Origin of the sequence: Bradyrhizobium sp. UNPF46 (assembly GCF_006658625.1) — a bacterium.
In the GTDB taxonomy this organism is placed as follows: domain Bacteria; phylum Pseudomonadota; class Alphaproteobacteria; order Rhizobiales; family Xanthobacteraceae; genus Bradyrhizobium; species Bradyrhizobium nitroreducens.
Genome location: NZ_LFJB01000030.1, coordinates 1 through 51636 on the forward strand (window position 1 = coordinate 1; position 51636 = coordinate 51636).

Genomic DNA, 51636 nt, shown 5'->3' on the forward strand with positions numbered 1-51636 from the left:
GCAGAAGGTGGCCTGCCTTATACGCAGCGTCAGCATGCCCCGGATCAAGTTCGAACGCGCGACGAAAGCAAAGTAGAGCTTCGCTGCTTCTTCGAGCCTGGATCAGCGCATCTCCCATCTGCCGCCAAAGCTCGGCATCGCTGGACTTGACCTCTATTGCCTTGTCGCAGACCCTCAAGGCCTCTTCAAGGCGGCCAGCAGCCGCAAGCGCATTGCCCAGCGTGGCCAAGTAGACAGGTTGGGGATCTTTCCGGATCGCACGGGAGGCCCAATCTATTGCTCTGTCCGCGCGACCGGCGGCAGCGTCTACAACGGCCATGAGGTGAAGGCTTTCAGCGCTCTCCGCATCGAGCTTGAATGCTTCTTTGACGCAAGACTGTGCCTTCAGTAGTTGGCCACTGCGCAAATGTTCGATCGCAGCGGCACGAAATTTCTCGAGGCGCATCGCTGCAAGATGACCTTTATCGCCCGGCTCCGAGTTCTGTTGGATGATTTGACGCTCAGAATGTGCCATTGCAACTCCACGAGGGACATGCACAATCTCTAGGTGATTCTCTGTTAACGAGTAATGGATCGCTAGATCATCCTTACGTATGCATACAACGAAAGGCAGTCCTGGCAAAGTTGCATGCCTGCGGATTTGCCATTGATCTGTTGCGAGCGGACCTTGGTTTGAGAAGGTTGCTTGGCGAAGGGGCCTTGTTCGCAGGCTGCAATGCCCGCTTCGAAATAAAATCGGTCCGGCATAGTTCGAATTGGACGTAAGTACGTCTTCAATCATCTAAAAGCGAACGCTGAACTAGAAGGGCTCCCGGCGGAAAATGACCAGCCTCACTAGCTGAGGAGGTCGACATGACCGCTACCACAAGCACCATCCCCGCTGTCTCGAAGCACGTTCCTTGGAACAAGGGAAAGATTGTCGGAGCAAAGCCGCCGCTCCGTCCGAAGCACGTCTGGTCAATCCGAACCAAGCTCCAGGTCGAAGGCCGAATGCGCGATCTGGCGCTGTTCAACGTCGCAATCGATAGCAAGCTCCGCGGCTGCGACGTCGTAGCCTTGAAAGTCGATGACCTTGCGCCAGGCGGATATTCGGCCGACCGCGCGACCGTCCGACAGAAGAAGACCGGCCGGCCAGTCAAATTTGAATTGACGGAATCGCCCCGGCAGGCAATCGACGACTTCTTACGGATTACAGGCAAGAAGTCAGGAGAGTATTTGTTCACTGGCCGGCGGCGGAGTGGACATATGACGACCCGCCAGTATGCCCGGCTCCTATCTCACTGGATCGCCGATATCGGACCAGACCCGCACCTGTTCGGGACGCATTCCCTTCGCCGGACCAAGGCGACCTTGATCTATCGCCGAACTGGCAACCTGCGAGCCGTACAGCTCCTTCTGGGGCATACGAAGATCGAGAGCACCGTCCGATATCTTGGCATCGAGGTCGACGACGCGCTCGCGATAGCAGAACAAGTTGACGTCTGACTTCGGGGGCAGAGCAGACGCGCTCTGCGCTGCCCTTACAGACAGCTCCGGGCCAGAAGCAGAATTAGGCCTGCCTCGCGTTGCCGCCCCGTGCGTTCCCACTAAATCAGTAGGTTTGATCGAAATCGTATGAACTCAACTGGTTTGTGATCGTACGGCTTGTCCCGTACTTTGACCCATCAAGCCTGAAGTTCTTCGCTTGATATTCAGACAACCACGGCAACTTTGACTTGATACTCGTCGTGACCGGCTCATCCGTCATATCAAGCGTGATCTCGTTCCAAGTGACGTTCTGGCCCAGCGCCGCCTGAAGATCGTTCGGATTGACCTCGATCACGCTCATCGGATCATTGATGTCAGCGAATGTCACGAGATCAGGCAGGTCGGCAGGAGTAATCCTTACCGGACCCCGCACGTGGGAAAGGCGCGCGACCCAATCCAAAAAAGCATCGTCATTTCCAAATTCTGTCTGCAGACCGTGGAACTTAGACACTAAGCCAGCGCCAGACCAATCCCAAATAACGCCGCCCGGCTTTTCGTGAAGGTGACTGGTGAGCAAAGCGATTAGCGGCCTCGCATTGGGGCCGAGGTCCAGATACAGAGCTTGGCCGCGAAGCCTGTGCGGGGTTCCACGAGCAGGGATTGAGACTTGCCGAAAATCCCACTCAGTTACGCTTGAGCTCCGCTTAATGCCTTCCGGCGTGTTGACTGACAGTGTCAGTTTGTATCGGTAGCTCTCGGACCGCCCGCAGCCAGCTAGGCAAAGGCTGATCGCGACTAGAGCGCCAAGCCGAACGAAAAACAGTGGCATAATCGGCATCGTGCGAAACCCATTTGCGGCGAACTTCAAGGTGCCCAACAAGGTTGTGCGAGCTATTTTGGTCAACCAATATCGCGCCAAATTCTCAACTATGAATGAAGCAGCCGAGGTCCGCTTCAGGTCAATCGCGTCACTTTGGGCGCGTGCCGTTCGCTTCCGGTCTACGCCTGTGAACTACAGTGTTCGACCGCTCCGGCATGTCTCAAACGGGCCAATCGCAGACATTAGGCTGCTCGCCAATCAGCGGGATTTCAGATCGCGCCGCTCTTTGAACTTGCGTCCGACCAGGTATCCCACAGATGCGAAGGCCAAAATCGGCGGCAGAGCAAACACTGCGGAATAGGCAAGCAGCTCGATCAAACTCGGAGGGTGACGGAAGCCTTGCTGAACGCGCGTAAGAGCGAGGAGCGCTATGGCGGCGGCATAGCTAAGAAGGACGCACAGAAACCATCGTCCCACAAGCCGCCCAATTGCTGCGCCAACGATCAGGGCAGGAATAAAGGAGAGTAACGCTACGGTACCCCATAAGTAGGCTAGGTCTCTAAACCATCGAATATCCCACACCGGAAACCTCCGCGTCTCCTAGCGCGAACAATGAGCTACTGCGCAGCGTAGCCGTGCCCGTCCTGTCAAAAGCTGCCATCCGGACGCGGAAACCCTCGCCCCTTCGGAGGTGCTTGTTCGATGCAAGTCTTCGCCCGGGCGACAACTTCCTTCGGTGATAGCTCATTGAGAATTCGATCACGTTCCTTCCCAAAGATGAACGCAAGCTCCATCAGACGTTCATGCTCACCTTCAGGCTCACGTGTGTCCAACCTTCGGAAAGTCGCAGAGGCGTTCTGATGGTTGACCTCAGCGTCGTTGGCTTTTTGTCGTAGCGCAAGGTCATTGGGGACTTTGCCCGTTTCCATAAGCTTGTCCGCGACAAAAATAGTCGTCGCACAAGTGAGATGGGCGTCCTCCTGGGGAGAACACGCCCCGACACATAAGCTCGCAGCAACAAGTTGAGCCAAAACTGCGGTTTTGCAGATAGATTTCACGGCCAATCTCGGTTCGGAGCGGGCGACAAATGACCTGACACCCCCAAGGCCACTTGTCGGTTGCAGAGGAGCGCTCCGTCAACCGAGATCACAGTGAATGCTCAATTTTCCATAAACAGAGGATGTCCGCTTCGGGTCAAAACCAGTCGTACTCTGAAGAACGCAATCATTCCGCTTCGATCTTAGAACCGGACATCCGCGGCATTATGAGTTTACGTCCTAATCCGCCGCCGCGGCCACCCGTCCCGCAAGCTCCTCACTCCGCCAGCACCGCACCGCATGTCCGTCGGGCCGCGTCTCCAGCACTGGCCCCGGCTCGCGACGGCAGACATCTTCCGCATAGCGGCAGCGCGGGCTGAAGGCGCAGCCGTCAGGCGGATTCAGCGGGTTGGGAAGGTCGCCCCCTGTCGTCGCCAGCGGAGCATGGTGCAAGGGATCCGGGATGGCCGCGATCAGTGCACGCGTATAGGGGTGCGCGGGCCGTTCGAAGATCTCGCGCCAGTCGCCGTTCTCGACGATGCGGCCGAGATACATCACGGCGACGCGGTCACTCATGTGCTCGACGACGCCGAGGTCGTGGCTGATCATGATGTAGGACAGGCCGAGCGTATCCTTCAGCTCCAGCAGCAGATTGATGATCTGTGCGCGGATCGAGACGTCGAGCGCCGACACCGGCTCGTCGCAGATCACGATCTTGGGATTGAGGATCAACGCGCGCGCAATGCCGATACGCTGGCGCTGGCCGCCGGAGAATTCGTGCGGGTAGCGGTCGGCCTGCTCGGGCCGCAGGCCGACATGGCGCAGCATCGTCGCGACGCGGTCCTCGATTTCGCTCTTCGCGGTGACCCCGTGCACGCGCAGGGGATCCTCCAGCGTGCGGCGAACGGTCTGGCGCGGGTTGAGCGAGGCATAGGGATCCTGAAACACGATCTGCACGGTGCGGGCGAGCGCCTTGCGATCGCCGGATTGGCGGCTCGTCACCACCTGCCCGTCCACCGTGATGCGGCCGCGCGTCGGCGCCAGCAGGCCGAGGATCGACAAGGCGACCGTCGACTTGCCCGAGCCGGACTCGCCGACGAGGCCGAGGCACTCGCCGCGCTTCAAGCTGAGATCGACGCCGTCGACGGCCCGGAGCAGCCGCTTGCCGCCCCCCAGCAAGCCGCCGCCAAGCGGAAAATGAACCGCGAGATCCCTAACGCTGAGAATGAGATCGTCGTCCGGCCTTCCCTCACCCGGCATGTCGTGCGGCTCATGCATGGTGATGGCACCTCACCAACCCGCCCGCCTCCAGCAAATCCACATCCGGAGCCGCGGTACGGCAAATCTCGGTCGCCTGCGCGCAGCGCGGATTGAACCGGCAGCCATCGGGGAAATGGGTGATGGCGGGAACGACGCCCGCGATCTCCTGGAGCCTGGCGCGGCCGAGCGCAGCGCGGCTGCCGAGCCGCGGCAGCGAGGCGACGAGGCCCTGCGTATAGGGGTGCGAGGGCGCGCGGAAGATATCGGCCGAGCCGCGCTCCTCGACGATGCGGCCGGCATACATCACGGCGACGCGGCGACAGACATTGGCGACGAGGCCGAGATCGTGGCTGATCATCAGGATGGCGGTTCCCCGCTCCGCGCACAAATTCCGCATCAGCTCGATGATCTCGGCCTGCACGGTGACGTCGAGAGCCGTGGTCGGCTCGTCGGCGATCAGCAGATCCGGACCGCAGGCGAGCGCGATGGCGATCATCACGCGCTGGCGCATGCCGCCCGACAGCTGGTGCGGATAGTCTTTCACGCGCCGCTCGGGCGCAGGCACGCGGACATTCGCCAGCGCCTCGACCGCGAGCCGGTCGGCCTCCCGCCAGCTCTTGCCCTTGTGCAGCACGAACATCTCGGCGATCTGCCGGCCCACGGGCGAGACCGGGTTCAGCGCCGTCATCGGCTCCTGGAAGATCATCGCGATCCGGTTGCCGCGCAGATCGCGCTGTCTGGCGGCCGACAGGTGCTGGATCTCCCGGCCCTCGAAACGGATGACGCCGCCGCCGATCGACAAGGGGTGCCGCAGCAGGCCGATCAGGGCCAGCGCCGTGATGCTCTTGCCGCAGCCGGATTCGCCGACGAGGCCGAAGGTCTCGCCGCGGTCGATGCGGAACGAAACGCCCTCGGCCGCCGCAACGCGCCCCGATCCGGTATCGAGATCGAGCTTGAGGTCCTCGACCTCGAGCAGCGGCGTGCCGGTCATGTGCGCCGGCTCCGCGATTGGGGATCGAGGATGTCGCGCAGGCCGTCGCCGAGCAGATTGAGGCCGAGCACGGTCAGGAAGATGGCGAGGCCCGGAAAGATCGAGAGCCACGGCGCCGTCGTGATCTGCTCGCGGGCTTCCGACAGCATGCTGCCCCAGCTTGGGAAGGGCGGACGGACGCCAAGGCCGAGGAACGACAAGGCGGCCTCCGACAACACCGCGCTGCCCATGCCGAGCGTGCCGATCACGATCAGCGGCCCGAGCATGTTCGGCAGCAGCTGCGTGATCATGATGCGCAGATCGCCGTAGCCGAGCACGGTCGCCGCCTGCACATAACCCTGGCTCCGCAGCGACAGCGCCGAGGCCCGCGCGATCCGGCAGGTGAAGGACCAGTTGGTCAGCCCGAGCGCGATCAACAGGCTGGTCAGGCCGGGGCCGAGCACCGCCATGATCGCCAGCGCGAAGATCAGCGACGGGATCGCGAGCATGAGGTTGGTCAGGGCGTTGACGACATCGTCCCACCAGCCGCCGAAATAGCCGGCGCTCAGCCCCAAGGCCACGCCGATGACGCTGTTGATGAGCTGCGAGATGATCCCGACCGTCAGCGAGACGCGTGCGCCGTAGACGACGCGGGAATAGATGTCGCGGCCCTGGTCGTCGGTGCCGAACCACCAGGTCCAGCTCGGCGGCTCTTCCGCGTTCATGAGATTGGCATCCATGACGGGATCGGTGTGCGCGAGCCAGGGCGCGAGCAGGCCGACCAGGATCGCAAGCGCGAACAGCGAACCCCCGATGACGAGATTGGCGCGGAGCTTCATGCGTATCGGATCCTGGGATCGATCACGCCGTAGAGCACGTCGATCAAGAGATTGATCGCGAGGAAGGCCAGCACCACCACGAGAATGGAGCCCTGCACGGCCGGGATGTCCCGCTGCAGGACGCTGTCGACCAGCAGCGAGCCGATCCCCGGCCAGGAGAACAGTTTTTCGACCACGACCGCCTGCCCCATCAAGGCGCCGAATTGCAGGCCGACGGTGGTGAGGATGATGACGAGCGCGTTGCGCATCACATGCCATTTCACCACCCTCGTCTCGCTCATGCCCTTGGAGCGCGCGGTGCGGACGAAATCAGCGGTCATGATCTCCAGGACCGCGGCGCGGGTCGTCCGGGCAAACAGCGCCATCGGCGACACCCCGAGCGTCACGGCCGGCAGCAGCAGATATTTCAATCCGCCGTCGCCGTAGCCGAAACTCGGCAGCCAGCCGAGCTTCAGCGCGAACAGGTACATCAGGACCAGCCCGAGCCAGAATTTGGCGATGGACAGGCCCGACACGGCAACGACCATCGCAAGCGTATCGACGATGCCGCCCGGCTTCAGCGCCGCGATGAAACCCAGCGGCACACCGACGACGACGGCAAACGCCATGGCGGCGAAGACGAGCTGCAGCGTCGGCCATGCCCGCTTGGCGATCATGGTCGTAACAGGCTCGCGGGTCCGGAACGACGTCCCGAAATCACCGGTCGCGAGCTTGGCAATGTAGGCGCCGAACCGCACATAGACGGGATCGTCGAGGCCGAGCTGCTTCTTCATCCGCAGCTCGACCTGGGGATCGCTATCGTCGCTCATGGAGGAGACGATGCTGCCGGGAACGACGCTGAACAGCACGAAGACCAGCAGCACGACCGCGAGCACGGTCGGAATGGTCTGCAGCAGGCGACGGAACAGGAACGAGAGCATCGGCACTTTCCTCTCCCCCTCCACCGTTCGCTACGATGGAGGGAGCGCGAGAGCGTCTGTCACTTCGCGGGCGAGGTCTCGTCGACCCAGAGGTCTTCGACGTTCTGGTGAGTCAGCTCCGTCGCATTCAGCTGAACTCCCTTCAGCCACGGCTGCACCGCCATGACCGCCTTGTTGTAGTTGAAGAACCAGACCGGCGCCTCGTCATAGAGCAGCGCATTGGCCTTTTGCAGCAATTCGATGCGCCTTGCGCCGTCGTCGGCCTGCCCTGCCTGGTCGACGATCTTGTCGAAATCGGCGTTCTTGTAGGTCATGTAGTTGCAGGCCGGCTGCGGCGTCGCCGAGTGGAAGCATTTGAGGGCGGCCAGCGGGTCAGGACCGCTGGCCTGGGAATAGATGAAGGCCTGATAGTCGCCGCTGCGCACCACCTCCGCCAGCACCGCGGTCTCGACCTGCTTCACCTTCACCTTGATGCCGACCTTGTCCAGCATCGGGATCACGGCCGACACGATCGGCAGGCCCCAGCTTTCGTTCTGGCTGGTGGTCCATTCGAATTCGAAGCCTGAGGGGTAGCCGGCCTCGGCGAGCAGCTGCTTGGCCTTGGCGGGATCGTAGGCGTAAGGCTTCATCGCCTTGTCATAGGCGGGCGAGGTCAGCGGCAGCCAGCTGGTGGCGCGATAGGCCTTGCCCTTGACCAGCTTGTTGATGATCAGATCGGTATCGATCGCGTAGTTGATCGCCTGCCTCACGCGCTTGTCGGAAAACGGCTTGAACGAGGGATTCATGCCCATGTAGCGCGTGAAGACCTCGGCGACCTCGACGATGGTGCCCTTGAGGGCGGCGTCGGACTGATACGCCACGTATTGCGCAGGTCCCAGCACCGAGGTGTCGATCTCCTTGTTGCGGAAGGCGACGTCGCGGGCCGCGGCCTCGGCCATGATCGACACGATGACCTTGTCGGCATAAGGCTTGCCCGGCTTGTAGAACCGGTCCCATCGCTCCAGCACGATGCGCGATCCCGGCACGTGCTCGACGAATTTGAACGGCCCGAGACCGATCGGCTTCTGGATGAAGCTCTCCTTGGCGCCTTCGTCGGCGGGATAGATCGAGGTCAGCGCGGTGAAGAAGTAGAAGCCGGGATCGACCTTCTCTGTCAGCTTCATCTCGATGGTGAAATCGTCGATCTTCTTCAGGCCGGAGATCTCCTTGGCCTGGCCCTTCTCGACCGCCGCGGCCCCCTCGATGACGCGCACGAAGCGCGCACCGGGAAAGGCCTTGGTGCCGTCCATGATGCGGTTGTAGGACCAGATGACATCGTCCGCGGTCATCTTCCGGCCGTTGTGGAAATAGGCGTCGTCGCGCAGCTTGAAGGTATGAACCAGGCCTCCGCCCGAGACCACGTCCTCCTTGGCGAGCTCCAGAACCGGCTTTCCTTCCGCCGAATTCCAGATGTAGAGCGAGCGATGCAGCGCCTTGGCGTAGATCTCGTCCTGGGCGCGCTGCGTGGTGTGAATGTCGAGACTCGTGAAGCTCGAGCCATACGGCGCGGTCATGCGGATGGTTCCGCCCCTGCGCGGCGTCTGGGCCTCCGCCGTGGCGGCCAGCGCCAGCCCAATCCCCGCAACGATCGCAATCATCCTGAACATCATGAGTCCCCCAACAACGCAGGTGCGTGCCGATCAGGGATTTGATCATTCGTCACCCGTCGAACGCAAGCTTCGTTTTGGTGGTGACCTATCCCGGTTCCAGATGGCAGCCCTTCGACGGAGACCTCGAGGACACAGGTTGCATCCCGCGGCCAGTGCAAGCCGCCGATTGACGCGGTGCGTCATCGAACGAACATGACGATGGGTCACCGTTGGCAACCGTCCGCGGCCTCCCCCGCCATTGCGAGCGAAGGCTTCGCCACGTCATTGCGACGAACTCTTGCGACGAAGCAATCTAGATTCTTTCCGCGGAGGGATTCTGGATTGCTTCGCTACGCTCGCAATGACGGAGTGTGGAGCCCCCTCCTCGCAGAAAGTCTTCGTCAGCCCGACAATTCCGGCATCCAGTCCCGCAGCTTCCGCGCGGCGCCCGTCACATCGCCGATCGTCCGAAAAGTCCCGGTCTCCACCATCATCGCCCGCGCCAGCCGCACCGCGCGTGCTTCGCTGATCGCCCGCGTCTTCGCATCCTCGATCAGCTCGAAGTCGATGTTATGGGCGAGGCCGAAGATGCGGCGGATGGTCTTTGCGGCGGCGAAGCCGACGGCCTCAGTGAACAGGCGCTGCATGTAGGTCTGGCGCTCGGCCTCGAGGCGCGTCGCGCCCTGCGGGCCGGCAAAGAGCGAGACCGGATAGGCATCGCCAGTGCCCCCTGCGCGCCAGAGCTCCAGAAACTTGCGGGCAAACCCGATCCAGACCTGCTCGATCGTCTCCAGCACCCAGGCCTCGAACGCGGCCCGCTCGCCTGGGGCGCGCTCGTGGCCGGCGGAGGCGAAATAAGCCATCAGGAGGTTGGCGAGCACGGCGCCGACGTCGAACCCCATCGGGCCATAGAACGCGAATTCGGGATCGATCACCCGCGTCTGGCTGGCCGTGACCATGATAGAACCGGTGTGGAGGTCGCCATGGAGCAGCGCCTCGGGGCTTGCCATGAATTTCAGCTTCAGCCGGGAGACGGCAACGTGCAGCTCCATGTCGTCGCGCAGGCTGGCGGCGAGCGCATCGAGATAGGGCGCGGTCCAGCGGTTCTGCTCGGCGATGCGGTAGGGATCGGTGAAGATCAGGTCCTCGGTGATCTTGCAGAGCGCATGGTTGCCGGCGAAGGCCGCAATGCCCTGCTTCTTCTCGGCCGCCGACAGCGCAAGGTCGGAGGTGAAGAACAGCGTCCGCGCCATGAAGGTGGTGATGTCACCGGCGAAGCCGGGATATTGCCTGCCCGCGACCAGCCCCTTGCGCATGATGATGTGGGGCTCGAGCAGCTCCATCACCGTCAGCGCGAGAGTCTCGTCGTGATGCAGCAGAGCCGGCACGAGGCCGGGTGCGAGCTCCGCCTGGCGTGACAACGCGAGATATTCGTAGTGGGCCCGCGACAGCGGCAGCGGCCAGCTCTCGCCGACGAGGCGGACATAAGGCAGCGCCTGCTTCACGGCGACGCCGCCGCTCGTGCCCTTGACGATGAAGACGAGGTTGAGGTTGCCGTCGCCGACCTCGGTAATGTCCCAGGCAGCCGGATCGCCGCCGAGGCGCGCCGTCAGATCCGGCAGGCCTGCGAGATGATCCCGCAAGTCCGCCTCATGCAGAATCCGGTAGTCTCCCTGCCCCTGCACCATGACGATCCCATCCCATGCCTGGCATGGCCGGATCGTTACTCCCGCTCCAGGAAGCTCGAGCCGATCTCGGCCTTTCGTTTGATCGGATCGTAATCACAATAAACGAGGTCCGCCACCAGCGTGTAGCTGGCGCTGACCGTGTATTTGTCCAGCTTGACGGAGTTGAGGCCGATCACCGAGGTGCTCTTGCCGCCGTTCCATTTGAACGGGGTCGAGCTCTTGGCCTGCTCGCAGGCCATGACGGCTTCGTTGAAGACATAGCCCTCGACGAACGCCTTCAGGGTGCGCACCTGCACCGCCATTCGCCACTCGAAATAGCCGACGGCGCCGAGACCGGCCACGATCAACACCAGAAGCGCGATGACGATCCTCTGAAAAGTCATTCGTCCCCCCAAAGCAGTATCCAAAAAGTCTAAAACGGCATGCCCATCAATTTCGAAAGGTGCTCGATCGAGAGATAGCCGGCGTGATAGGCGGCAAGGCCCGCGCCGTAGATGATCGCCGAGATGATGGTTGTCCAGATCAGCTTGCGGCCCATCCGGGTCAAGATCGGGGCACCGGGGTCGGTGCCGGGCGCGCCGCCGCCGTCCTCGTGCTGGCTGCGCACGCCGAATGGCAGCGTCAGGAACAGCGCGATCCACCAGATGACGAAGTAAATCGCGATCGCGGTCGAGATCTGGATGGCCATGGGGCGGCCTTATGCCTGCTCGATTTCGACCAGCGCGCCGGAAAAGTCCTTCGGGTGCAGGAACAGCACCGGCTTGCCGTGGGCGCCGATCTTGGGCACGCCATCGCCGAGCACGCGGGCCCCCTCCTTCACCAGCGTGTCGCGCGAGGCGATGATGTCCACGACCTCGTAGCAGACATGGTGGATGCCGCCGTCGGGGTTGCGCTCGACGAATTTTGCGATCGGCGAGGCCTCGCCGAGCGGCTCGATGAATTCGATCTTGGTGTTGGGGAGCGTGGCGAACACCGTGATGACGCCGTGCTCGGGCAGCGGCACGGCTTCCGAGATCTGGGCGCCGAACGCCGTGCCGTAGATCTTCGCGGCCTTGACGGCATCCTTGGTCGCGATCGCGACATGGTTGAGGCGACCCAGCATGTTCCTTCTCCCTCAGCGCATGATCCGCAGAACAGACCATGCCGACACAGTTACACTGTCAGCACGTGTACCAGACAGGGGGGCTTCTTGCCCCAATGTTCGTTGATGACGGACCGGACAGCGCGTCGCACCGACTCGCCCAAGGCGTCGGGGTCGCGACGGCGGGCCTTCGGCAGCCCCTCGATCGTCGACATCACGGCGTCGAAGACGATGTCGTCGAAGGGCTCGCCCGCCCTGTTCTTCTCGGGGATGCCGACCAGATCGACCTCGGGATCGTCGGCCAGCTCGCCCTGCTCGGTCATGGCGATGGCGACGAAGGCGCAGCCGGAGAAGGCCATGCGACGGCGCTCGACCACGGCACGCGACTTGGAATCCTCCAAAATCGTGCCGTCCTTGTAGAGACGGCCCGAGGGCACCTCGCCGACGATGCCGGGATCGCCCGGGCCGAGCTTGACGAGGTCGCCGTTGCGGCAGACCAGCACGCGCGGCACGCCGGCGGCGCGCGCCAGCTTGGCGTGCTCGTGCAGATGCAGGGCTTCGCCATGAACGGGGATCAGGAGCTGCGGCCTGGTCCAGGCGATCATGTCGCGCAATTCGTCGCGGCGGGGATGGCCGGAGACGTGGACCAGAGCGTCGCGGTCGGTGATGATCTCGACGCCCTGCAGCACCAGATTGTTGATGATCGAGCCGACCGCCTTCTCGTTGCCGGGGATGGTGCGCGAGGAGAAGATGACGCTGTCGCCGCGGTTGAGCGTGATCTCGGGGTGGTCGTCATTGGCGATGCGGGCCAGCGCGGCGCGCGCTTCGCCCTGGCTGCCGGTGCACAGCGCCAGCACCTTGTCCTGGGGCAGATGGCCGTAGACCTCGGGCGAACGGAAATTCTGCACGCCGTCGAGATAGCCGCATTCGCGCGCGACCTGCACCACGCGCTCCATGGCACGTCCGACCACGACGACCTCGCGATCGGCGGCTTTCGCAGCGGCCGCGACAGCCTTGATGCGGGCGACGTTGGAGGCGAAGGTCGTGACGGCGACGCGGCCCTTGGCCGACTTCACGAGATCGATGATGGTGCGGGCGACCTCGGCTTCCGAGGGCGAGCGGCCGTCGCGCACCGCGTTGGTGGAATCGCCGATCAGGGCGAGCAGCCCCTCCTCGCCGAGCTCGCGCAGCCGCTTCTCGTCGGTCGGCTGCCCCAGGGTCGGGGTCGGGTCGATCTTCCAGTCGCCGGTGTGCAGCACCGTGCCGGCCGAGGTGTGGATCGCCAGCGCATGCGCCTCGGGAATCGAATGCGCGACGGGAATGAACTCGACGTTGAACGGGCCGACATCGACGCGGCCGCCGGACGGCACCACCGTCACCGGGATCTTCGGCGCATTGCGCTCGGCGGCACATTTGGCCTCGAACAGCGCGGCGCTGAACTGCGTCGCGTAGATCGGGCATTTCAGCTTCGGCCAGAGGTCGATGATGGCGCCGAAATGATCCTCATGGGCGTGGGTCAGCACCAGCCCCATCAGGTTCTTGCGCTCCTTCTCCAGGAAGCTGATGTCCGGCATGATCAGGTCGATGCCCGGCAGATGCTCCTCGTCGCCGAAGGAGACACCGAGATCGACCGCCATCCAGGCGCGCTGCTGGCGGTTGCCGAGGCCGTAGATCGACAGGTTCATGCCGATCTCGCCGACGCCGCCGAGCGGCGCAAACACCAGTTCTTCGGGCTTCGCCATTACGCAGCTCCCACGGAGCGGACCGGGCCGAAGAATACCTCGCCCGCGGCCACCGGAACACGGCGGCCGTCGGCGGTGCGAACGATCAGGCAGCCGGTGTCGTCGATGGTGTCAAAAATGCCTTCCAGCGTCGTGGCTCCCGTGTGGATCGCAACCGGCTCGCCAAGGCCGGCGGCCCGCTCCAGCCAGAGTTTTCGGATATCGGCAAAGCCACGGCCATTGTCCCAAAGACCGCGGAACTCGACCCAGGCGTCGGATAGCGCCGAGAACAGCTCCTCGGCGCTGATCTGGACGCCGAGCGCGGCCAGCGAGATGGCGGGCGTGGGCGTCCCCTCGGGCGCGGCGACGACATTGGTGCCGATACCGACGACGATGGCGAGGCGGCCGGCAATGGCCTCCGCCTCCAGGCCGATGCCCACGAGCTTCTTGCCGTTCGCCAGCACGTCGTTCGGCCATTTCAGGGCGTAGCGGGGACGGCCCTCGCCGAGGCGCAGGGCGGCTTCCAGGCTGACTTTCTCCAGCGCGGCCTCTTCGGCCAGCCCGGCGGCAAACCCGATGGTGGCGGCAACCGCAGGCGCGATGTCGAGGACCTCGAGAACGCTGGCCGCGAGGTTGCCCTTCGGCGCGATCCAGGCGCGCTGCCGGCGGCCGCGGCCGGCGGTCTGCTCCGACGTGACGAACCACATCGGGCCGCGTTCGCCGGCCCGGGCGCGTTCGATCGCCTCGGTGTTGGTCGAGCCGGTCCGTTCGAACGCCGCGAGCTTGTAGCCCGCAGCTCTTGCGCGAGGACCGAGCGCGAAGGCCATCCTAGAACAGCGACTTTGCCGCGGCGGAGGCGACGCTCACCACGGGGCCTGCGAACAGCGCGAACAGGATGTTGAACAGGCCCGCCACGGCCAGCACCGTCCGCACTTCGATGCGCACCGGATCGACCTGGCCGGCCGGCTCGTCGAAATACATCGTCTTGACGATGGCGAGGTAGTAGTAGGCGCCGACCACGCTGGTCAGCACGCCGACGACGGCGAGCGTGAACAAGTTGGCCTTGATCGCAGCAACGAAGACGTACCATTTCGCAAAGAAGCCGGCGAGCGGCGGGATGCCGGCGAGCGAGAACAGCAGCATCGCGAACATGAAGGCGAGCAGCGGGTTGGTGCGCGACAGACCTGCGAAATCGCTGATCTGCTCGACGGCCTGGCCGTTGCGGCGCATGGCGAGGATGATCGAGAACGAGCCGAGCGTCATCGCGACATAGATCACGATGTACATCAGGACGCCCTGCGCGCCCTCGACCGTGCCCGAGGCAAGGCCGACCAGGGCAAAGCCCATGTGGCCGATCGAGGAATAGGCCATCAGGCGCTTGATGTTGGTCTGGCCGATCGCGGCGAAGGAGCCGAGCGCCATCGAGGCGATCGACACGAACACCAGGATCTGCTGCCACTGCGAGACGATGCCGGGGAATGCGGTCAGCGTGACGCGGGTGAAGACGGCGAGCGCGGCGACCTTCGGCGCCGAGGCGAAGAAGGCCGTGACCGGGGTCGGCGCGCCCTCGTACACGTCAGGCGTCCACATGTGGAACGGCACGGCCGACACCTTGAAGCAGAGGCCGACGAGCAGGAAGACCAGACCGAACAACAGGCCAACGTTCGAAACCGTCGCGGCCGCGGCAATGCCGGTGAAGCTGACCGTGCCGGTGAAGCCGTAGATCAGCGAGGCGCCGTAGAGCAGCATGCCCGAGGACAGCGCGCCGAGCACGAAGTACTTGAGGCCGGCTTCGGTCGACTTGGCGTTGTCGCGGTTCGAGGCCGCCACGACATAGAGCGCCAGCGACATCAATTCGAGGCCGAGATAGAGCGAGATCAGGTCGCCGGCCGAGATCAGCACCATCATGCCGAGCGTCGAGAGCAGCACCAGGATGGCGTATTCGAAGATGCGGCGCGAGGGATCGGACAGGAACTCGGTCGACAGCACCAGCGTCACCGCCGAGCCGATCAGGGCCAGGATCTTCATGAAGCGGGCGAAATCGTCGACGATGAAGCTGCCGCCGAAGGTCACCTGCTTGCCGGCGGGCAGCATGTATTCGAGCACGCCGACCACGACCAGAAGCACGACCGCCAGCGAGGTGACCGCGCTCGTGGTCCCCTGCCCGCGATAGGCGCCCAGCATCAGCAGAGCCATGGCTCCGATCGCGAGCACGATCTCGGGCAGCACCGGCGCCAGTTGATAACCTGCAGTCTCAAAGCTCATGGCGATATCCTGACCTGCCCGATCAATGGAGCAGTGCGGCGGCCTTCACGGCCGTCACAGCGGTGTTGTAGTTGTTAACGAGTTGCTGGACCGAGGCGGCCGACATGTCGAGCACCGGCTTCGGATAGACGCCGAACAGGATCGTCAGCGCGATCATCGGGAACAGCGTCAGGCACTCACGGAAGGTGAGATCCTTCATGCTCGCGAGCGACGGCTTGACCAGCGCGCCGAACACGACCTTGCGGTAGAGCCACAGCGCATAGGCTGCCGACAGGATCACGCCGAAGGTGGCGAAGAACGCGGTCGGGATCGAGACCTTGAAGGTCCCGAGCAGCGTCATGAACTCGCCGACGAAGCCGGAGGTGCCGGGCAGACCGACATTGGCCATGGTGAAGACCATGAAGGTCATCGCGTAGAGCGGCATCCGGTTGACGAGGCCGCCATAGGCCGCGATTTCGCGGGTGTGCAGGCGGTCGTAGACCACGCCGACGCAGAGGAACAGCGCGCCGGAGACGATGCCGTGCGAGATCATCTGGAACACGCCGCCGGCAACGCCCTGCATGGTGCCGGCGAAGATGCCCATGGTGACGAAGCCCATATGCGCGACGGACGAGTACGCGATCAGCTTCTTCATGTCCTCCTGCATCAACGCCACCAGCGAGGTGTAGATGATGGCGATGGCCGAGAGCGTGAAGATCAGCGGCGCGAAGTCGTGCGAGGCCAGCGGGAACATCGGCAGCGAGAAGCGCAGGAAGCCGTAGCCGCCCATCTTCAGCAGGATCGCGGCCAGAACCACCGAGCCCGCCGTCGGGGCCTCGACGTGCGCGTCGGGCAGCCAAGTGTGCACCGGCCACATCGGCATCTTCACCGCAAACGAGGCGAAGAAGGCCAGCCACGCCCAGGTCTGCAGGTTCCGCGGCACGGCGGTGTGCATCAGGGTCGGGATGTCGGTGGTGCCGCCGTTCCAGTACAGCGCCATGATGGCGAGCAGCATCAGGACCGAGCCGAGCAGCGTGTAGAGGAAGAACTTGAACGACGCGTAGACCCGGCGCGGACCGCCCCAGACGCCGATGATCAGGAACATCGGGATCAGGCCGCCCTCGAAGAACAAATAGAACAGCACGAGATCGAGCGCCGAGAAGGTGCCGATCATCAGCGTTTCCAGGATCAGGAACGCCATCATGTATTCGCGGACGCGGTTGGTGATCGCCTTCCAGCTCGCGATGATGCAGAACGGCATCACGGCGGTGGTCAGGATCACCAGCGGCAGCGAAATGCCGTCGACACCCATGTGATAGGTGATGCCGGTGGCGAGCCAGTTCGCCTTCTCGACGAACTGGAAGTCGGGATTGCTGGGGTCAAAGCGCATGACCAGGATCACCGACACCGCGAAGGTGATCAGCGTGGTCCAGAGCGCGATCCAGCGCGAGTTGCGCTTGGCCGCCTCGTCATCGCCGCGACTGAGATAGACGATCAGCGCGCCGACCAGCGGCAGGAACGTCGTGACCGAAAGGATGGGCCAGGTCGTCATTTACTGGCCTCCAAAGCCGAACATGAACCAGGTGATCAGGCCGGCGGCTCCGATCAGCATGGCGAATGCGTAGTGATAGAGATAGCCAGTCTGGATCTTCACGACGTTGCGGGTGACGTCCAGCACGCGAGCGGAGACGCCGTCGGGGCCGAAGCCGTCGATGACGAAGCCGTCGCCCTTCTTCCAGAGCTGATAGCCGATCCACTTCGCCGGACGGACGAAGATCAGATCGTAGAGCTCGTCGAAGTACCATTTGTTGAGCAGGAACTGGTACAGCATCGGCTGCGTGTTGGCGAGCTCGACCGGCAGATAAGGCCGGCGGATGTAGAACAAATACGACACGAGGAAGCCCAGCACCATCATCACCGTCGGCAGGAAGGCGATGGTCTCGGGGATGTGGTGCATCTCCTCGATGATATGCGGGTTCATCTTCACGGACTCGCGGAAGAACTCCTCGACGCCGTGACCGGCGAACAGCTCCTTGAACGGGAAGCCTGCGACGAACGAGCCGACCGCGAGCACGCCGATCGGGATCAGGATCCAGAGCGGGGCTTCATGCGCGGCCTCGTAGTGGTGCTCGTCATGCGGCTCGCCGTGGAAGGTCTTGAAGATCAGGCGCCAGGAGTAGAACGAGGTCAGGCCGGCGGCGACGATGGTCATCAGGAAGCCGTACACCGCGAACGGGTTGTGCGAGGCATAGGCCGCTTCGATGATCGCGTCCTTGGAGAAGTAGCCGGCCGTGAGCGGGAATCCGGTCAGCGCGAGCGTGCCGACCACCATCACCGCATAGGTGTAGGGGATCTTCTTCCAGAGGCCGCCCATGTTGCGGATGTCCTGCTCGTGGTGCATCGCGTAGATCACCGAGCCGCTCCCCAAGAACAACAGCGCCTTGAAGAAGGCGTGCGTGAACAGGTGGAACATGCCGACCGAATAGGCCCCTGCCCCCATCGCGACGAACATGTAGCCGAGCTGCGAACAGGTCGAATAGGCGACGATGCGCTTGATGTCGTTCTGGACGAGGCCGATGGTCGCCGCGAAGAACGCGGTGGTGGCGCCGAAGAACATCACGACGGCCTGTGCGGTCGGAGCGAGCTCGAACAGCGGCGACAGGCGCGCCACCATGAACACGCCGGCGGTGACCATGGTCGCGGCGTGGATCAGCGCCGAGACCGGCGTCGGGCCTTCCATCGCGTCCGGCAACCAGGTGTGCAGCAGGAACTGCGCCGACTTGCCCATCGCGCCCATGAACAGCAGGAGACAGGTCAGGGTCAGCGCGTCGGCGTGCCAGCCGAGGAAGTTGATGGTCTTGCCGGTCAGGCTCGGCGCGGCATGGAAGATCGTCTCGAAATCGGTCGAGCTCGTCAGCATGAAGATTGCGAAGATGCCGAGCGCAAAACCGAAGTCGCCGACGCGGTTGACGACGAAGGCCTTGATGGCGGCCGCGTTCGCCGACGGCTTCTGGTACCAGAAGCCGATCAGCAGGTAGCTGGCGAGACCCACGCCTTCCCAGCCGAAGAACAGCTGCACCAAATTGTCCGCCGTCACCAGCATCAGCATGGCGAAGGTGAACAGCGAGAGATAGCCGAAGAAGCGCGGCCGGTTCGGGTCCTCGTCCATGTAGCCGATGGAATAGAGGTGCACGAGCGAGGACACGGTCGTCACCACCACCAGCATCACGGCGGTGAGCGTGTCGACCCGCAGCGTCCACCAGACCTGGAGATCGCCGGAGAAGATGAAGGGCAGCAGCTGGATGCGGGTGTCGTGGTGCATGAAGCCGACATCGACCAGCGTCATCCAGGACAGCGCCGCCGAGACGAACAGCAGCCCCGTCGTGATCAGCTCGGCGCCGCGCGAGCCCGCCGCAGGCGGCTCGACCGGACCGTGGCCATGATCGTCGTGACCGTGATCGTCGTGGCCATGGTCACCATGGGCCGCCGACGCGTGGGCGTCGCCGTGGCCGTGGTCACCATGATGCTCGACCTCGTCACCCGAGGGGTTGCGGGCATGCGCGCCGGCCAGGGCGATGAGCCCCGCCAGAATGGCGCCCAGCAGAGGCAGGAAAACGATTGCCTGAACCATTTGAGCGCTCAGCCCTTCATCAGATTGACGTCCTCAACCGCGATCGAGCCGCGGTTGCGGAAATAGACCACCAGGATGGCGAGACCGATCGCGGCTTCGGCCGCAGCGACGGTCAGCACCAGCAGCGCGAAGACCTGGCCGACGATGTCGCCGAGGAAGGTCGAGAACGCCACGAGGTTGATGTTGACCGAGAGCAGGATCAGCTCGATCGACATCAGGATGACGATGATGTTCTTGCGGTTCAGGAAGATGCCGAGGATCCCGAGCGTGAACAGGATCGCGCCGACCGCCAGGTAATGTCCGAGCCCGATCGTCATTTCACCCACTCCGCCGCATCGGCATCCGAGAGCCCCTGCCCCGGCGCCACCTTGCGCATCGCCATCGCCATCTCGGGCGTGCGCGCGTTCTGAACGTTGATGTCCTGCCGCTTCACGCTCGCCTTGTGGCGCAGCGTCAGCACGATGGCGCCGATCATGGCGACCAGCAGCACCATGCCCGAGAGCTGGAAGTAGTGGATGTACTTCGTATACAGCACGAGCCCGAGCGCCTCGGTGTTGCTGACATTGGTCGGGATCGCCGCCGTGATCGTCTTGCTGACACCGGGGTTGATGACCCAGAAGCCGACGGTGAGCAGCAGCTCGAACAGGAAGATGCCTCCGATCACGAGGCCGACCGGCAGGTACTCGATGAAGCCCTCGCGCAGCTCGAGGAAGTCGACGTCGAGCATCATGATCACGAACAGGAACAGCACCGCGACCGCGCCGACATAGACGACGATCAGCATCATGCCGAGGAACTCGGCGCCCATCAGCACGAACAGGCCGGAGGCGTTGACGAAGGCCAGGATCAGGTACAGCACGGAGTGCACGGGATTGCGCGAGACAATCACCATCACGGCCGAGGCGACGCAGACGCCGGCGAAGAGATAGAAGAACAGCGCGGGAAGGATCATCGGGCAGTCCCCGTCATTCCGGGGCGCGGGCAAAGCCCGCGAACCCGGAATCTGGAGGTTGTGGCGCGAGATTCCGGGTTCGCGCTGCGCGCGCCCCGGAATGACGTGGTGATGGCGGGAAGGATCATGCCCTCACCTCACCGGTACGGCGCGTCGAGCTCGATCGCTTTCGCGATCTCGCGTTCCCAGCGATCGCCGTTGGCGAGCAGCTTGGCCTTGTCATAGAACAGTTCCTCGCGGGTCTCGGTCGCGAACTCGAAGTTCGGGCCTTCGACGATGGCGTCCACAGGACAGGCCTCCTGGCAGAGGCCGCAATAGATGCACTTCACCATGTCGATGTCGTAGCGCACGGTGCGGCGGGTGCCGTCGTTGCGGCGCGGGCCGGCCTCGATGGTGATGGCCTGCGCCGGGCAGACCGCCTCGCACAGCTTGCAGGCGATGCAGCGCTCTTCGCCGTTCGGATAGCGGCGCAGCGCGTGCTCGCCGCGGAAGCGCGGCGAGATCGGGCCCTTCTCGAACGGATAGTTCAGCGTCGGCTTCGGCTGGAAGAAATAGCGCATGGCGAGGAAGAACGCCGAGACGAATTCCGACAACAGAAGCGAGCGTGCAGTGGCGTTGACGTTGATACCCATGACAGCCCTCACTTCGGCGCGATGCCGGCGAAATGCAGCACGCCGGCCACCACGATCACCATCGCCAGCGACAGCGGCAGGAAGACCTTCCAGCCGAGGCGCATCAGTTGGTCATAGCGGTAGCGCGGCACGATCGCCTTTGCCATCGCGAACAGGAAGAACATGAAGAACAGCTTCAGCGAGAACCAGATGATCCCCGGCACCCAGTTGAAGGGCGGCAGATCCACCGGCGGCAGCCAGCCCCCGAGGAACAGGATCGTGGCCATCGCGCACATCGTGACGATCGCAACGTACTCGCCGAGCATGAACAGCAGGTACGGCGTCGAGCCGTACTCGACCATGAAGCCGGCGACGAGCTCGGATTCCGCCTCGACGAGGTCGAAGGGCGGACGGTTGGTCTCCGCCAGCGCCGAGACGTAGAACACCACGAACATCGGGAACAGCGGCCAGACGTACCAGTTCAGGATGGTGAGCTGCGGCAGCCCGATCAGGCTGGCCAGACCGCGCACGTGCTGAGCCTCGACCACGGCCGACAGGTTCAGCGTGCCGGCGCAGAGCAGCACCGTGATGATGACGAAGCCGATCGAGACTTCATAGGACACCATCTGCGCCGCCGAGCGCAGCGCGGCCAGGAACGGGTACTTCGAGTTCGACGACCAGCCGGCCATGATGATGCCGTAGATCGACAGCGACGAGATCGCGAAGATGAAGAGGATGCCGACATTGATGTCGGAGATCACCCAGCCGAGATTGGTCGGGATCACCGCCCAGGCCGCGAGCGCGAGCACGCACGAGACCAGCGGGGCCAGCAGGAAGACGCCCTTGTTGGCGCCGGCCGGGATGATCGGCTCCTTCAGCACGAACTTCAGGAGGTCCGCGAAGGATTGCAGCAGGCCCCACGGGCCGACCACGTTCGGGCCGCGACGGATCTGCACCGCCGCCCAGATCTTGCGGTCGGCGAGCAGGATGTAGGCGATCGCCACCAGCAGGACGACGAGCACCAGCACGCTCTCGGCGACCATGATGATCAGCGGCCAGAGGAAACCGGTCCAGAATGCGCTTTCGAAAAATTCCATCAGCTCACTCCGCTGCGGTCAGCATCTGCCCGGAGGCAAGCCGCGAGCACTCCGCCATCACGGCGGACGCACGCGCGATTGGGTTGGTCAAATAGAAGTCCTCGACCAGCGGCTTGAACGGCGCCTTCTCGGGCGAGCCGCCCTTCCCCGCCAGCTTCTTGATCTGGTCGGCGGAGCCGGCCTCGATCTGGTCGAGACGGATCAGATGCGGCACGGCCTTGAAGACCGCCTGGCGCAAAGCGGCCAGCGAGTCGTAGCCGAGCTTCTTGCCGAGCGCCTCCGACAGTGCGCGAACGATCGCCCAGTCCTCGCGGGCTTCGCCCGGCGGGAACGCGGCGCGGCCCGTCATCTGCACGCGGCCTTCGGTGTTGACGTAGATCGCGGACTTCTCGGTGTAGGCGGCCGCCGGCAGGATCACGTCGGCGCGATGGGCGCCGCGGTCGCCATGGGTGCCGATGTAGACGACGAAGGTGCCGTCGGGGGCGTTGATCTCGTCGGCGCCGAGCAGGAACAGCAGGTCCAGCGTGCCGAACGTCGTCATCTGCGCGGCATTCAGGCCGCCGCCGGTTGCGGAGAAGCCGATGTCGAGCGCACCGACCCGCGAAGCGGTCTCGTGCAGCACGCCAAAGCCGGTCCAGCCGTCCTTGAGAGCGCCGACATCGAGCGCCAGCTTGGCGGCGGCGGCGAGAATGGCCGCGCCGTCGTGACGGGCGGCCGCGCCCGCGCCGACCAGGATGATCGGATTCTTGGCGTTCTTCAGCACGTCCATGAAGGAGTGCTTGCCGGCCGCGAGCTCACCGAGCGTCTCGGTGCCCGCACCGAGATGATCATAGTCGTAGGTGAGATCGACCTTGGCGCCGATGACGCCGACCTTGAAGCCGCCGGCGCGCCAGCGCTTGCGGATGCGGGCGTTGAACACGGCCGCCTCTTTCCGCGGATTGGCGCCGATGATGAGCAGCGCGTCGGCCTGCTCGACGCCTGCGAGCGTCGGGTTGAAGATGTAGGAGCCACGGCCGAGCGCGGGATCGAAGGCATCGCCGCCCTGCACCGCCAGGTTGCCCGAACCGAACTTGGCGAGCAGGTCCTTCAGCGCGAACATCTCCTCGACACCGGCGAGGTCGCCGGCGATCGCGCCGATGCGCTTGCCGTCGGTGCGCGCCGCCTTCGCTGCGATCGCGGCGAAGGCCTCGGGCCACGTTGCCGCGCGCAGCTTGCCGGCCTCGCGGACATAGGGACGATCGAGGCGCTGGGTGCGCAGGCCGTCGACGATGTGGCGGGTCTTGTCGGAGATCCACTCCTCGTTGACGGCCTCGTTGATGCGGGGCAGTACGCGCATCACCTCACGGCCGCGGGTGTCGACGCGGATCGCAGATCCCACGCCGTCCATGACGTCGATCGACTGGGTCTTGCCGAGCTCCCACGGACGCGCGGCGAAGGCGTAGGGCTTCGAGGTCAGCGCGCCGACCGGGCAGATGTCGACGAGATTGCCCTGCAATTCCGACGTCAGCGCGTGCTCGAGATAGGTCGTGATCTCCATGTCCTCGCCGCGGCCGGTGGCGCCCATCTCGGGGGCGCCGGCGACTTCCGCCGAGAAGCGGACGCAGCGCGTGCACTGGATGCAGCGGTTCATCGAGGTCTTGACCAGCGCGCCGAGATATTTGTCCTCGACCGCGCGCTTGTTCTCGGCGAAGCGGCTGGTGTCGACACCATAGCCCATCGCCTGGTCCTGCAGATCGCACTCGCCGCCCTGGTCGCAGATCGGGCAGTCCAAGGGATGGTTGATCAGAAGGAATTCCATCACGCCTTCGCGTGCCTTCTTCACCATCGGGGAACGCGTCGAGATCTCCGGCGGCTCGCCCTTGGGGCCCGGACGGCAGTCGCGCACGCCCCAGGCGCAGCTCGCGACCGGCTTCGGGCCGCCCTTCACCTCGACGAGGCACATCCGGCAATTGCCGGCGATCGACAGCCGCTCGTGATAGCAGAAGCGCGGAATCTCGGCGCCGGCCGCCTCGCACGCCTGAAGCAGCGTGTATTCGGCGGGCACATCGATCTCTTTGCCGTCGATGATGAGCTTGGTCATTGGCTCAGTTCTCTCAATGCGATACGTCGGTCAGCTCGAGGCGTCTCTCGATCCGGTCAACGCGAATCTCCAGCCGATCAAGTCTACGGTTCACTCCGGCCAAGCCCTCTTCCATCGCGGTCACGCGCACCTTCACATCCTGCAGATCGTCTGCCATCCGCTCAGTTCGCTGATCGATCTTGCGCAGCAAGGCAAGCACGATGTTGTCGGGTTCGTCGGCCATTCTCTCTACTCCGCCGCGACCATGTTCACGGGATCGCGGACGCCGATATCGTCGATGTCGGACTTGTGCGAATACTCGTCGATGCGCGCTTCGATCTCGTGACGGAAATGCGCGATCAGGCCCTGGATCGGCCACGCCGCCGCGTCGCCGAGCGCGCAGATGGTGTGGCCTTCGACCTGCTTGGTGACCTCCAGCAGCATGTCGATCTCGCGCTTGTGGGCGCGGCCTTCGGCCATGCGAGTCAAGACGCGCCACATCCAGCCGGTGCCCTCGCGGCACGGCGTGCACTGGCCGCAGCTCTCGTGCTTGTAGAAATAGGAGATGCGGGCGATGGCGCGGATCAGGTCGGTCGACTTGTCCATCACGATCACGGCCGCGGTGCCGAGGCCCGAGCGCAGCTTGCTCAGGCTGTCGAAATCCATCGGCGTGTCGATGATCTGCTCGGCCGGCACCATGCGCACCGAGGAGCCGCCGGGGATCACGGCCTTGAGGTTGTCCCAGCCGCCGCGGATGCCGCCGCAATGCTTCTCGATCAGCTCACGGAACGGAATGCCCATGGCCTCTTCGACGTTGCAGGGCCGCTCGACATGACCGGAGATGCAGAAGAGTTTCGTGCCGACATTGTTCGGACGGCCGATGCCGGCGAACCAGGCCGCGCCGCGGCGCAGAATGTCGGGCGCAACGGCGATCGACTCGACGTTGTTGACGGTGGTCGGGCAACCGAACAGGCCGACATTGGCCGGGAACGGCGGCTTCAGCCGCGGCTGGCCCTTCTTGCCCTCGAGGCTTTCAAGCAGCGCGGTCTCTTCGCCGCAGATATAGGCGCCGGCGCCGTGCGCGACGTAGATGTCGAACGGCCAGCCGTTGACGTTGTCCTTGCCGACCAGCTTGGCCTCGTAGGCCTGGTCGATCGCGGCCTGCAGATGCTCGCGCTCGCGGATGAACTCGCCGCGGACATAGATGTAGCAGGCATGCGCGTTCATCGCGCAGCTCGCGATCAGGCACCCCTCGATCAACAGATGCGGATCGTGCCGCATGATCTCGCGATCCTTGCAGGTGCCGGGCTCGGACTCGTCGGCGTTGACGACGAGATAGCTCGGACGGCCGTCGGTCGATTCCTTCGGCATGAAGGACCATTTCAGACCGGTCGGGAAACCGGCGCCGCCGCGGCCGCGGAGCCCTGAGGCCTTCATCTCGTTGATGATCCAGTCGCGGCCCTTGTCGATGATGTTCTTGGTGCCATCCCAGGCGCCACGGCGCCGCGCACCCTCGAGCCCCCAGTCGTGGAGGCCGTAGAGGTTCTTGAAGATGCGGTCCTTGTCCTCGAGCATATCAGTGCTTTCCGATCAACGAATGGTCTGCTTGTAGGCAAGTCCGGCGGCGCAGACGGCGAAGGTCAGCGCCCAGAGCAGACTGGATTCCAGCGACGCGTTCAGGGTGAAGCGCTGTACCAGGAAGATGAAGGCGGCCGCCACGGCGGCGTGCATCGCGACGAAGCCCCACTTCTTCATGGCACCGCTCCCCTGCACCAAAGGCTGCGAGAGATCACGCATCAGGTGATCTCCTTCAGCGTGGTCGGTCCTGATATCGGCGCCGAGAACTGGCGGCCGTTCTGCGGACCGGGCTTGGGCGGATTGCCCGAAGCAAAACCGTCGAGCACCTTGCCGAAGCTTTCCTTGGTCAGGTCCTCATAGGTGTCCTTGCCGATCAGCACCATCGGCGCGTTCACGCAGGCTCCCAGGCACTCGACCTCTTCCCAGCTGAAATTGCCGTCCTTGGAGAGATGGAAGGGCTCGTGATGGATGCGGTGCTCGCAGACGTGGATCAGCTCCTCGGCGCCGCGCAGCCGGCACGGCGTGGTGCCGCAGACCTGGACGTGGGCCTTCTTGCCCACGGGTGCGAGCTGGAACATGGTGTAGAAGGTCGCAACCTCGAGCACGCGGATATAGGGCATGTCGAGCATGTCGGCGATGACGCGGATCGCGGCTTCCGAGACCCAGCCATCGTGCTGCTCCTGCGCGCGCCAGAGAATGGCGATGACCGCGGAAGCCTGGCGGCCGGCCGGATATTTCGCGATCTGCTGCTTGGCGAATGCGAGGTTCTCATCCGTGAACGCAAAGCTCGCGGGCTGGACTTCCTTCGGTGCTAATCGGCGAACGGACATCTGTTCAATCTCTCACTGCATGCGGCGCGCGGACTTCGCATTCAAGTTCTTGGCATTCAGGGCTTCGATCCTGTCCTGCCAGAATGCGCTTGCGGTGCCGAAAACGTTGTAGCCGACGTGGGTCGAGACCTTGATGCGGTCGAGGATCGACAGCTCGGTCACGGTCTCCATCCGGTTGCTGCGCGGATCGAACACGATCAGCTTCAGCGGGGTCTGCTCGAGGATGTAGCGCGACACCGCATGCGAGCGGTCGCTGCCGTGTTCCTCGCACATGACGACGCTGTCGGCCTGCAGCAGCCGCGCGCCGCCCTTGATCGCCTCGATCTCGACGCCCTCGACGTCGAGCTTGATCAGGTACTTGCCGGTAGCGGCAATCCTGCCGTCGTCGATGAGATTGTCGAGCGAGACGACCGGCACCTCCTCACCGCCCGCCGAGGGATCGCCGGCGATGCTGAAGGCCTCGTGCTTGGTTCCGGAGAGCCGCGCGGTGCCGCGGGTGGCGCCGATGGCGCATTTCAGGGTCTCGAAGCGACCAGCGTTGACGCGGGCGTTGTTGGCGAGCTTCGGGTAGTTCTGCCCCGACGGCTCGATCGCGATCGCCTTGTGCGAGCCGAACGGCTTGCTCGACACCAGCACCGACCAGTAGCCGTAATTGGCGCCGCAATCGAGCAACGTGTAGTCGACGTCGATGCTATCGGAGAACAGCAGCTCGAGCTCGTCCTCGTAATTGTAGGAGCGGTTGAGCAGCTTGCTCCAATAGCCGTCGCCGTAAGGGAATTCGAACACGGCGTCGGGATTGAGCCTGATCGCGATGTTGCGCTCGGGCAGCGTCTTCCGCAGCAGATTCGCGCAGGCGATGTAGCCCATATGCGAGAAATGCGAGGAGATCTTCGATCCCGTCATCAGCGCCAAGGCAGCCGTCCGCTCCCACAGGTTGGCCCCTTCCAGGGCCCCCGAGGCGCGGTCAAACTGGATTGGCGCCTGCTGCCCCATCACCGATCGACCTCTCCGAACACGATGTCGAGCGAGCCGAGGATCGCCGAGACGTCGGCGAGCAGATGGCCGCGGCAGATGTGATCCATCGCCTGCAGATGCGCAAAGCCCGGCGCGCGGATCTTGCACTTGTAGGGCTTGTTGGTGCCGTCGGAGATCAGATAGACGCCGAACTCGCCCTTGGGCGCCTCGACCGCGGCATAGACTTCGCCGGCCGGCACGTGAACGCCTTCGGTGTAGAGCTTGAAGTGGTGGATCAGCGCTTCCATCGAGCGCTTCATCTCGCCGCGGCGCGGCGGCGCGACCTTGTTGTCTTCGACGACGACGGGGCCCTTGCCGTCGGGCGCGCTCAGCTTCTGGATGCACTGCTTCATGATGCGCACGGACTGGCGCATCTCTTCCATGCGGATCAGATAGCGGTCGTAGCAGTCGCCGTTCTTGCCGATCGGGATGTCGAAATCCATCTCGGCATAGCATTCGTAGGGTTGCGACTTGCGCAGGTCCCAGGCCGCGCCCGAGCCGCGCACCATCACGCCGGAGAAGCCCCACTCCCAGGCTTCCTTCAGCGGCACCACGCCGATGTCGACGTTGCGCTGCTTGAAGATGCGGTTGGCGGTGAGCAGGCGGTCGAGGTCGTCCACGACCTTCAGGAACGGATCGCACCAGGCCTCGATGTCGTCGACCAGCTTCTGCGGCAGGTCCTGATGCACGCCGCCGACGCGGAAGAAGGCCGCATGCATGCGGCTGCCGGAGGCGCGCTCGTAGAACACCATCAGCTTCTCGCGCTCTTCGAAGCCCCACAGCGGCGGGGTCAGCGCGCCGACGTCCATCGCCTGCGTGGTGACGTTCAGAAGATGGGAGAGGATGCGGCCGATCTCACAATAGAGCACGCGGATCAGCTGGCCGCGGCGCGGCACCTCGATGCCGAGCAGCTTTTCGGCGGCGAGGCAGAAGGCGTGCTCCTGGTTCATCGGCGCGACGTAGTCGAGCCGGTCGAAGTAAGGGATCGCCTGCAGATAGGTCTTCTGCTCGATCAGCTTCTCGGTGCCGCGGTGAAGCAGTCCGATATGGGGATCGACGCGGGCGACGACTTCGCCGTCAAGCTCCAGCACGAGGCGCAGAACGCCGTGCGCCGCCGGATGCTGCGGTCCGAAGTTGATCGTAAAGTTGCGAAGCTGTTCGGGTTGCTCGTTCATGACGCAGCTCCTGCTGCGAGGCGAATGGCGAATGGTGAATGGCGAATGGTCATTTCGTGGACTTGTCCTGCAGAGAACGTATCAAGGCGCGAAGCATTTTGCCTAAGCTCTCGCATCGCCCCAAGATTGGCTCCAGATCGGAAGCAGCCAAAATGCCGACGCGCTCCGCCAAGAGCAGATGAGTTTCCAGCTCCTTCAGCGACCCCTGCGATATTCGCAGTGATTGCACAAAACTGCCGGTGTTTTCGCGTCCATGCCCTTCGGCGATGTTTGCCGGAATAGACGCTGCCGCACGCCGGATCTGGGAGGTCAGCCCGAAAAGTTCGTCGCGAGGGAATCGACCCGTCAATCGATAACAGGACTCCGCCAGAGACATGGCATCCTGCCACACTCTCAGGTCCCGATACGAATTGATCGACTGGTCGCTCAACTAACATCCCTATTCGCCACTCGCTATTCGCTACTCACTGCTTCGCCTTCTCGTCACCGGGAAGCGGATAGTCCGCCCCTTCCCACGGCGAGAGGAAATCGAACTTGCGGAATTCCTGGTTGAGCCGGACGGGCTCGTACACCACCCGCTTCTCCTGGTCGTCGTAGCGGACCTCGACGAAGCCGGTGGTCGGGAAATCCTTGCGCAGCGGATGGCCCTCGAAGCCGTAATCGGTGAGGATACGGCGCATGTCGGGATGGCCGACGAAGAACACGCCGTAGAGGTCGTAGGCCTCGCGCTCGAACCAGTCGGCACCGGGGAACACCTCGATCAGCGACGGCACCTGCGTGGTCTCGTCGGCCTGGGCCTTGAGCCGGATGCGGGTGTTCAGGGTCGGTGACAGGAAGTGATAGATCACGTCGAAGCGCTTCTCGCGCGACGGATAGTCCGCGGCCGTGATGTCGGTGAAATTGATGAAGCGGCAGCTCGGGTCGTCGCGGAGGTATTTGACCACCTCGACGATCTTGCTGGCCTCGACATCAACCGTCAGCTGGTTGAAGGCCACCGAATGACCGGTGGCGGCGCCCGGAAGCGCGCTAACGATCGTCTGCCCCAGGGCGTCGAGCTTGGCGTCGTCCATGACGTAAAACCTTAGCGTTCGATGGTGCCGGTGCGCCGGATCTTCTTCTGCAGCAGCAGCACGCCGTAGAGCAGCGCTTCCGCCGTGGGCGGGCAGCCCGGCACGTAGATGTCGATCGGCACGATGCGGTCGCAGCCGCGCACGACCGAGTAGGAATAGTGATAGTAGCCGCCGCCATTGGCGCAGGAGCCCATCGAGATGACGTAGCGCGGCTCCGGCATCTGGTCGTAGACCTTGCGCAGCGCGGGCGCCATCTTGTTGGTCAAGGTGCCCGCGACGATCATCACGTCGGACTGGCGCGGCGAGGCACGCGGCGCGAAGCCGAAGCGCTCGACGTCGTAGCGCGGCATCGACACCTGCATCATCTCGACCGCGCAGCAGGCGAGACCGAAGGTCATCCACATCAGGGAGCCGGTACGGGCCCAGGTGATGAGGTCGTCGGTCGCGGCCACGAAGAAGCCCTTGTCGGACAGCTCGGAATTGACCTCGAGGAAGAACGGATCATTGGCCCCGACCGGCTTGCCGGTCGACGGGTCGAGAATGCCCTTGGCGGCCGGCGCAACAACCGGACCCGCGGACGATGCAGGGTTCAATCCCATTCCAGTGCCCCTTTCTTCCATTCATAGGCGAACCCGACCGTCAGCACGGCGAGGAACACCACCATGGACCAGAAGCCGGTCGCGCCAAGCTTGCCGAACGCCACCGCCCAGGGAAACAGGAACGCCACCTCGAGGTCGAAGATGATGAAGAGGATGGCGACCAGGTAGAAGCGGACGTCGAACTTCATGCGCGCGTCGTCGAAGGCGTTGAAACCGCACTCATACGCCGACAGCTTTTCCGGATCCGGCTGCTGGAACGCCACGATGAAGGGCGCGATCAGCAGCACGAGGCCGATGAGGCCCGCTACCGCTATAAAGACGACGAGTGGAAGATAGTTCTGCAGAATGCCGCTCATTGGCGAGCCCTTTTTTCCGCAGCCTCGGGACAGCCACGGATTCGTCCGATTTGGAATTGTTCTGAGCCTTAGCGCAGTGCACCAATGGGCGCAAGACACGCTCTTTTCAGGCCCTTTTGCCGCCCCCGGAGCGGTGAAAATCCCGGAATCACCCCGCGCTGGTATGGAGCAGATCGCAGGGCCCAGCAAGGGCAGCCACCGGTTTTGCAGGGTAGCAGCTCGAGATTGCGGCGCACAGGCCATGGCCCCACTTTGCCGTGCTTCGTCCGAGAAAAACGCGGTTTCGGGCGCGGGGCGCGCACCCAAACCGAGCCGTGGTCACCGGCGGAAGCGCCCGGCTGTCACCCCGGCGCCATATTGCCGAAGGTCATCCCGACCAGCGCCGCCAGACGGCCGATGATCATCACGGTCGCGGGCCGGGAGGAGTTGCCGCAAAGACACCTATCCACAGGCGCAAAGCGATCAGACGAGCCATGCATCGCGGTGGGACCGGCCTGCCCCCTCAAGCGAGCGGCACGATCGGGCGATATATTGCGGTCCGGCCGATCGCGAGCGCGGCGGCGGCGACGTCCAAAGGCCGCCGCGCGCGCCGCGCTCGGATGAGCTTCAGGCCGGGGGGCATAGCCGGGAGCTCATCTATCGCCCGAAGGAAGATCAGCGGCACCAGGTGCCGCCCTCCTCCCCATCCCTCACCATTTGTAGGAGACACTGGCGGTGACGCGCCGGCGGTCGCCATAGAAGCAGGACGTCGCGGACGAACAGCTCGCGACGTAGATCTTGTCGGTCAGGTTGATGACGTTGAGCGCCGTCCGCCAGTTCTGCCATTCGTAATGGAGCGCGAGGTCGCCGAGCACCACCGCGGGAACCTCGAGCGTGTTGGCCGCATCGGCCCAGGACGCGCCGATATAGCGGACGCCGCCGCCGAAGCCGAAGCCCTCGAGCGGTCCGTCCTTGAAGGTGTAGTCGGCCCAGCCCGACACCAGCATCTCGGGCGTGTTGGTCGGGGTCTTTCCGACCAGCGACGGATCGAGATCCCGGCTGGTGAAGAGATGATAGGCGGTGAAGGCGCCGATCAGCTTGAGTTCCCTGGTGGCATTGGCCACCGCTTCGAGCTCGATGCCGCGCGAGGTCACCTCGCCGGTCTGGGTTTGCAGCAGCGCATTCGACGGATCGGTGGTGGCCACGTTCTGGCGCTTCAGGTCGAACACCGAGGCGGTGAAATAGCCGTCGAACCCCTTCGGCGCGACCTTCACGCCGATTTCAGCCTGCTTGCCGGTTTCCGGCAGGAACAGCTGGTTCTGCGCGTTGAGACCGATGATCGGATTGTAGCTGGTCGCGTAAGAGACGTAAGGCGCGATGCCGTTGTCGAAATTGTAGATCAGGCCGGCGCGCCCGCTGAACTTGCTGTCATTGCGGCTGGCAACATTTGCGCCGGTGTCGCGGGCGTCTTGCGTCGTCTCGACCCAGTCGTTGCGGCCGCTCAGCACCAGCGTGAAATTGCCGAGCTTCATCTGGTCCTGGAGATAGGTGCCGGCCTGTTTTTGCGTGATCTGGAAATTCCGGAACGGAGCGCTCGGGAGCGGAGTTTCGGCTGCTCCATAGACGGGATTGAAAATGCTGATCGAGGGCACGCCAAACCCGAAGGCCTGATAGTCGTCGATCTGATAGCCCTTCAGATCGACCCCGAACAGCATCGTGTGCCGCACCGGCCCCGTGCTGAAACGATACTCCAGCTGGTTGTCCAGATTGGCCTGGTTGGCGGTGTTCTTCGCATACCAATTATATCGCCCCATCGTGGCGGTGTTGATGTTGTCCCAACCGTTGCCGATGTAGCCGCGATAGGTCAGGTCGATATGCGCGAACCGCGCATTCTGCCGGAACGTGAGGTCGTCGGTGAGATTGCGTTCGAACTGGTAGCCGAGCATCTCCTGCTCGCGCGTGAACTTGTCGACGCTGGGGTCGCCGACGAAGAAGCTGGTCGGGATCTTGCCGAACGGCGCGTTCGTCACCGTGCCCTGGTAGGGCAGGAAATTGATGCCCCTCGTATCCGTCTTCGAGGCCGATGCGAGCACCGTGAAGGACGTGTCGGCATCCGGCTTCCACGTGAAGGACGGCGCGATGAAGTAATTGTTGTCGGGCGTGAAGTCGACCTGCGTACCGCCGTTCCTGACCTCGCCGACGACGCGGTAGAACAGCTTGCCGTCTTGCGGCCGGGTCGCGATCGGCCCGCCGACATCGAAGCCGACATAGGCATTGCCGAAATTGTTGACGCCGGTCTCGATGTAGCGGATCGGCTCGGTGGGCGGCATCTTGCTGATGACGTTGACGATGCCGCTCGGGCTCGATCCGCCATAGAGCACGGCCGACGGACCGCGCAGGACTTCGACGCGCTCCATGTTGGACGGCGGCAGCCGCCAGCTCGCATAGGAGGTGTAGAACAGCTGCATGCCGTCGAGGAACAGTCCGATGTCGTCGGACTTGAAGCCGCGGATCAGCCACCAATCGTTGCGCGTGTCGGCGCCGAAGGTCCCCGCCCGCACGCCGGCGGTGTAGCGCAGCACCTCGTCGAGCTTGGTCGGCTTCTGGTCGCGGATCTGCTCGGCGCCGATCACCGACACCGCCTGCGGCGTCTCCATGATCGGCGTATTGGTCTTGGTGCCGGACAAGCTGCGCCCGGCGACGTAGCCGTGCACCGGCCCGCGCGGGGTCTCGACGAAGCCGACATCGCGGCGGGGCTGCGGCTTGCGGCTGGCAACGCTCTGCTCCGAGGCCCGCGGCGCACGGCGTTGAGGGGGCGTGGTCGCGCGGCGGCGCGCTTCCGGCGCGATGACCGTCACCGACGGCAGGTTCGTTGCACCACCTTGTGCCGACGATTGCGCAAGCGATGCCTGCGGGACCAGGACCAAAGCGGACGCGGTCGCCAATACGGCTGACCGCAGCATTCCAAGACTGTTCAACGCGCCACCCCAAAGCTGCATGCCCGATGCGTCATGCCGCCTGTCACCGGACGGCACGCGCTCGACGGCGACGCTTATGTGAGGGTGCGAAAATTCCCTAATTGAAAAGGTCTTAGAAGGACTCTTAGAAGCGATCCAACATGTCGAGAGATCGCTGCGAGATCAACGCGCGTTCTTCTCGCTCTCGAGCATCTCGGCGGCGATCGCCGTGAGCCGGTCAACCTGACCCAGCAGCGTGTGGAACTCGGCTTCACTCAGATCTTCCAGCAGGCGCCGGTTGCGCTCCTGCGCGCCGTCGACAATCGCATCATGCGCGGCAAGGCCCGCCGCCGTCAGCGAGACCAGCACCTCGCGGCTGTCCTTCGGATTCGCCGATTTCGCGATCAGCTTGCGCGACACCAGATTGGCCAGCGCGCGGCTGATCTGCCCCTTGTCCTGGCCGACGGCTTCGGCGAGCCGCGCCACGCTCATTGGCGGCCGGCGGCCGAGCGAAGCGACGAGCCCAAACTCGACCGAGGACAATCCGGTGAGGCGCTTGTAGCGCAGGATCGCACCGCGCTTGAGCAGATTGGCGAGCACCATCAGTCGCGACGACAGCATCACGGTGACCGGGGCCGACGGCTCGCTGTCCTCCGCTGCGGGCGACGTCACCCCGCCCCTGCTCTCGGTCTGGCTCATGATCCACCTCTGCCAAGAAAGCCCAAGCCTGCCAAGTCCAAGCCTGCCAAAGCCCGCGGGCCTTCCCATCAAATGCATCTAAGAGGCATTTGGAAGATCGTTGACATTGTCATCGAATTATTTTTCACTCTGGGCAATGCGAAAGAATGAGGCCCGGACCAAGGGCCGCAGCGGGAGGACCGGCATGACCATCACCCAGCGGGATCGCGATCTCGGCACGGCCTATGCGATGAAGCCGGCGCACACGCGCACCGAGCTGACCTCGGTCGGGCGCGGCACACCGATGGGTGAGCTGCTGCGCCGCTACTGGCATCCGGTCGGGCTCGCTTCCGACGCCACCGACACACCGAAGAAGGTGCGCGCGCTCGGCGAGGATCTCGTCCTGTTCCGCGACAAGCACGGCCGCGCCGGCCTGTTGCACGCCCGCTGCTGCCATCGCGGCACGACGCTGTACTACGGCAAGGTCGAGGAGGACGGCATCCGCTGCTGCTATCACGGCTGGAAATTCGACACCGAGGGCCATTGCCTGGAGCAGCCCTGCGAGCCCGACGGCGGCCAGTTCAAGGACAAGGTGCGCCAGCCCTGGTATCCGGTCGAGGAGCGCTACGGCCTGATCTTCGCCTATATGGGCCCGGCCGAGAAACGGCCGGTGCTGCCGGCGTACGAGTGCCTGGAGACCATGGACGACGGCGAGCAGGTCGAGGCCGATGATTCCTCGATCGGCGGCGGCGGCCCCACCATCATCCCCTGCAACTGGCTGCAGCATTTCGAGAACGTGGTCGATCCCTATCACGTGCCGGTGCTGCACGGCTCGTTCTCGGGGCCGCAATTCACTGACATGATGGCCTCCATCCCCGAGGTGAAGTTCGAGAAATCGCCGCGCGGCGTGCTCGTGCGCTCCGAACGCAAGCAGGACGACGGCAAGGTGTTCTATCGCGTCAGCGAGGCGGCGCTGCCGACCTTGCGCGTGGTGCCGAACCCGCGCGTCGCGCAGTTCGCCCGCGTCGAGTCCATCGGCTGGGTGCTGCCGATCGACGACGGCTCGTTCCGCATCTACGTCGCCGGCCGCGTCAAGAACCCCGGCGACATCGGCCGGATGCGCTCGAAGTTCAACGGCAAGTTCTGGTGGGACATGACCGAGGCAGAGCACCAGCAATTCCCGGGCGACTACGAGGCCCAGGTCGGCCAGGGCGAGGTCACCGTTCACTCCGAGGAACATTTCGGCCAGAGCGACCGCGGCATCCTCCTGATCCGGCGCATGCTGAGCGATCAGCTCGACGCGCTCGCCGCAGGCCGCGACCCGATCGGCGTCTCGTTCGATGCGAGCGCGCCGCCGGTGGAGTTCGAGGCGGGGAATTACATCCGCGAAGGCTGATCTACCAGCTCCAAACGGAGCTGGACCGACAACGATAATAAACACAAATTGGGGGAAGCCATGGTCGACGTGACGTCACAAATGTCGGTGCAGACGGCTGCCGCGGCAAAGCCCTCGGCGCGGCGCTATTACGTGCTGGGGCTGCTCACCATCATCTACGCGCTGAACTTCCTCGACCGCACGATCTTCAACGTGCTGATCGAGCCCATCAAGAAAGAGTTCGCCCTCAGCGACACCATGATGGGCCTGCTCGCAGGCTTTGGCTTTGCGCTGTTCTATTCCCTGCTCGGCATTCCCATCGCGCGCGTCGCCGACCGGGTCAACCGGCGCAACATCGTCGCGTTGGCGTTCGCGTTCTGGAGCGCGATGACGGCGCTGTGCGGTGCCGCCACCAGCCTGACCTCGCTGGCGCTGGCGCGCATCGGCGTCGGCATCGGCGAATCCGCAGGCTCTCCCGCCTCGCAATCGATCGTCGCCGATCTCTTCGCCAAGAACGAGCGCCCGCGCGCGCTCGGGATCTACGCCATCGGCACCTATCTCGGCGTTTTCCTCGGCTATTTCGTCGGCGGCTACGTCAACCAGCACTATGGCTGGCGGATGGCGTTCTACGTCGCCGGCCTGCCCGGCATCCTGCTCGCCGTCGTGCTGTGGCTGACGATCTCCGAGCCGAAGCGCGGCGCGATGCAGGAGAGCTTCGTGCCCGAGCCGCTCGGGCCAACATTGCGCTTTCTCGCCTCGCAGCGCAGCTTCATCATCGTCCTGATCGGCTTCTGCCTCACGACTTACACGAACTACGCCACCGCGGCCTGGATCCCGCCGTTCCTGGCGCGCGTGCATCATCTGTCCAGCGCCGAGATCGGCACCTATGCCGGCACCTTCAAGGGCCTTGCCGGCATGGCCGGTACCTTGCTCGGCGGTTTCGTGGTGGCGCAAGTGAGCCGCCGCGACGACCGCTGGAAGCTGTGGGCGCCCGCGATCACCTCCGGCCTTGCCGGCCCGGTGTTCGCGCTGTGCATGCTGACGCAGGACTTCAGGATGATGGTCGCCATGCTGGCGCTGACCTCGTTCCTGGTCGGCTTCCATCTCGGCCCGATCTTCGCGATCGCGCAGACGGTGGCCAAGCCCAGCATGCGGGCGCTCGCCTCCGCGCTGATCGCGCTGACCGCCACCTGCTTCGGCCAGGGCGTCGGCCCGCTCGCGGTCGGCATGGTCAACGACGCGTTGAAGGGTAGCTATGGCGCCGAGGCCGTGCGCTATTCCCTGCTCTCGGCGGCGGTCACGACCACGCTCGGCGCCCTGCTCTTCATCTGGGCGGCACGGTCGATCCGGGCCGATATCGACCGGGTGGCGGCCTGAGACCTCATCTGACCGCAAGCCCGGCGAAACCCAGCGGGCGTATTAATGAAACCATTTTGCGGAACCCGCGAAACCATCCGGAAACAGATGGTCCTTAAGACATGAGCCCATAGACGGCGGCAAAGCCCGTCGGGAGGCTCAGATGAACCACTCCATTCACTCTGCTGATCGTGCGACCCACCTGAAGATCGTGGTGGTGGCGCTGGTGGCCGGCATCATGGTGGCCGGCTTCGGCATCGCAGCCCGCACCAACGCCGATTACAGCCAGACCGCCCAGGCCACCCACGTGATCAAGGCCGGCAAGCCGGTGGTGGTGACGAGCGCCGGGACGTCCGAGATTCGCTGAAACGTCCTCTTCCGGACTGACCCATGGCCGCCTCCGGGCGGCCTTTTTCGTTTTCCAGAGCAATGCTTAAGCGGAGATGCGCCGGCGCTTCGCAACGTCCTTGACTTCACCCAGCCCCGCCTTTAAGTCCCCCCTCGTTCCGCGCGCATCGAGCGAACCACGCGGGAGTAGCTCAGTTGGTTAGAGCGCCGGCCTGTCACGCCGGAGGTCGCGGGTTCGAGCCCCGTCTCTCGCGCCATTTTGGCAATCCCTTCAAAAACTTAGCCCGAACTTCTCGACGCCTTTCGCGGCGATGGCCGGCGTCCGGCGGGAACTGGTGGCATAGTCAGCTGGCGCCCGAATCGTCTACGTCTCAAAGGACTTAGAGGGAGCTCCACGTTTTCCCGGCATTTTCGGGGCTTCCCGGTCATTGAGGAGGCCAGCCATGGCTAAGAAGGATTCGGCCAAGAAGGATTCGGCGAAGAAGTCAGCCGCTTCTGCCACCATTACGCTCAAGCACCTCGCCGCCGACATCGCCGAGAGTCAGGACCTGTCCAAGAAGCGCGCCGAGGCCGTCCTGACCGACATGGTCGATCTGATCGCCAAGCACCTGAAGAAGGGCGACCGCGTCCGCATCGTCGGGCTCGGCATCCTCCAGGTCCGCAAGCGCGCCGCCCGCACCGGCCGCAATCCCGCCACCGGCGAGCCGATCCACATCAAGGCCAGCAAGAAGGTCACGTTCCGCCCCGTGAAGGAACTGAAAGAGGCGATCTAGATTCCCGTTTTGACGCGGTTTCTTCACGCGAACCGGGATCCACTTCGCTCGAAAACGCTGCAAGCCAGATTTCGTTAAGGCTGATCTCATCTCGTTCCGGCCGCAACGCGGCCCGCTTTCTGATATACCGCCTCTCATCCCCTTGACCCGGCGGTTTGACCAGAAATGTCCTCTCTCATCTTTTCGCATACCGTAACCGAGCGCTTCCTGCGCTACGTCACCATCGACACCCAGTCCGATCCGGATTCGCCTCGCTCGCCCTCGACCGAGAAGCAGAAGGATCTCGGCCGCGTGCTGGCCGCCGAGCTCAAGGAGATGGGCGTCGCGGACGCCCATCTCGACGACTACGGCTATGTCTACGGCACCATCCCGGCCAATACGACCAAGAAGGTGCCGGTGATCTGCTTCTGCTCGCACATGGATACCTCGCCCGACGTCACCGGCAAGGACGTCAAGCCGCAGGTCTGGAAGAACTATCGCGGCGGCGACATCACGCTGCCGGGCGACACCAGCCAGGTGATCCGCTTCAACGAGCATCCGGCGCTGAAGAACCAGATCGGCAACGACATCATCACCACCGACGGCACGACGCTGCTCGGCGCCGACAACAAGGCCGGCGTCGCCGAGATCATGGATGCCGCGCAGTTCTTCATCAACAATCCCGACGTGAAGCACGGCACCATCAAGATCCTGTTCACGCCGGACGAAGAGATCGGCCGCGGCGTCGACAATGTCGACATCAAGAAGCTGGGCGCCGATTTCGGCTACACCATGGACGGCGAGAGCGCCGGCTGCGTCGAGGACGAGACCTTCTCGGCTGACGGCGCCACCATCACCATCACCGGTGTCAGCGCCCATCCCGGCTACGCCAAGGGCAAGATGGAGCACGCGATCAAGATCGCCGCCGCCATCGTCGAGCGGCTGCCGAAGGAAGGCTGCTCGCCGGAGACGACCTCGGGCAAGCAGGGCTTCCTGCATCCGATCGGCATCGAGGGCGCGCTGGAACGGGCAACGCTCTCCTTCATCGTGCGCGACTTCACCGAGGAAGGGCTGAAGGAGAAGGAGGCTCTGCTCGAGGACATCGTCAAGGACGTGATGAAGGACTATCCGCGCTCGACCTACAGCTTCGAGGTGAAGGAGCAGTATCGCAACATGAAGCAGGTGATCGACCGTCACCCGCACGTGCTGGAATATGCCATCGAGGCGATCCGCCGGGCCGGGCTGCGGCCAATGCGCACCGCAATCCGCGGCGGCACCGACGGCTCGCGCCTGTCCTTCATGGGCCTGCCCTGCCCCAACATTTTCGCCGGCGAGCACGCCTTCCACTCGCGACTCGAATGGGTCAGCCGGCAGGACATGGAAAAGGCCGTGCAGACCATCGTGCATCTGGCGATGATCTGGGAAGAGAAGGCCTGAAGCCTCCTGCAGGCATTCGTATGGCCGGGCTTGCGCCCGGCCATTTGTTTTGCAGCCTATGGCACCGGCATCGCGCGCGGATTGCGATGGAAGCGGTTTGAACTCGCCATCCAGTTCGGCAGCGGTTCGCCGTCACGATGCCGCCCGCCGGCCACGGCCGCAGCCCACGCCACCGCGGCGCCGATCAAGGTCGCAGCCGCGACCGAGAACGCCACGATGATCGAGTTGCGCCTTGCGCGATTGATCGCCGTCCTGGCGTCGGCGATCAGCGCATCGACGCGCCGCTCGGCGTCGGGGGCCTGCAGTCCCGTGAGGCCAGCGACCTGCTGCACGAGGTAGGCCCGGTCGTCAGTGCCGACGCCGCTATGACTGGACGAGGTCAGCAGAATGCGTCCCGCTTCGGCACGGGCTTCCCTCAAATCGACGTTTGGCGCCCGACGCGGCGCGCGGAACAGCTTGTCGAGCTCATAGCTCAACATCCGCTCGGCCGCGGACATATTGCTGGCCGAGCTGCGCAGCGGCGAACGGTCGATCGCGGCAGCGCCGAGCAGCGCAAGCAGCGCCGCCCCCGCCAGCACGGCCAGGGCCCAGGCGGTCAGCCCGTGCAGACCGTCCCGCCGCTCGCCATCGTCCTCGATCGTCGCCAGCGTCGGCGCCGGGCGTGTCGTGCGGCCCGCGATGTAGCCGCCGAAGCCGAAGCTGATGATCGCCTGGATGATCAGATAAAGCCCTGAGAGCAGCGCCAGCGCCGCCGAGGCGTCACGCCATGTCGGCGAGGCCGAGCTGACACCAAGACCGACGGCGACGCCGAAGCCGATCAGGATGAAAGACATCGCGCCGGCGGCGAGAGCGCCTGCGAACACCGAGCTCCACTGGATGCTGCGGGGGGCTTCGCCCTCCAGGCCGCCCTCGATGAATTCTTCCCGCACAAGAGTTTCGACCGTCATCGCGGCCCTCTCAACGCAGGCCGAAGAACGACAGGATCGCCATGATGACGACGATCAAGCCGATCAGATAAATCAGTCCGTCCATTGTCCTTCCTCCTCGGTTTCTTATGGTCGCTAATCGCGACGCATGCAGAACGTTCCAAATTCGAGGGAGCAGCGGGAACGAACTGGCGAGCTGCGAGTTCACTGCGGGAGTCCCGAGGATGAAGATTGTGAGCACAAGGCCTCAGCCGGTCAGGGCGGCTGGGGCCGTTCCGTGTCTGCGATCACCGCACCTGTTCCTCACACAGCGGCCATCGAGCCATTCGCCTCACGCCGGCGGATTATTGCCCGCCAATGAGACGCGATCGCCGCGCCTTCGCTGCTGCGGCAATTGTTCCCGGGACGTAACAATGTTGCGGGTCGACACTGTTCCCGCCGCCATGCTAGGCCGGGCACAGACCGCAACCAGAGTGACGTCGTGCTCGCGAACCGCCAGCCCTCAGCAACTTGCCGTCCGCGCAAATGGCGCGGGCTGCTGTCCGTGCTGATCGCGATCGTCTATCTGCTCGCGGGTGCGCTGCACGGCGCGCACGACATCGACGTCACCACGCCCGGCGGCGGTTCGGAGATCGCCGCGGTCCTGGATGGATCCACGGGCCATAGCGACCACAAGGCCATCGGCGGACATCATTGCCATGGCTGCTTCTCGCTGACGGCGACGCAGCAGGCGCCATCGACCGCATCGACCGCGCTCGTGTCGGCAACGAGCCCGCAGCCTGCACCCCAGCTCGCCGGCATCACCCCCGATACCGACTCTCCTCCTCCCAAACATATTGCCTGAACGGATTGGTCGGGCGTTTCGCGCCCATTAGGTTCATCCTTCACAGGTCGGTTTTATGTTTCGCAGGAGAATGGCCGCGCGCCTGGCGTGCGCGGTGGCGTGTCTGATCGCAGGATCGGCGCTTGCCCCGTCACACGCCCAGACTTTGACGATGCGGAGCGCGCTCTCGCGCGCGCTGGCCGCGAGCCCGCGGCTGACGGCAGCCGAGCGCGACGTCGGCATCGCCACGGGCCAGCGCATCCAGGCCGGCGCCCTGCTCAATCCGGAACTGTCCTATGAGCAGGACAATTCGTTCGGCTCCGGCATCTATCGCGGCACGCGCTCGGCCGAGACCACGCTCCAGATCAGCCAGGCGTTCGAGCTGTTCGGCAAGCGCGACGCGCGGATCGCGGCTGGCGCTGCCGGCATCGAGGTCGCCGCGATCCAGCGCAAGGCGATCAGGCTCGAGGTGCTGTCGGAGACCGCGATCGCCTTCCTCAGCGTGCTCGGTGCGCAGCGGCGCATCCAGATCCTCGACGAGCAGATCGCGGCGATCGACCGCCTGACGCCGCTGCTCCGCCGCCGCGTCGAGGCCGGCGCCTCCTCGCCGGCCGAGACCGGTCGCGCCGAAGTCGCCTCCGCCCTGGTGAAGGCCGACCGCGAGCGCTTCAAGGCGAGCCTGGCGAGCGCCCGGCGCGAGCTCGCGGTGCTGATGGGCGATCCCAACGCCAAATACGGCGAGGTCTCCGGCCGGCTCGACACCATGGGCAAGCCTCCGGCGTTCCAGGCGGTGGTCGCCGCCATCGACGCCAATCCGCAGCTGGTGCGCTGGACCGCGGTTTATGCCCAGCGCAATGCCGAGCTTTTGCTGGCGCGGCTCAAGCCCTATCCGGACGTGCGGATCGCCGCCGGCTGGCGCCACTTCAACGACACCAATGACGATGCAGTCAGGCTGTCCCTGTCGGTGCCGATCCCCGTGTTCGACCAGAACCAGGGCAACATCCTCTCGGCGCAGGAAAGCCTCGCCAAGACCAAGGCCGAGCGCGAGGCCAACCGCAACACGCTGATCGTGATCGCCGGCCGCGCCTACGACTCGGTGCAGGGCTCGCTGCGCGAGCTCGCGGTGCTACGCGAGACCGCGATCCCCAAGGCCGTCGAGGCCTCCGAGGCCATCTCGCAAGGCTACGGCCAGGGCCGCTTCACCCTGCTCGAGGTGCTCGACGCCCAGGCCAGCGTCACCCAGGCGCGGCTGCGCGAGCAGGAGGCGCTGCAGAATTTCCATGCCGGTGTCGCCACCATCGAAGGCCTCGTCGGCAATCCCTTCACGCTGGCGCGGGAGAGCGCACGATGAAGACGTCCTCGACCATTCTCGTCGCCATCGCTGCCGCTGCGCTCGGCGCTTACGGCTATTCCCTGCTCGCCCCGGCCAAGGTCGCGCCCGCCGAGCACGCCGAGCATTCCGAACCGAAGAAGCCGAACGATCATGTCGAGCAGGACGAGCACGGCGCCGACCGTATCCGCATCTCCGACGTCAAGCTGGCGGCGGCCGGCGTGGTGCTGGCGGAGGCCGCGAGCGCCACGCTGAACGACACGCTCGCCTTCAACGGCATCCTGCGCGCCAACCAGGAGGCCGTGGTGCAGGTGACGCCGCGCTTTCCGGGCCTCGCCAAATCGATCCAGAAGCGGATCGGCGACAAGGTCGGCAAGGACGATCTGCTCGCCGCGATCGAGAGCAACCAGAGCCTCACCGTCTACGAGCTGAAGGCGCCCATTGCCGGAACCATCATCGAGCGGCAGATCTCGCTCGGCGAATACGCCTCCGAGCAGAAGCCGGCCTTCGTGGTCGCCGACCTCTCCACCATCTGGGTCGATCTGTCGATCTACCGGCAGGATCTGCGGCGCGTCCGTCTCAACGACGAGGTGCTGATCGATCCCGACGACGGCCGCGGCGAGATCAAGGGCACGATCTCCTACATGGCGCCGATCGGCTCCAGCGAGACCCAGACCGCATTGGCGCGCGTTGTGCTGGCGAATCCCGAAGGCCGGCTGCGTCCCGGCCTGTTCGTCACCGCCAAGCTGATCCTTGCCGCACGCAATGTCGCGGTGGCCGTTCGCAAAAGCGCGATCCAGACGCTGGAGAACAGGACCATCGTGTTCGTCCGCGAGGACGGCGACAAGATCGAAGCCCGCCCGGTGGAGCTTGGCGATTCCGATCCGCGCCATGTCGAGATCAAGGCGGGGCTTGCCGCCGGTGAGCACTACGTTGCGGAGAACAGTTTCGTCGTGAAGGCGGAGATGGGCAAGGGCGAGGCCGAACATGATTGAGCGCCTCATCGCCGTCTCGCTGCAACAGCGCTGGCTGGTCCTCCTGCTCGCGCTCGGCGCCGTCGCCTTCGGCGCCTGGAATTTCCAGCGCCTGCCGATCGACGCCGTGCCTGACATCACCAACGTCCAGGTCCAGATCAACACCCGCGCCCCCGGCTATTCGCCGCTGGAAACCGAGCAGCGCATCACCTTCCCGGTCGAGACCGCGATGGGCGGCCTGCCGAGGCTCGACTACACCCGCTCGCTGTCGCGCTACGGCCTCAGCCAGGTGACTATCGTCTTCAAGGACGGCACCGACATCTTCTTCGCCCGCCAGCTCGTCGGCGAGCGGATCCAGCAGGTGAAGGACCAGCTTCCGGCCGGGGTCGAGGTGGCGATGGGGCCGGTCTCGACCGGGCTCGGCGAGATCTTCATGTACACCGTCGAAGCGAAGACGGGCGCGAAGACGCAAGGCGGCCACGACTATTCGCTGACCGATCTGCGCACCGTGCAGGACTGGATCATCAAGCCGCAGCTTCGCAACGTGCCGGGGGTCATCGAGGTCAACACCATCGGCGGCTTCGAACGGCAATTCCACGTGCTGCCGGACCCCGGCAAGCTGATGGCCTACCGGCTCGGCTTCCGCGACGTCATGACGGCGCTCGCCGCCAATAACGCCAATGTCGGCGCCGGCTATATCGAGCGCAACGGCGAGCAATATCTGGTCCGCTCGCCGGGCCAGGTCGGCAATATCGGCGAGATCCAGGACATCGTGATCGGTTCGCGCGGCGGCAATCCGGTCCGGATCAGGGATGTCGCGACGGTCACAGAGGGCCGCGATCTGCGCACGGGCGCGGCGACCCGCAATGGCGAGGAGACCGTGCTCGGCACCGCCATGCTGCTGATCGGCGAGAACAGCCGCACGGTCGCGCGCCGCGTCGCGGCCCGCCTGGAAGAGATCGGCAAATCGCTGCCCGACGGCGTCGTGACGCGGACCGTCTACGATCGCACCGATCTGGTCGAAGCCACCATCCGCACCGTCAAGAACAATTTGCTGGAAGGCGCCGCGCTGGTGGTCGCCGTGCTGTTCCTGATCCTCGGCAACATCCGCGCCGCGCTGGTGACGGCCTGCGTCATTCCGCTCTCCATGGCCATGACCGTCACCGGCATGGTCGAGACCAAGGTCAGCGCGAACCTGATGAGCCTCGGCGCCATCGACTTCGGCATCATCGTCGACGGCGCCGTGATCATCGTCGAGAATTGCCTGCGCATGCTGGCCGAGGCGCAGCGCGAGAAAGGCGGGCTGCTGACAGTCTCGGAGCGATCGCGAGCGATCCGGCGCGGGTCCAGTGAAGTCATCAAGCCGAGCCTGTTCGGGACGATGATCATCGCCGTGGTCTACCTGCCCGTGCTGACGCTGACCGGCGTCGAGGGCAAGATGTTCACACCGATGGCGCTGACCGTGCTGATGGCGCTGGGCGCCGCCGTGCTGTTCTCCATCACCTTCGTGCCGGCGGCGGTCGCCATCTTCGTCACCGGCAAGGTGTCCGAGCACGAAAACCTGTTCATGCGGATGGCGAAGCGCGCTTATCTCCCCCTGCTCCGCCTTGCCATCGACAACCGGGGCGCGGTCGCCATCATGGCCGCGCTCATCGTGATCGCAAGCGGCGGCGCCGCGTCGCGAATGGGCGGCGAGTTCATTCCGAGCCTCGACGAAGGCGACGTCGCGCTGGCCTCGATCCGGATTCCCGGCACCAGCCTCACGCAGTCGCTCGACCTGCAGAAGGCGCTGGAAAGGCGCATCATGCAGATTCCCGAGGTGAAGGAGTTCTTCACCCGCATCGGCACCGCGGAGATCGCGACCGACCCGATGTCGCCGGCACAGACCGACGGCTACGTCATGCTGAAGCCGCGCGCCGAATGGCCCGACCCGGGCAAGCCGAAATCGGAGGTGATCGAGGCCATCGACCATGCCGCCGACGACATTCCCGGCAGCGCCTATGAGCTCTCCCAGCCGATCCAGTTCCGCGTCAACGAGCTGATCTCGGGCGTACGCAGCGACGTCGGCGTCAAGATCTTCGGCGACGACCTCGACATCCTGCAGGGCGCCGCCAAGCAGGTGGAGGCCGCGATCCGCGGCGTCCGCGGCGCCAGCGACGTCAAGATCGAGCAGGTCGCGGGTCTGCCGATCCTGACCGTCCGCCTCGACCGCCAGGCGCTCGCCCGCTACGGCCTCAGCATCAGTGAGGTGCAGGGCATCGTCGAGATCGCGGTCGGCGGCAAGTCGGCCGGCAAGCTGTTCGAGGGCGACCGACGCTTCGAGATCATGGTCCGCCTGCCGGAACATTTGCGCGGCAATCTCGAGGCGATCAGGGCGATCCCGATCCCGCTGCCGCCCGGCGAGGAAGCCGGCTCCGGCACAGCCATTCGAACCGCGCTGGCCGCCTCTCCCCTCGCCCAGATGCGATACGTGCCGCTGTCGTCGGTCGCGACCGTCGACGCGACGCCGGGGCCCAACCAGATCAGCCGCGAGAACGGCAAGCGGCGCATCGTCGTCACCGCCAACGTCCGCGCGCGCGACCTCGGCTCTTTCGTCACTGATGCCGAGGCGGCGGTGGCCGAGAAGGTCAAGCTGCCGCCGGGTTACTTCATCGGCTGGGGCGGCCAGTTCGAGCAGCTGGTCTCCGCGACCAAGCGGCTGACCATCGTGGTGCCGGTCGCGCTGCTGCTGGTGTTCCTGCTGCTGTTCATGGGCATGGGATCGGCGGCCGATGCGGCACTGGTGTTCTCAGGCGTGCCGCTGGCGCTCACGGGCGGCGTCGCGGCGCTCCTGCTGCGCGGCATTCCCTTGTCCATCAGCGCCGGCGTCGGCTTCATCGCGCTGTCGGGCGTCGCCGTGCTCAACGGCCTCGTCATCATCGCCTTCATCGAGCGGCTGCGCAGCGAGGGGCGATCCGTCGCCGATGCCGTGCGCGAGGGCGCGCTGACGCGGCTGCGGCCGGTGCTGATGACGGCGCTGGTCGCCTCGCTCGGCTTCGTGCCGATGGCGCTCGCCACCGGTGCCGGCGCGGAGGTACAGCGGCCGCTGGCGACCGTGGTGATCGGCGGCATCATCTCCTCGACCATCCTGACATTGCTGGTGCTGCCAGCGCTCTACGTGCTGTTCCGGCGTGACGGGGCGCACGAAACGCCTAGAATGGCGCCTGATTTGGCGGCGTCCGGGGAGCGCTAGACTTGGGTAGCCACGACCACCACGGCCATCACCACCATGATCATGCCGGCCACAGCCACGATCATGGACCCGGTCATGACCACAGCCATGATCATGGACTTGGCCACGCGCATGTCCATGCGCCCGCCAATTTCGGCAAGGCCTTCGCGATCGGCATCTCGCTGAACACCGCGCTGGTCGTGGCCGAAGCGGTCTACGGCTATATCGGCAACTCCACCGCGCTGCTCGCCGACGCCGGCCATAATCTGTCCGACGTGCTCGGCCTCGTCATCGCCTGGGGCGCCTCGATCGCGGCCCGGCGCGCGCCGAGCGGCCGCTTCACCTACGGCTTTCGCGCTTCCACCATCCTGGCGGCGCTGGCGAACGCGGTGTTCCTGCTGGTCGCAACCGGCGCGATCGGCTGGGAGGCGATTTTGCGCCTGCGCGAGCCTGAGCCGATCGCAGGCGTCACCGTGATGGTGGTCGCCGGCATCGGCATTCTCATCAACGGCTTCACCGCGATGCTGTTTGCGAGCGGGCGCAAGGACGACATCAACATCGAAGGCGCTTACCTGCACATGGCCGCCGACGCCGCGGTCTCGCTCGGCGTCGTGATCTCGGCCGCGCTGATCATCTGGACCGGTTGGCTCTGGCTCGATCCCATCACCAGCCTCGTCATCTGCGCCACCATCCTCTGGAGCACGACCAGCCTGTTGCGCGGCTCCGTCGACATGTCGATGGCCGCTGCGCCCAGGGGCACCGACCTCGCCGCGATCAGGACGTTCTTGCTCGCGCGTCCGGGCGTCTCGGCGATCCACGACCTCCATGTCTGGCCGATCTCGACCACCGAGACGGCGCTGACCTGCCACCTCGTCATGCCCGCCGGCACGGACGACGCCTTCCTGATGGGGACCGCGCAGCTGCTGAAGGCATCGTTCCGCATCGGCCACACCACGCTGCAGATCGAGACCCATCCCGACAACGGCTGCGCGCTGGCACCGGATGATGTGGTGTGAGGCATTGTTTGGCCGGCTCCGGCCACCGTTGTCGTCCGGGACAAGCGTGTCCGCCACGTGCCGCTAGAGCATCTTCGGTTCTGATTGAATCAGAACCGAAGCTCTAGATTCTTGTTTTAACGCGTTTTCTTCACGCGAACCGGTGTCCACTTCGCTCGAAAACGCTCTAAGCTGTCACGTCGGAGCTGGCCGCGCCCGCAATGACGCCGTTCTTTGAACGTCGCGCCAGCCAACGCGCCGCCCAGCGATTGATCGGACGCTCGAGCAAGATCCAGGACGCCGACGCGATCGCGATGACCACCACGAGCATGACCCAGCGCCAGATCTCGCCATTCGCCTTGTCGAAGTGCAGCCAGGCCGCCAGCCACGGCAAGAACATGAATGCCGGCCAGTGCCACACATAAAGGCCATAGGAGACATCGCCAAGCTTGACCAGCAAGCGCGGCGCCGCCGGCAGAAGCGCCAGGCCGGCGACGGCCAGGCAGCACGCCATGGGGGTTGCCCATACCGTCAATCGCGGACCGAAAACATACGCACCGGCCGCGAGCGCCAGAAGCCCCAGACTGGAGCTCCAGCGCGGGGAGAGCCGTGCGATCATCATGTAGGCGAACACGCCCGCGGCGAAGTCGGCATAATGGCCGTCAGCGAAACGGGCGATGATCGGAGGTTGAGGCTCGATCGCGCGCCCGACCCAGGCAGCCGCGACGCACCAGACGAGCAACAGCCGGACTCCGCCGAGCGGGATGAGCACTGCGGAGACGAGGTAGAAAATCACCTCGTATTCGAGTGTCCAGCCGACCGAGTTCATCGGTGTGGCTTGCGGAACGATCAGGAGCGACCGCAGTATCCGCCCCAGCTCGATCTCTTGAGGCGGCCCCCCGATGCTGCGGCTGAAGAGAACGATCATCACCAGCGTGGCCAGCGCGTTGAGGGGGTAGATGCGGAAAAAGCGCTTGGCGAGGAAACTTAGGGGCGTGTAACCCGGCGCCGTCGAGACGTAGCAGACAATGAAGCCGGATATGGCAAAGAACAGATCGACCCCGTCGGCTCCGTGATCGGCCAGAAATTTCCAGGTGACGAGCTGCGACTTGTCGAAATAGATCAGCGCGAGATGCGTGTGAAAGTAGAATACGGCCAGAGCGGCCACCGCGCGCCCGAGCTGCACGCCCGGCAGTCGGCCATGACGTTGAGCGTCTCCCCTCCGGTCCACGCCTGCCAGCGCACCCGGCCTTGCGTCACTCGGCATGTCCGCTCACGCGCAGTTCGGATGACGCATCCTAAAGCATGATCCGGAAAAGTGCGAAGCGGTTTTCCGGAAAGATCAGGCGCAAACAACAACCTGAAGCGCGATGACGAACCATCCGAATCTCATTGCGCTTTACGTCGCCTTCGCCGTCACGATCCAGATCGCGCCCTGCAGCGCCACGCTCTGCTCCTTCAGGAACGGCGTGAGCATCTCGCGGATCGAGGCTTTTGCGGCCTCATATGTCTCCGGCGGATGCCCCTGCAGCGCGCGGCTGGCCGGGCCGATCTGGAGCGCGCCGTCGACCGCCGCGTCGAGACCGCCGCCGATCGCGACATCCATCGGCAGATCGTGCGGCTCCATCGCCACGTCCACGAATCCCGCGCCTTTCAGGATGCGCGTCACGCGCTCTTCCGAGGCGAAGGCGAACGGGCCCGGCTCCTCCGGTCCGACCGGCGGCATCTTCGGCACATGCTTGTAGACCGCCATCAACGGCGCCATCATCCACGGGTTTTCCTTCGGCTCGCGCCAGCAGGCAAAGGCGAGCCGCCCTGAGGGCTTCAGCGCGCGGCGCAGGTTGGCGAAGGACGCGATGGGATCGGCAAAGAACATCACGCCGAAGCGCGAGGCGAGCAGATCGAAGCTCGCCGGCTCGAATGGGTAGACGGTGGCATCCGCCAGCACGAAATCGAGCGGCAACCCCTTGGGCGCAAACGCGCGTGCCTGCGACAGCATCGGCTCGGACACGTCGAGGCCGAGTGCAAAACCGTCAGGCGCCACTGCCTTCGCAAATGCGAAAGTCGTCGCCCCCGAACCGCAGCCGACATCGAGGATACGCTCGCCCGGCTTCGGCTTGGCGCGGTCGATCAGCACCTCGGCAATGGGGCCGAGCAGGCTCTCCTGCGCCGCATGGCGATCGGCCCAGCGCTGCCCGCTCGGGCCGTTCCAATAGGCGATCTGATCGGCATTTTGCTCGTTTCCGCTCGGTTGTTGCATTGGGCTCCTCGCCGCACGCGCTCGCGCGCCATTTGTCCTTGCAGGATCGTATCCGTTCTCGGGAATTCTTATCAGATTTCCATTGTCTGAGTGCATCTCGGTCGGCGGGGCCGGCACGTCTCCGCCTAAAGTGACGTGGCTATCGGTCTGGGCCCGGCGACGAATTCCATGGCTATCGAGATCGGAACGCCGTCGAACTATGTGACAATAACCAAACACGGCTCAAGAGCGGATGCTGACACGAATTCGCCTGAAGCCTCGCATTCGCTATGCTTCAGTGCCTAGTTTCTCAGGGAGAGTGCTGTTGACCTTGCTATTTCCCATACATGCACGGGAAGGGCCGGCATCGGTGGCGTGACGTTCGGGCGATAGACTCGCTCGATCAGGTCAACGGAGGCTCTGTGCACATCCCGGACCGTAAGTGCTGCCTGCACGGACCAGGCCATCCAGACAAGAACGGGTAACCAGCGAATCCGCTGACTAGACGTCGCCATGGCGAGCAGCAGGCCGTAGGCAAGCGCCGGCAGCGCCAAATGACGATCCCTCGCATAGGCGTAGGAGAAAACTGCGCAGCCAAGAGCGACAATGAGGAGCAATATCGCCGGTCTGCTTCGCCATTTCGGCAATAGCAATGCGATCAAGGCAGTCGATGCCAATTGCAGGGGAGTCTCGTAGCGAAGTTCGTGTATCGGCTCTCCCCATTTGGTCAGGCGAGTCCAAAGCGCGATGACCTGTGACGCGATGTTGACGACATAGGAATGAATATCGACCGGGCTCGCGTTGGCCAGACCCATTCCGTGGCCGATGGTCGCGGCTCTCATCGCGAAATATCCGAGCGTGATGGCTCCGAAAACCAGCGTTGCCCTAACCGGCAAAGACGCCGCAAGAAAAGGGTAGAAAACCAGCAGAGCTAGGCCGTTCTCCTTCATCGAGAGAGCCGCCACAAACAGGATGGCGCACAGAGTCAGCTTCATGCCTTCGCTCCGCGAAGAGAAGACAACAGCCAGACCCGCCGCAAAGCAGATCAAAACGACAATGTGAGGCAATTCGCTCAGCCATATGACCGACCCCGATATGAACGGAGATCCGATCAGAAAAACGGCAAGCAGTGGAACCGTTGAACCCGGCGGGTCTAGCCGCGCCGCCGCGACGGATGTCGTCCACAACAGTAAGAGCAAAGCGCCAAATTGGACGATCCGGTAGGGCAAAAGATGCCAGCCAAAGGCGGAATGCAGCAGTTTCAGCAAGAGCTCCGCACCTGGCCGATAGAACGGGCTGCCGTCCATCCAAGCCGGGCTAAAGGGGATTTCGGCGAATCGTTGATTGCCGAGCCGGTAAAGCCACGCAAGATCGTCCACGTATTCGAACGGCTCGCGGGCCATGACCACGAACAGGCCGATCATGAGAACGGCGGTGCACGCCCACATGATCGTCATTGCCGAGCGGCGGATGGCGTGCGGGAGAGGCCGATCTGGCAGACTTAGATCCATGGTCGGATCAGTCCTAAAGCATGATCCGGAAAAGTGCGAAGCGGTTTTCCGGAAAGATCATGCGCAAACAACAACCTAAAGCGCGATGACGATTCATC

50 protein-coding genes and 1 tRNA gene are annotated in these 51636 nt (G+C 64.4%); 12 read left to right on the forward strand and 39 right to left on the reverse strand.

The window, feature by feature from the left end; genetic code table 11:
* Positions 1-514 (reverse strand): tetratricopeptide repeat protein (locus tag UNPF46_RS13405; protein WP_181769913.1); only part of this gene is annotated, 514 nt, incomplete at its 3' end.
* A gap of 338 nt (positions 515-852) precedes the next feature.
* Here UNPF46_RS13405 and UNPF46_RS13410 point away from each other — a divergent pair.
* Positions 853-1485 (forward strand): tyrosine-type recombinase/integrase, encoded by a 633-nt coding sequence (locus tag UNPF46_RS13410; protein ID WP_142250324.1) that lies wholly within the window; start codon positions 853-855, stop codon positions 1483-1485.
* Between the two features lie 106 nt (positions 1486-1591).
* Here the strand turns inward: UNPF46_RS13410 and UNPF46_RS13415 are convergent, their stop codons facing one another.
* The 33 genes from UNPF46_RS13415 to UNPF46_RS13575 form a co-directional block, all read right to left on the reverse strand.
* Positions 1592-2296, reverse strand: a complete 705-nt coding sequence (locus tag UNPF46_RS13415) for a hypothetical protein (protein ID WP_142250325.1) — start codon at positions 2294-2296, stop codon at positions 1592-1594.
* Between the two features lie 638 nt (positions 2297-2934).
* Entirely contained in the window at positions 2935-3345 is a 411-nt protein-coding gene (locus UNPF46_RS13420; protein ID WP_142250326.1) for a hypothetical protein, read from the reverse strand.
* A 219-nt stretch (positions 3346-3564) separates the two neighbouring features.
* Complete coding sequence (locus UNPF46_RS13425; RefSeq protein ID WP_142250327.1) at positions 3565-4602, reverse strand: ABC transporter ATP-binding protein; 1038 nt, start codon at positions 4600-4602, stop codon at positions 3565-3567.
* Positions 4595-5575: an ABC transporter ATP-binding protein gene (locus UNPF46_RS13430; protein ID WP_142250328.1), complete on the reverse strand. Its 981-nt coding sequence runs from the start codon at positions 5573-5575 to the stop codon at positions 4595-4597. The genes UNPF46_RS13425 and UNPF46_RS13430 overlap by 8 nt, the downstream gene beginning before the upstream one ends.
* Positions 5572-6393: an ABC transporter permease gene (locus UNPF46_RS13435; RefSeq protein WP_100179700.1), complete on the reverse strand. Its 822-nt coding sequence runs from the start codon at positions 6391-6393 to the stop codon at positions 5572-5574. Before UNPF46_RS13435 ends, UNPF46_RS13430 begins: the two co-directional genes overlap by 4 nt.
* Positions 6390-7313: an ABC transporter permease gene (locus tag UNPF46_RS13440; protein ID WP_100179699.1), complete on the reverse strand. Its 924-nt coding sequence runs from the start codon at positions 7311-7313 to the stop codon at positions 6390-6392. The genes UNPF46_RS13435 and UNPF46_RS13440 overlap by 4 nt, the downstream gene beginning before the upstream one ends.
* Before the next feature lie 59 nt (positions 7314-7372).
* Positions 7373-8962: an ABC transporter substrate-binding protein gene (locus UNPF46_RS13445; protein WP_142250329.1), complete on the reverse strand. Its 1590-nt coding sequence runs from the start codon at positions 8960-8962 to the stop codon at positions 7373-7375.
* 380 nt (positions 8963-9342) lie between these two features.
* Positions 9343-10629, reverse strand: coding sequence for an S-methyl-5-thioribose kinase (mtnK, locus tag UNPF46_RS13450; protein WP_142250330.1), 1287 nt, complete (start codon positions 10627-10629; stop codon positions 9343-9345).
* Between the two features lie 35 nt (positions 10630-10664).
* The gene (locus UNPF46_RS13455; RefSeq protein ID WP_100179696.1) at positions 10665-11012 is read right to left on the reverse strand and encodes a hypothetical protein; all 348 of its coding nucleotides are present in this window, start codon (positions 11010-11012) and stop codon (positions 10665-10667) included.
* Positions 11013-11041: 29 nt separating this feature from the next.
* Positions 11042-11317: a DUF1467 family protein gene (locus UNPF46_RS13460; RefSeq protein ID WP_142250331.1), complete on the reverse strand. Its 276-nt coding sequence runs from the start codon at positions 11315-11317 to the stop codon at positions 11042-11044.
* Positions 11318-11326: 9 nt separating this feature from the next.
* Complete coding sequence (gene mce, locus UNPF46_RS13465; protein ID WP_097662509.1) at positions 11327-11731, reverse strand: methylmalonyl-CoA epimerase; 405 nt, start codon at positions 11729-11731, stop codon at positions 11327-11329.
* Positions 11732-11781: 50 nt separating this feature from the next.
* Entirely contained in the window at positions 11782-13452 is a 1671-nt protein-coding gene (locus UNPF46_RS13470; RefSeq protein WP_142250332.1) for a ribonuclease J, read from the reverse strand.
* Positions 13452-14258 (reverse strand): biotin--[acetyl-CoA-carboxylase] ligase, encoded by an 807-nt coding sequence (locus UNPF46_RS13475; RefSeq protein WP_142250333.1) that lies wholly within the window; start codon positions 14256-14258, stop codon positions 13452-13454. The genes UNPF46_RS13470 and UNPF46_RS13475 overlap by 1 nt, the downstream gene beginning before the upstream one ends.
* A gap of 1 nt (position 14259) precedes the next feature.
* Positions 14260-15696 (reverse strand): NADH-quinone oxidoreductase subunit NuoN, encoded by a 1437-nt coding sequence (gene nuoN, locus UNPF46_RS13480; RefSeq protein ID WP_142250334.1) that lies wholly within the window; start codon positions 15694-15696, stop codon positions 14260-14262.
* Positions 15697-15718: 22 nt separating this feature from the next.
* On the reverse strand, positions 15719-17227 hold the full coding sequence (locus UNPF46_RS13485; protein ID WP_100179691.1) for an NADH-quinone oxidoreductase subunit M: 1509 nt from the start codon (positions 17225-17227) through the stop codon (positions 15719-15721).
* A complete protein-coding gene (nuoL, locus tag UNPF46_RS13490; protein WP_142250335.1) occupies positions 17228-19306 on the reverse strand; it encodes an NADH-quinone oxidoreductase subunit L in 2079 nt (692 codons plus the stop codon).
* An 8-nt stretch (positions 19307-19314) separates the two neighbouring features.
* On the reverse strand, positions 19315-19623 hold the full coding sequence (gene nuoK, locus UNPF46_RS13495; RefSeq protein ID WP_008547737.1) for an NADH-quinone oxidoreductase subunit NuoK: 309 nt from the start codon (positions 19621-19623) through the stop codon (positions 19315-19317).
* The gene (locus tag UNPF46_RS13500; protein ID WP_100179689.1) at positions 19620-20258 is read right to left on the reverse strand and encodes an NADH-quinone oxidoreductase subunit J; all 639 of its coding nucleotides are present in this window, start codon (positions 20256-20258) and stop codon (positions 19620-19622) included. Before UNPF46_RS13500 ends, nuoK begins: the two co-directional genes overlap by 4 nt.
* Before the next feature lie 137 nt (positions 20259-20395).
* A complete protein-coding gene (gene nuoI / locus UNPF46_RS13505; protein WP_191093171.1) occupies positions 20396-20890 on the reverse strand; it encodes an NADH-quinone oxidoreductase subunit NuoI in 495 nt (164 codons plus the stop codon).
* Positions 20891-20898: 8 nt separating this feature from the next.
* A complete protein-coding gene (gene nuoH, locus UNPF46_RS13510; RefSeq protein ID WP_100179688.1) occupies positions 20899-21966 on the reverse strand; it encodes an NADH-quinone oxidoreductase subunit NuoH in 1068 nt (355 codons plus the stop codon).
* Between the two features lie 4 nt (positions 21967-21970).
* Positions 21971-24046, reverse strand: coding sequence for an NADH-quinone oxidoreductase subunit NuoG (gene nuoG / locus UNPF46_RS13515; RefSeq protein WP_142250336.1), 2076 nt, complete (start codon positions 24044-24046; stop codon positions 21971-21973).
* Between the two features lie 13 nt (positions 24047-24059).
* A complete protein-coding gene (locus UNPF46_RS13520) occupies positions 24060-24269 on the reverse strand; it encodes a hypothetical protein (RefSeq protein WP_100179686.1) in 210 nt (69 codons plus the stop codon).
* Positions 24270-24274: 5 nt separating this feature from the next.
* Entirely contained in the window at positions 24275-25600 is a 1326-nt protein-coding gene (gene nuoF / locus UNPF46_RS13525) for an NADH-quinone oxidoreductase subunit NuoF (RefSeq protein WP_063194770.1), read from the reverse strand.
* 15 nt (positions 25601-25615) lie between these two features.
* Positions 25616-25822 (reverse strand): hypothetical protein, encoded by a 207-nt coding sequence (locus tag UNPF46_RS13530; RefSeq protein ID WP_100179685.1) that lies wholly within the window; start codon positions 25820-25822, stop codon positions 25616-25618.
* A complete protein-coding gene (nuoE, locus tag UNPF46_RS13535) occupies positions 25822-26433 on the reverse strand; it encodes an NADH-quinone oxidoreductase subunit NuoE (protein ID WP_142250337.1) in 612 nt (203 codons plus the stop codon). The genes UNPF46_RS13530 and nuoE overlap by 1 nt, the downstream gene beginning before the upstream one ends.
* A gap of 12 nt (positions 26434-26445) precedes the next feature.
* A complete protein-coding gene (locus UNPF46_RS13540) occupies positions 26446-27426 on the reverse strand; it encodes an FkbM family methyltransferase (protein WP_142250352.1) in 981 nt (326 codons plus the stop codon).
* Positions 27426-28622, reverse strand: a complete 1197-nt coding sequence (locus UNPF46_RS13545; RefSeq protein ID WP_142250338.1) for an NADH-quinone oxidoreductase subunit D — start codon at positions 28620-28622, stop codon at positions 27426-27428. Before UNPF46_RS13545 ends, UNPF46_RS13540 begins: the two co-directional genes overlap by 1 nt.
* Before the next feature lie 49 nt (positions 28623-28671).
* Positions 28672-29052 (reverse strand): four helix bundle protein, encoded by a 381-nt coding sequence (locus tag UNPF46_RS13550; protein ID WP_142250339.1) that lies wholly within the window; start codon positions 29050-29052, stop codon positions 28672-28674.
* A gap of 34 nt (positions 29053-29086) precedes the next feature.
* Complete coding sequence (locus UNPF46_RS13555) at positions 29087-29692, reverse strand: NADH-quinone oxidoreductase subunit C (protein ID WP_142250340.1); 606 nt, start codon at positions 29690-29692, stop codon at positions 29087-29089.
* Positions 29693-29703: 11 nt separating this feature from the next.
* Entirely contained in the window at positions 29704-30291 is a 588-nt protein-coding gene (locus tag UNPF46_RS13560) for a NuoB/complex I 20 kDa subunit family protein (RefSeq protein WP_174719151.1), read from the reverse strand.
* Complete coding sequence (locus UNPF46_RS13565) at positions 30282-30647, reverse strand: NADH-quinone oxidoreductase subunit A (protein ID WP_100179679.1); 366 nt, start codon at positions 30645-30647, stop codon at positions 30282-30284. Before UNPF46_RS13565 ends, UNPF46_RS13560 begins: the two co-directional genes overlap by 10 nt.
* A 689-nt stretch (positions 30648-31336) precedes the next feature.
* A complete protein-coding gene (locus UNPF46_RS13570) occupies positions 31337-33589 on the reverse strand; it encodes a TonB-dependent siderophore receptor (protein ID WP_181769914.1) in 2253 nt (750 codons plus the stop codon).
* A gap of 177 nt (positions 33590-33766) precedes the next feature.
* Complete coding sequence (locus UNPF46_RS13575) at positions 33767-34282, reverse strand: MarR family winged helix-turn-helix transcriptional regulator (RefSeq protein ID WP_100179677.1); 516 nt, start codon at positions 34280-34282, stop codon at positions 33767-33769.
* 184 nt (positions 34283-34466) lie between these two features.
* Between UNPF46_RS13575 and UNPF46_RS13580 the strand changes: the two genes are divergently transcribed.
* The 6 genes from UNPF46_RS13580 (at position 34467) to pepT (ending at position 39529) form a co-directional block, all read left to right on the forward strand.
* On the forward strand, positions 34467-35657 hold the full coding sequence (locus tag UNPF46_RS13580) for an aromatic ring-hydroxylating dioxygenase subunit alpha (RefSeq protein WP_100179676.1): 1191 nt from the start codon (positions 34467-34469) through the stop codon (positions 35655-35657).
* 60 nt (positions 35658-35717) lie between these two features.
* Complete coding sequence (locus UNPF46_RS13585) at positions 35718-37013, forward strand: spinster family MFS transporter (protein ID WP_142250342.1); 1296 nt, start codon at positions 35718-35720, stop codon at positions 37011-37013.
* Positions 37014-37155: 142 nt separating this feature from the next.
* Complete coding sequence (locus tag UNPF46_RS13590; protein ID WP_100179674.1) at positions 37156-37359, forward strand: hypothetical protein; 204 nt, start codon at positions 37156-37158, stop codon at positions 37357-37359.
* A gap of 161 nt (positions 37360-37520) precedes the next feature.
* Positions 37521-37597: transfer RNA gene (locus UNPF46_RS13595), tRNA-Asp, on the forward strand.
* Between the two features lie 186 nt (positions 37598-37783).
* Positions 37784-38113, forward strand: a complete 330-nt coding sequence (locus tag UNPF46_RS13600; RefSeq protein ID WP_142250343.1) for an HU family DNA-binding protein — start codon at positions 37784-37786, stop codon at positions 38111-38113.
* 165 nt (positions 38114-38278) lie between these two features.
* A complete protein-coding gene (pepT, locus tag UNPF46_RS13605) occupies positions 38279-39529 on the forward strand; it encodes a peptidase T (protein WP_100179672.1) in 1251 nt (416 codons plus the stop codon).
* 56 nt (positions 39530-39585) lie between these two features.
* Here the strand turns inward: pepT and UNPF46_RS13610 are convergent, their stop codons facing one another.
* On the reverse strand, positions 39586-40476 hold the full coding sequence (locus tag UNPF46_RS13610; RefSeq protein ID WP_142250344.1) for a hypothetical protein: 891 nt from the start codon (positions 40474-40476) through the stop codon (positions 39586-39588).
* 10 nt (positions 40477-40486) lie between these two features.
* The gene (locus tag UNPF46_RS37475) at positions 40487-40663 is read right to left on the reverse strand and encodes a hypothetical protein (protein WP_161497288.1); all 177 of its coding nucleotides are present in this window, start codon (positions 40661-40663) and stop codon (positions 40487-40489) included.
* 273 nt (positions 40664-40936) lie between these two features.
* Here UNPF46_RS37475 and UNPF46_RS13615 point away from each other — a divergent pair, with 273 nt between their 5' ends.
* From UNPF46_RS13615 to UNPF46_RS13640, 5 genes are read left to right on the forward strand one after another with little or no spacing between them, the layout of a single operon-like run.
* Positions 40937-41299, forward strand: coding sequence for a hypothetical protein (locus UNPF46_RS13615; protein WP_142250345.1), 363 nt, complete (start codon positions 40937-40939; stop codon positions 41297-41299).
* Between the two features lie 55 nt (positions 41300-41354).
* Entirely contained in the window at positions 41355-42629 is a 1275-nt protein-coding gene (gene ihpA / locus UNPF46_RS13620; RefSeq protein WP_142250346.1) for a divalent metal ion exporter subunit IhpA, read from the forward strand.
* Positions 42626-43603: a divalent metal ion exporter adaptor subunit IhpB gene (gene ihpB / locus UNPF46_RS13625; RefSeq protein WP_142250347.1), complete on the forward strand. Its 978-nt coding sequence runs from the start codon at positions 42626-42628 to the stop codon at positions 43601-43603. The genes ihpA and ihpB overlap by 4 nt, the downstream gene beginning before the upstream one ends.
* Complete coding sequence (locus tag UNPF46_RS13630) at positions 43596-46814, forward strand: efflux RND transporter permease subunit (RefSeq protein WP_142250348.1); 3219 nt, start codon at positions 43596-43598, stop codon at positions 46812-46814. The genes ihpB and UNPF46_RS13630 overlap by 8 nt, the downstream gene beginning before the upstream one ends.
* 2 nt (positions 46815-46816) lie before the next feature.
* The gene (locus tag UNPF46_RS13640) at positions 46817-47809 is read left to right on the forward strand and encodes a cation diffusion facilitator family transporter (protein WP_181769915.1); all 993 of its coding nucleotides are present in this window, start codon (positions 46817-46819) and stop codon (positions 47807-47809) included.
* 166 nt (positions 47810-47975) lie between these two features.
* On the opposite strand, the gene UNPF46_RS13645 is transcribed toward UNPF46_RS13640, so the two are convergent.
* From UNPF46_RS13645 to UNPF46_RS13655, 3 genes are all read right to left on the reverse strand, one after another.
* Positions 47976-49055, reverse strand: coding sequence for an acyltransferase family protein (locus tag UNPF46_RS13645; RefSeq protein WP_142250349.1), 1080 nt, complete (start codon positions 49053-49055; stop codon positions 47976-47978).
* 132 nt (positions 49056-49187) lie between these two features.
* Positions 49188-50048, reverse strand: coding sequence for a class I SAM-dependent methyltransferase (locus UNPF46_RS13650; protein ID WP_142250350.1), 861 nt, complete (start codon positions 50046-50048; stop codon positions 49188-49190).
* 281 nt (positions 50049-50329) lie between these two features.
* A complete protein-coding gene (locus UNPF46_RS13655) occupies positions 50330-51538 on the reverse strand; it encodes a hypothetical protein (RefSeq protein WP_142250351.1) in 1209 nt (402 codons plus the stop codon).
* Between the last annotated feature and the right edge of the window lie 98 nt (positions 51539-51636).

Coding starts and splice junctions, on each gene's coding strand:
- nuoE (WP_142250337.1), bottom strand. CDS start 26,433: ATGTCCGTTCGCCGATTAGCACCGAAGGAAGTCCAGCCCGCGAGCTTT.
- nuoI (WP_191093171.1), bottom strand. CDS start 20,890: ATGGGTATCAACGTCAACGCCACTGCACGCTCGCTTCTGTTGTCGGAA.
- UNPF46_RS13610 (WP_142250344.1), bottom strand. CDS start 40,476: ATGACGGTCGAAACTCTTGTGCGGGAAGAATTCATCGAGGGCGGCCTG.
- UNPF46_RS13425 (WP_142250327.1), bottom strand. CDS start 4,602: ATGCATGAGCCGCACGACATGCCGGGTGAGGGAAGGCCGGACGACGAT.
- UNPF46_RS13555 (WP_142250340.1), bottom strand. CDS start 29,692: ATGGACGACGCCAAGCTCGACGCCCTGGGGCAGACGATCGTTAGCGCG.
- ihpA (WP_142250346.1), top strand. CDS start 41,355: ATGTTTCGCAGGAGAATGGCCGCGCGCCTGGCGTGCGCGGTGGCGTGT.
- UNPF46_RS13470 (WP_142250332.1), bottom strand. CDS start 13,452: ATGGCGAAGCCCGAAGAACTGGTGTTTGCGCCGCTCGGCGGCGTCGGC.
- UNPF46_RS13645 (WP_142250349.1), bottom strand. CDS start 49,055: ATGCCGAGTGACGCAAGGCCGGGTGCGCTGGCAGGCGTGGACCGGAGG.
- UNPF46_RS13540 (WP_142250352.1), bottom strand. CDS start 27,426: ATGGGGCAGCAGGCGCCAATCCAGTTTGACCGCGCCTCGGGGGCCCTG.
- nuoH (WP_100179688.1), bottom strand. CDS start 21,966: ATGGAATTTTTCGAAAGCGCATTCTGGACCGGTTTCCTCTGGCCGCTG.
- mtnK (WP_142250330.1), bottom strand. CDS start 10,629: ATGGTGCAGGGGCAGGGAGACTACCGGATTCTGCATGAGGCGGACTTG.
- UNPF46_RS13600 (WP_142250343.1), top strand. CDS start 37,784: ATGGCTAAGAAGGATTCGGCCAAGAAGGATTCGGCGAAGAAGTCAGCC.
- UNPF46_RS13630 (WP_142250348.1), top strand. CDS start 43,596: ATGATTGAGCGCCTCATCGCCGTCTCGCTGCAACAGCGCTGGCTGGTC.
- UNPF46_RS13655 (WP_142250351.1), bottom strand. CDS start 51,538: ATGGATCTAAGTCTGCCAGATCGGCCTCTCCCGCACGCCATCCGCCGC.
- UNPF46_RS13415 (WP_142250325.1), bottom strand. CDS start 2,296: ATGCCACTGTTTTTCGTTCGGCTTGGCGCTCTAGTCGCGATCAGCCTT.
- UNPF46_RS13445 (WP_142250329.1), bottom strand. CDS start 8,962: ATGATGTTCAGGATGATTGCGATCGTTGCGGGGATTGGGCTGGCGCTG.
- UNPF46_RS13545 (WP_142250338.1), bottom strand. CDS start 28,622: ATGAACGAGCAACCCGAACAGCTTCGCAACTTTACGATCAACTTCGGA.
- UNPF46_RS13530 (WP_100179685.1), bottom strand. CDS start 25,822: ATGCGTGATCTCTCGCAGCCTTTGGTGCAGGGGAGCGGTGCCATGAAG.
- UNPF46_RS13520 (WP_100179686.1), bottom strand. CDS start 24,269: ATGGCCGACGAACCCGACAACATCGTGCTTGCCTTGCTGCGCAAGATC.
- nuoL (WP_142250335.1), bottom strand. CDS start 19,306: ATGGTTCAGGCAATCGTTTTCCTGCCTCTGCTGGGCGCCATTCTGGCG.
- pepT (WP_100179672.1), top strand. CDS start 38,279: ATGTCCTCTCTCATCTTTTCGCATACCGTAACCGAGCGCTTCCTGCGC.
- nuoN (WP_142250334.1), bottom strand. CDS start 15,696: ATGAGCTTTGAGACTGCAGGTTATCAACTGGCGCCGGTGCTGCCCGAG.
- UNPF46_RS13435 (WP_100179700.1), bottom strand. CDS start 6,393: ATGAAGCTCCGCGCCAATCTCGTCATCGGGGGTTCGCTGTTCGCGCTT.
- UNPF46_RS13650 (WP_142250350.1), bottom strand. CDS start 50,048: ATGCAACAACCGAGCGGAAACGAGCAAAATGCCGATCAGATCGCCTAT.
- UNPF46_RS13500 (WP_100179689.1), bottom strand. CDS start 20,258: ATGATCCTTCCCGCGCTGTTCTTCTATCTCTTCGCCGGCGTCTGCGTC.
- mce (WP_097662509.1), bottom strand. CDS start 11,731: ATGCTGGGTCGCCTCAACCATGTCGCGATCGCGACCAAGGATGCCGTC.
- UNPF46_RS13455 (WP_100179696.1), bottom strand. CDS start 11,012: ATGACTTTTCAGAGGATCGTCATCGCGCTTCTGGTGTTGATCGTGGCC.
- UNPF46_RS13430 (WP_142250328.1), bottom strand. CDS start 5,575: ATGACCGGCACGCCGCTGCTCGAGGTCGAGGACCTCAAGCTCGATCTC.
- nuoK (WP_008547737.1), bottom strand. CDS start 19,623: ATGACGATCGGGCTCGGACATTACCTGGCGGTCGGCGCGATCCTGTTC.
- ihpB (WP_142250347.1), top strand. CDS start 42,626: ATGAAGACGTCCTCGACCATTCTCGTCGCCATCGCTGCCGCTGCGCTC.
- UNPF46_RS13575 (WP_100179677.1), bottom strand. CDS start 34,282: ATGAGCCAGACCGAGAGCAGGGGCGGGGTGACGTCGCCCGCAGCGGAG.
- UNPF46_RS13410 (WP_142250324.1), top strand. CDS start 853: ATGACCGCTACCACAAGCACCATCCCCGCTGTCTCGAAGCACGTTCCT.
- UNPF46_RS13440 (WP_100179699.1), bottom strand. CDS start 7,313: ATGCTCTCGTTCCTGTTCCGTCGCCTGCTGCAGACCATTCCGACCGTG.
- UNPF46_RS13565 (WP_100179679.1), bottom strand. CDS start 30,647: ATGAGCGGCATTCTGCAGAACTATCTTCCACTCGTCGTCTTTATAGCG.
- UNPF46_RS13560 (WP_174719151.1), bottom strand. CDS start 30,291: ATGGGATTGAACCCTGCATCGTCCGCGGGTCCGGTTGTTGCGCCGGCC.
- UNPF46_RS13585 (WP_142250342.1), top strand. CDS start 35,718: ATGGTCGACGTGACGTCACAAATGTCGGTGCAGACGGCTGCCGCGGCA.
- UNPF46_RS13460 (WP_142250331.1), bottom strand. CDS start 11,317: ATGGCCATCCAGATCTCGACCGCGATCGCGATTTACTTCGTCATCTGG.
- UNPF46_RS13485 (WP_100179691.1), bottom strand. CDS start 17,227: ATGACGACCTGGCCCATCCTTTCGGTCACGACGTTCCTGCCGCTGGTC.
- UNPF46_RS13570 (WP_181769914.1), bottom strand. CDS start 33,589: ATGCTGCGGTCAGCCGTATTGGCGACCGCGTCCGCTTTGGTCCTGGTC.
- UNPF46_RS13590 (WP_100179674.1), top strand. CDS start 37,156: ATGAACCACTCCATTCACTCTGCTGATCGTGCGACCCACCTGAAGATC.
- UNPF46_RS13475 (WP_142250333.1), bottom strand. CDS start 14,258: ATGGCCTTCGCGCTCGGTCCTCGCGCAAGAGCTGCGGGCTACAAGCTC.
- nuoF (WP_063194770.1), bottom strand. CDS start 25,600: ATGCTCGAGGACAAGGACCGCATCTTCAAGAACCTCTACGGCCTCCAC.
- nuoG (WP_142250336.1), bottom strand. CDS start 24,046: ATGACCAAGCTCATCATCGACGGCAAAGAGATCGATGTGCCCGCCGAA.
- UNPF46_RS13580 (WP_100179676.1), top strand. CDS start 34,467: ATGACCATCACCCAGCGGGATCGCGATCTCGGCACGGCCTATGCGATG.